General features: G+C 69.6%; 53 protein-coding genes and 1 other RNA gene (2 of these 54 running past the window's edge). 31 read left to right on the top strand and 23 right to left on the bottom strand.

From position 1 onward, the window contains the following. Together puuE and AAFN86_RS12655 are read right to left on the bottom strand one after the other, a co-directional pair. On the bottom strand, positions 1–388 hold the start of the coding sequence (gene puuE, locus AAFN86_RS12660; RefSeq protein WP_347543688.1) for an allantoinase PuuE. Its footprint begins 554 nt before the window's first position; 388 of the gene's 942 nt are visible here — the first part of the coding sequence; it begins with the start codon at positions 386–388; its stop codon lies beyond the left edge, outside the window. A gap of 82 nt (positions 389–470) precedes the next feature. Further along, the gene (locus AAFN86_RS12655) at positions 471–1,805 is read right to left on the bottom strand and encodes a tetratricopeptide repeat protein (protein ID WP_347543687.1); all 1,335 of its coding nucleotides are present in this window, start codon (positions 1,803–1,805) and stop codon (positions 471–473) included. A gap of 200 nt (positions 1,806–2,005) precedes the next feature. On the opposite strand from AAFN86_RS12655, the gene AAFN86_RS12650 reads away from it, so the two are divergent. After that, the gene (locus AAFN86_RS12650; RefSeq protein WP_347543686.1) at positions 2,006–2,629 is read left to right on the top strand and encodes a TetR/AcrR family transcriptional regulator; all 624 of its coding nucleotides are present in this window, start codon (positions 2,006–2,008) and stop codon (positions 2,627–2,629) included. Positions 2,630–2,685: 56 nt separating this feature from the next. On the opposite strand, the gene ilvC is transcribed toward AAFN86_RS12650, so the two are convergent. The 4 genes from ilvC to miaA form a co-directional block, all read right to left on the bottom strand. After that, positions 2,686–3,702 (bottom strand): ketol-acid reductoisomerase, encoded by a 1,017-nt coding sequence (ilvC, locus tag AAFN86_RS12645; protein WP_347543685.1) that lies wholly within the window; start codon positions 3,700–3,702, stop codon positions 2,686–2,688. A 41-nt stretch (positions 3,703–3,743) separates the two neighbouring features. Further along, positions 3,744–4,262, bottom strand: a complete 519-nt coding sequence (gene ilvN / locus AAFN86_RS12640; RefSeq protein WP_347543684.1) for an acetolactate synthase small subunit — start codon at positions 4,260–4,262, stop codon at positions 3,744–3,746. A 12-nt stretch (positions 4,263–4,274) separates the two neighbouring features. Next, positions 4,275–6,074 carry an acetolactate synthase 3 large subunit gene (locus AAFN86_RS12635; protein ID WP_347543683.1) on the bottom strand — a complete coding sequence of 600 codons (1,800 nt, stop codon included), beginning with the start codon at positions 6,072–6,074 and terminating at the stop codon, positions 4,275–4,277. Between the two features lie 88 nt (positions 6,075–6,162). After that, the gene (gene miaA / locus AAFN86_RS12630) at positions 6,163–7,128 is read right to left on the bottom strand and encodes a tRNA (adenosine(37)-N6)-dimethylallyltransferase MiaA (RefSeq protein ID WP_347543682.1); all 966 of its coding nucleotides are present in this window, start codon (positions 7,126–7,128) and stop codon (positions 6,163–6,165) included. A gap of 23 nt (positions 7,129–7,151) precedes the next feature. Between miaA and serB the strand changes: the two genes are divergently transcribed. Then, positions 7,152–8,045, top strand: a complete 894-nt coding sequence (gene serB, locus AAFN86_RS12625) for a phosphoserine phosphatase SerB (protein WP_347543681.1) — start codon at positions 7,152–7,154, stop codon at positions 8,043–8,045. Here the strand turns inward: serB and AAFN86_RS12620 are convergent. From AAFN86_RS12620 to AAFN86_RS12605, 4 genes are all read right to left on the bottom strand, one after another. Then, positions 8,015–9,709, bottom strand: coding sequence for a DUF6311 domain-containing protein (locus AAFN86_RS12620; protein WP_347543680.1), 1,695 nt, complete (start codon positions 9,707–9,709; stop codon positions 8,015–8,017). The two genes, serB and AAFN86_RS12620, sit on opposite strands and share 31 nt — an antisense overlap. Positions 9,710–9,912: 203 nt before the next feature. Then, on the bottom strand, positions 9,913–10,932 hold the full coding sequence (locus AAFN86_RS12615) for a tripartite tricarboxylate transporter substrate-binding protein (protein WP_347543679.1): 1,020 nt from the start codon (positions 10,930–10,932) through the stop codon (positions 9,913–9,915). An 80-nt stretch (positions 10,933–11,012) separates the two neighbouring features. Beyond that, positions 11,013–11,771, bottom strand: a complete 759-nt coding sequence (locus tag AAFN86_RS12610; protein WP_347543678.1) for an SDR family NAD(P)-dependent oxidoreductase — start codon at positions 11,769–11,771, stop codon at positions 11,013–11,015. Between the two features lie 2 nt (positions 11,772–11,773). Continuing rightward, positions 11,774–12,499, bottom strand: coding sequence for a GntR family transcriptional regulator (locus AAFN86_RS12605; protein WP_347543677.1), 726 nt, complete (start codon positions 12,497–12,499; stop codon positions 11,774–11,776). Positions 12,500–12,596: 97 nt separating this feature from the next. On the opposite strand from AAFN86_RS12605, the gene AAFN86_RS12600 reads away from it, so the two are divergent. After that, the gene (locus AAFN86_RS12600; protein WP_347543676.1) at positions 12,597–13,622 is read left to right on the top strand and encodes a 2-dehydropantoate 2-reductase N-terminal domain-containing protein; all 1,026 of its coding nucleotides are present in this window, start codon (positions 12,597–12,599) and stop codon (positions 13,620–13,622) included. A 486-nt stretch (positions 13,623–14,108) separates the two neighbouring features. Here AAFN86_RS12600 and AAFN86_RS12595 read toward each other — a convergent pair whose 3' ends face one another. From AAFN86_RS12595 to hflK, 4 genes are all read right to left on the bottom strand, one after another. Next, entirely contained in the window at positions 14,109–15,635 is a 1,527-nt protein-coding gene (locus AAFN86_RS12595; RefSeq protein ID WP_347543675.1) for a DegQ family serine endoprotease, read from the bottom strand. A 107-nt stretch (positions 15,636–15,742) separates the two neighbouring features. Continuing rightward, a complete protein-coding gene (locus AAFN86_RS12590; protein WP_347543674.1) occupies positions 15,743–15,937 on the bottom strand; it encodes a DUF2065 domain-containing protein in 195 nt (64 codons plus the stop codon). Beyond that, positions 15,934–16,896 carry a protease modulator HflC gene (hflC, locus tag AAFN86_RS12585; RefSeq protein ID WP_347543673.1) on the bottom strand — a complete coding sequence of 321 codons (963 nt, stop codon included), beginning with the start codon at positions 16,894–16,896 and terminating at the stop codon, positions 15,934–15,936. The genes AAFN86_RS12590 and hflC overlap by 4 nt, the downstream gene beginning before the upstream one ends. Continuing rightward, a complete protein-coding gene (hflK, locus tag AAFN86_RS12580) occupies positions 16,893–18,116 on the bottom strand; it encodes an FtsH protease activity modulator HflK (protein ID WP_347543672.1) in 1,224 nt (407 codons plus the stop codon). Before hflK ends, hflC begins: the two co-directional genes overlap by 4 nt. A 186-nt stretch (positions 18,117–18,302) precedes the next feature. Here hflK and AAFN86_RS12575 point away from each other — a divergent pair, with 186 nt between their 5' ends. Further along, the gene (locus AAFN86_RS12575; RefSeq protein WP_347543671.1) at positions 18,303–19,409 is read left to right on the top strand and encodes an Mrp/NBP35 family ATP-binding protein; all 1,107 of its coding nucleotides are present in this window, start codon (positions 18,303–18,305) and stop codon (positions 19,407–19,409) included. Positions 19,410–19,796: 387 nt separating this feature from the next. Further along, a complete protein-coding gene (gene ilvD, locus AAFN86_RS12570) occupies positions 19,797–21,653 on the top strand; it encodes a dihydroxy-acid dehydratase (protein WP_347543670.1) in 1,857 nt (618 codons plus the stop codon). A gap of 43 nt (positions 21,654–21,696) precedes the next feature. Here ilvD and AAFN86_RS12565 read toward each other — a convergent pair whose 3' ends face one another. From AAFN86_RS12565 to thyX, 3 genes are all read right to left on the bottom strand, one after another. Further along, positions 21,697–22,155, bottom strand: a complete 459-nt coding sequence (locus AAFN86_RS12565) for a hypothetical protein (protein WP_347543669.1) — start codon at positions 22,153–22,155, stop codon at positions 21,697–21,699. Between the two features lie 69 nt (positions 22,156–22,224). After that, entirely contained in the window at positions 22,225–22,482 is a 258-nt protein-coding gene (locus AAFN86_RS12560; protein ID WP_347543668.1) for a hypothetical protein, read from the bottom strand. Between the two features lie 84 nt (positions 22,483–22,566). Further along, positions 22,567–23,508 (bottom strand): FAD-dependent thymidylate synthase, encoded by a 942-nt coding sequence (gene thyX / locus AAFN86_RS12555; RefSeq protein WP_347543667.1) that lies wholly within the window; start codon positions 23,506–23,508, stop codon positions 22,567–22,569. A gap of 233 nt (positions 23,509–23,741) precedes the next feature. On the opposite strand from thyX, the gene AAFN86_RS12550 reads away from it, so the two are divergent. The 8 genes from AAFN86_RS12550 (at position 23,742) to AAFN86_RS12515 (ending at position 29,210) form a co-directional block, all read left to right on the top strand. Further along, the gene (locus tag AAFN86_RS12550; RefSeq protein WP_347543666.1) at positions 23,742–24,911 is read left to right on the top strand and encodes a M20 aminoacylase family protein; all 1,170 of its coding nucleotides are present in this window, start codon (positions 23,742–23,744) and stop codon (positions 24,909–24,911) included. An 8-nt stretch (positions 24,912–24,919) separates the two neighbouring features. Next, positions 24,920–25,241, top strand: a transfer-messenger RNA (tmRNA) gene (ssrA, locus tag AAFN86_RS12545). Positions 25,242–25,281: 40 nt separating this feature from the next. Next, the gene (locus tag AAFN86_RS12540) at positions 25,282–25,800 is read left to right on the top strand and encodes an SspB family protein (protein WP_408906601.1); all 519 of its coding nucleotides are present in this window, start codon (positions 25,282–25,284) and stop codon (positions 25,798–25,800) included. 345 nt (positions 25,801–26,145) lie between these two features. After that, complete coding sequence (locus AAFN86_RS12535; RefSeq protein WP_347543664.1) at positions 26,146–27,807, top strand: fumarate hydratase; 1,662 nt, start codon at positions 26,146–26,148, stop codon at positions 27,805–27,807. Between the two features lie 193 nt (positions 27,808–28,000). After that, positions 28,001–28,249, top strand: coding sequence for a DUF2798 domain-containing protein (locus AAFN86_RS12530; RefSeq protein WP_347543663.1), 249 nt, complete (start codon positions 28,001–28,003; stop codon positions 28,247–28,249). 31 nt (positions 28,250–28,280) lie between these two features. Next, positions 28,281–28,538: a DUF1272 domain-containing protein gene (locus AAFN86_RS12525; RefSeq protein ID WP_347543662.1), complete on the top strand. Its 258-nt coding sequence runs from the start codon at positions 28,281–28,283 to the stop codon at positions 28,536–28,538. Positions 28,539–28,551: 13 nt separating this feature from the next. Then, positions 28,552–28,827, top strand: a complete 276-nt coding sequence (locus AAFN86_RS12520; RefSeq protein ID WP_347543661.1) for a hypothetical protein — start codon at positions 28,552–28,554, stop codon at positions 28,825–28,827. Next, on the top strand, positions 28,824–29,210 hold the full coding sequence (locus tag AAFN86_RS12515) for a RidA family protein (RefSeq protein WP_347543660.1): 387 nt from the start codon (positions 28,824–28,826) through the stop codon (positions 29,208–29,210). The genes AAFN86_RS12520 and AAFN86_RS12515 overlap by 4 nt, the downstream gene beginning before the upstream one ends. Positions 29,211–29,323: 113 nt before the next feature. Here AAFN86_RS12515 and AAFN86_RS12510 read toward each other — a convergent pair whose 3' ends face one another. Then, a complete protein-coding gene (locus AAFN86_RS12510; protein WP_347543659.1) occupies positions 29,324–30,175 on the bottom strand; it encodes an N-formylglutamate amidohydrolase in 852 nt (283 codons plus the stop codon). 284 nt (positions 30,176–30,459) lie between these two features. On the opposite strand from AAFN86_RS12510, the gene AAFN86_RS12505 reads away from it, so the two are divergent. The 13 genes from AAFN86_RS12505 to rfaE1 all read left to right on the top strand — a co-directional run bounded on the left by AAFN86_RS12505 (position 30,460) and on the right by rfaE1 (position 43,929). Beyond that, the gene (locus tag AAFN86_RS12505; protein ID WP_347543658.1) at positions 30,460–30,783 is read left to right on the top strand and encodes a hypothetical protein; all 324 of its coding nucleotides are present in this window, start codon (positions 30,460–30,462) and stop codon (positions 30,781–30,783) included. A gap of 65 nt (positions 30,784–30,848) precedes the next feature. Next, entirely contained in the window at positions 30,849–31,256 is a 408-nt protein-coding gene (locus AAFN86_RS12500) for a VOC family protein (protein ID WP_347543657.1), read from the top strand. A 28-nt stretch (positions 31,257–31,284) separates the two neighbouring features. After that, complete coding sequence (locus AAFN86_RS12495; RefSeq protein WP_347543656.1) at positions 31,285–32,697, top strand: class II fumarate hydratase; 1,413 nt, start codon at positions 31,285–31,287, stop codon at positions 32,695–32,697. Further along, a complete protein-coding gene (locus tag AAFN86_RS12490; protein ID WP_347543655.1) occupies positions 32,694–32,918 on the top strand; it encodes a ribbon-helix-helix domain-containing protein in 225 nt (74 codons plus the stop codon). The genes AAFN86_RS12495 and AAFN86_RS12490 overlap by 4 nt, the downstream gene beginning before the upstream one ends. 461 nt (positions 32,919–33,379) lie before the next feature. After that, entirely contained in the window at positions 33,380–34,246 is an 867-nt protein-coding gene (locus tag AAFN86_RS12485; protein WP_347543654.1) for a cytochrome c oxidase subunit 3, read from the top strand. Between the two features lie 151 nt (positions 34,247–34,397). Beyond that, positions 34,398–34,748: a DUF983 domain-containing protein gene (locus AAFN86_RS12480; RefSeq protein WP_347543653.1), complete on the top strand. Its 351-nt coding sequence runs from the start codon at positions 34,398–34,400 to the stop codon at positions 34,746–34,748. Positions 34,749–34,896: 148 nt separating this feature from the next. Next, positions 34,897–35,553: an SURF1 family cytochrome oxidase biogenesis protein gene (locus AAFN86_RS12475; protein ID WP_347543652.1), complete on the top strand. Its 657-nt coding sequence runs from the start codon at positions 34,897–34,899 to the stop codon at positions 35,551–35,553. After that, a complete protein-coding gene (locus tag AAFN86_RS12470; protein ID WP_347543651.1) occupies positions 35,553–37,040 on the top strand; it encodes a carboxypeptidase M32 in 1,488 nt (495 codons plus the stop codon). Before AAFN86_RS12475 ends, AAFN86_RS12470 begins: the two co-directional genes overlap by 1 nt. Continuing rightward, on the top strand, positions 37,040–37,846 hold the full coding sequence (locus AAFN86_RS12465; protein WP_347543650.1) for a sulfotransferase domain-containing protein: 807 nt from the start codon (positions 37,040–37,042) through the stop codon (positions 37,844–37,846). The genes AAFN86_RS12470 and AAFN86_RS12465 overlap by 1 nt, the downstream gene beginning before the upstream one ends. Before the next feature lie 241 nt (positions 37,847–38,087). After that, positions 38,088–39,485 (top strand): threonine synthase, encoded by a 1,398-nt coding sequence (thrC, locus tag AAFN86_RS12460; RefSeq protein ID WP_347543649.1) that lies wholly within the window; start codon positions 38,088–38,090, stop codon positions 39,483–39,485. A 122-nt stretch (positions 39,486–39,607) separates the two neighbouring features. Continuing rightward, complete coding sequence (locus tag AAFN86_RS12455; RefSeq protein ID WP_347543648.1) at positions 39,608–40,873, top strand: pitrilysin family protein; 1,266 nt, start codon at positions 39,608–39,610, stop codon at positions 40,871–40,873. 191 nt (positions 40,874–41,064) lie between these two features. Next, entirely contained in the window at positions 41,065–42,390 is a 1,326-nt protein-coding gene (locus tag AAFN86_RS12450; RefSeq protein ID WP_347543647.1) for a TldD/PmbA family protein, read from the top strand. Positions 42,391–42,468: 78 nt separating this feature from the next. Then, on the top strand, positions 42,469–43,929 hold the full coding sequence (gene rfaE1 / locus AAFN86_RS12445; protein WP_347543744.1) for a D-glycero-beta-D-manno-heptose-7-phosphate kinase: 1,461 nt from the start codon (positions 42,469–42,471) through the stop codon (positions 43,927–43,929). Positions 43,930–44,022: 93 nt separating this feature from the next. Here the strand turns inward: rfaE1 and AAFN86_RS12440 are convergent, their stop codons facing one another. The 3 genes from AAFN86_RS12440 to AAFN86_RS12430 are packed head-to-tail and all read right to left on the bottom strand — an operon-like array spanning position 44,023 to position 46,129. Beyond that, positions 44,023–44,403: a hypothetical protein gene (locus AAFN86_RS12440; RefSeq protein WP_347543645.1), complete on the bottom strand. Its 381-nt coding sequence runs from the start codon at positions 44,401–44,403 to the stop codon at positions 44,023–44,025. A 9-nt stretch (positions 44,404–44,412) separates the two neighbouring features. Continuing rightward, positions 44,413–45,114, bottom strand: coding sequence for a lysozyme inhibitor LprI family protein (locus AAFN86_RS12435; protein WP_347543644.1), 702 nt, complete (start codon positions 45,112–45,114; stop codon positions 44,413–44,415). A gap of 37 nt (positions 45,115–45,151) precedes the next feature. Beyond that, positions 45,152–46,129: a tripartite tricarboxylate transporter substrate-binding protein gene (locus tag AAFN86_RS12430; protein WP_347543643.1), complete on the bottom strand. Its 978-nt coding sequence runs from the start codon at positions 46,127–46,129 to the stop codon at positions 45,152–45,154. Between the two features lie 121 nt (positions 46,130–46,250). On the opposite strand from AAFN86_RS12430, the gene AAFN86_RS12425 reads away from it, so the two are divergent. The 5 genes from AAFN86_RS12425 to AAFN86_RS12405 all read left to right on the top strand — a co-directional run bounded on the left by AAFN86_RS12425 (position 46,251) and on the right by AAFN86_RS12405 (position 51,761). Next, positions 46,251–47,459, top strand: a complete 1,209-nt coding sequence (locus AAFN86_RS12425) for a CoA transferase (RefSeq protein WP_347543642.1) — start codon at positions 46,251–46,253, stop codon at positions 47,457–47,459. Between the two features lie 345 nt (positions 47,460–47,804). Continuing rightward, positions 47,805–48,710: a DUF808 domain-containing protein gene (locus tag AAFN86_RS12420; protein ID WP_347543641.1), complete on the top strand. Its 906-nt coding sequence runs from the start codon at positions 47,805–47,807 to the stop codon at positions 48,708–48,710. A 101-nt stretch (positions 48,711–48,811) separates the two neighbouring features. Continuing rightward, positions 48,812–49,951: an acyl-CoA dehydrogenase family protein gene (locus tag AAFN86_RS12415; RefSeq protein ID WP_347543640.1), complete on the top strand. Its 1,140-nt coding sequence runs from the start codon at positions 48,812–48,814 to the stop codon at positions 49,949–49,951. Next, positions 49,951–50,961: an acyl-CoA dehydrogenase family protein gene (locus AAFN86_RS12410; RefSeq protein ID WP_347543639.1), complete on the top strand. Its 1,011-nt coding sequence runs from the start codon at positions 49,951–49,953 to the stop codon at positions 50,959–50,961. Before AAFN86_RS12415 ends, AAFN86_RS12410 begins: the two co-directional genes overlap by 1 nt. Then, the gene (locus tag AAFN86_RS12405) at positions 50,958–51,761 is read left to right on the top strand and encodes a crotonase/enoyl-CoA hydratase family protein (RefSeq protein ID WP_347543638.1); all 804 of its coding nucleotides are present in this window, start codon (positions 50,958–50,960) and stop codon (positions 51,759–51,761) included. The genes AAFN86_RS12410 and AAFN86_RS12405 overlap by 4 nt, the downstream gene beginning before the upstream one ends. 301 nt (positions 51,762–52,062) lie before the next feature. Here the strand turns inward: AAFN86_RS12405 and AAFN86_RS12400 are convergent, their stop codons facing one another. Next, positions 52,063–54,909: an AsmA-like C-terminal region-containing protein gene (locus AAFN86_RS12400; protein ID WP_347543637.1), complete on the bottom strand. Its 2,847-nt coding sequence runs from the start codon at positions 54,907–54,909 to the stop codon at positions 52,063–52,065. Next, positions 54,906–56,378 carry the final stretch of a hydantoinase B/oxoprolinase family protein gene (locus AAFN86_RS12395; RefSeq protein ID WP_347543636.1) on the bottom strand. It continues 2,187 nt past the right edge of the window, so only the last 1,473 of its 3,660 coding nucleotides appear in the window; its start codon lies beyond the right edge, outside the window — the gene reads right to left on this strand; it ends in the stop codon at positions 54,906–54,908. Before AAFN86_RS12395 ends, AAFN86_RS12400 begins: the two co-directional genes overlap by 4 nt.

Genomic DNA, 56,378 nt, shown 5'->3' with positions numbered 1-56,378 from the left:
GCCCCGCGGCCACGAAAGCGCGCGCCGCATCAGGGTTGAGTTCCAGCGCCCGGCCGACGCCATAGACCGTCAGCGGCAGGTCGTGCGCGGCGAAGGCGCGCAGCACGCGCCAGACGCCGGCGCGCGCGCCGTAGTCGAACTGCGATTCCACTGTGCGGTTGCGCTCGCCAATGACAGGCGACCCGCCGGGAACCTCATGCAGGTACAATTCGCTGCCGGCATCGCCGTTGAGGATCGTGTTCTCGCCGCCCTCCTCATAGTTCAGCACGAAGGACAGCGCGAGCTTGGTGCCGCCCGGCCACTGCGGGTCAGGCGGCCGCGGCCCATAGCCGCGGAAGTCGCGGGGATAGTCGGTCTCGGAGGCGAGGAGATGGGGCTGGTCCGGCATGGCTGGCCTTCGCATCTGGCGGGAAGGTGGCGAGGATGCCAGTGCTGCGGGGCGGTGCGAAGGCTGCACCGCCCGCGTAGCGTCAGGCAGCCATGGGTCGGGCCAGTGCCCGGGCCCGCATTGCCCAGCCCTGCGCCACCGGGCTGCCTTCCTTCGCGGCCAGCCGCTCGGCCGCCATCGCCTGGGCCATTGGCGCGTCACCGGCGCGGATCGCCGCCTCGCACAACGTCCAGGACAGCACATCGCGCTGGGCGTGGCTGCCACCGAAGCGGTTGGCGATTCCGCGCACCGGCAGGATGTGGCGCACCGCCCCGGCGAAGTCGTCCTGCCCGAAGGCGACGAGGCCCCGCGCCAAGGGCAGGCCGACATCGCGCGACATCATCGCATTGGTCGCCCCGCCAGCTGCGGCACGTTCCAGCGTCGCGATCACGTCGCGCTGCGCCGTGCGGTCGCCGCTGGCGACAAAGGCCATCATCGCGTGCACGTCGTTGAAGGCGTAGATGCCGTGCGAGATGCGCGCAGCCCAGGGCTGCTGGAGCAGCGACCAGCGGTCGCCCACATCGTGCCCGAGCACCCAAAGCCGCCAGAGCAGCGCCGAGCCGTCGATCGCCTCCAGCGCCTGGCCGAAGCCGCCGGCCGACACGCGCTCATCGAACAGGCGCAGCGCGCCGGCGATGTCGCCCTGGTCAATGCAGAACAGCGCGAGGTGCCACCAATTATGGTAGGCAAAGAGGCTGTCCGGCGACCAGCCCGGCGCCGTGGTGCGCATGAAATCGATACCTTCCGCGGCCCGCCCCTGCATTTCCATCACATGCGCCACAGCATGCGCGGCCCAGCCGTCGCGCCTGTCGACGACCAGCGCCTCGCGCCCGGCGGCCTCGGCGCGGGCGTAGTCGCCGCATTCCTCCAGGCCGAAGGCATGCATGCCGAGCAGGTAGCCATAGCCCGGCATGTCCCGGTCCCAGCGCGGCAGAACGCGGGCTACGCGGTCGCGCAGCATCTGCGACTGGCCGAGGAAGAAATCGCCCAGTTGCGCGAACTGCACCGCCAGCAGATCCGACGGATGTGTGATGGCGATGCCGGCCCAGGTCTCGGTCGCCGCCGTGAGGTCGCCATCGGCCCAGCGACGGGCGGCAGCGATATAGGCCTGTTCCCGCGCATTGGCGCCCGGCGCCAGGCGTTCGGCCGCCGCCAGGGTCGGCTGCAACTCACTGTCGAAGGCCTTGTCCGTCGCGGTCGCGAGGATGCCCGCGCGCAACGCATGCCCCATTACGCAATCAGGCTGTTCGGCGAGCAGCGCGTCGATCTCGGCGACGGGGTCGGCCTGGTAGATGTGGAACTTGGTCATCGCGACATCGAGCCGGCGCGCGGCATCGGCAGAGCAGGTGAGCGGGTTTCCCCGCAGGTCGGTGGCCATGGTGGTCATCCTTGTTCGTCGTTGTTGACGGCAAGGGTGTCGCGCCGAAGGGGCAGTGCGCTCTACCCGTCCCGTGGTGCGGTTCGATCGGTTTCCGAAAACGCCCCTGTCTCAACGCGTTACGGACAGTTTGGCCGGGGCCGAAACCGCCCGGCGTGATTCGGCACACAAGCCGACTGCACCTGCGGTACAGTCATGCCATGAGCGCAACCACCCTGAAGCGGGAAAGCGCCCGCGACAAGATCCTGGAATTGGCCGAGGCCGCCGTCCTGCAGAAGGGCTTCGGTGCGACGTCAATCGAGGAGCTGATCGCGGGCGCCAGCATCTCGAAGAGCGGCTTCTTCTATCACTTCCCCGACAAGGGCGAACTCGCGAAGGCGCTGCTGCTGCGCTACATCGAGCGCGACCGCGTCATTCTCGATGACATCTTCAACCGTGCCGACGCGCTGAACGACGATCCGCTGCACGGCTTCCTCGTCGCGCTGAAACTGTTCGCCGACATGATGGCGGCAATGACCGAGGTGCATCCGGGATGCATGGTCGCCTCGGTCTGCTACCAGGAGCAGCTGTTCGATCGCGAGGTGCATGAGCTGGCCCGCGACGCGGCGTTGGCCTGGCGGGTGCGGTTCCGCGCGCGGCTCGATGCCATCGTCGCGCAGTATCCGCCGCGGGTGCCGGTGGATCTCGAGGATCTCGCGGACATGCTGTCGGTGATGATGGATGGCGGCATCACCATCTCCCGCATCATGCGCGACCCGCAACTGCTGGCACGGCAGGTGGTGCTGTATCGCGCCTTCGTGCGCGCAGTGTTCCTGGGCGCATAAGGAAAGGGCGCCGAGGGTTTCCCCTCGACGCCCATGATTCCGGCGTTCCGCCAGGATCAGTTCTTCGCCTTGTCCACCAGGGCGTTCTTGCTGATCCACGGCATCATGGCGCGCAGCTTCGCACCCACATCCTCGATCGGATGCGCGGCGTTGCGGCGGCGGGTCGCCTTGAAGGACGCCTGGTTCACCTTGTTCTCGAGCATCCAGTCGCGAGCGAACTTGCCGGACTGAATGTCCTCGAGCACGCGCTTCATCTCGGCCTTGGTCTCGGAGGTGATGATACGCGGGCCGGTGACGTACTCGCCATACTCGGCGGTGTTGGACACCGAGTAGTTCATGTTGGCGATGCCGCCTTCATAGATGAGGTCGACGATCAGCTTCACCTCGTGCAGGCACTCGAAATACGCCATCTCGGGGGCGTAGCCGGCCTCGACCAGCGTCTCGTAGCCGGCGCGGATCAGTTCCACGAGGCCGCCGCACAGGACGACCTGCTCGCCGAACAGGTCGGTCTCGCATTCCTCCTTGAAGGAGGTCTCGATCACGCCTGAACGGCCACCGCCGATGGCGGAAGCGTAGGACAGCGCGATCTCGAGCGCATTGCCCGACGGGTTCTGATGGACGGCCACCAGGCAGGGCACGCCGCCGCCCTTCTGATATTCACCGCGCACCGTGTGGCCGGGGCCCTTCGGCGCGATCATGAACACGTCGATGTCTTCGCGCGGATCGAGCAGGTTGAAGTGCACGTTCAGGCCATGCGCGAAGGCGAGTGCGGCGCCCGGCTTCATGTTGGCGTGCAGGTGGTCGCGATACAGGTCGCCCTGCAGTTCGTCGGGCGTCAGCACCATGATGACATCGGCCCACTTCGCGGCATCGGCCGGGGACATCACCTTGAAGCCGGCGGCTTCGGCCTTCTTCCAGGACCCGCCGGGGCGAAGGCCGATGACGACATCCTTCACGCCGGAATCGCGCATGTTCATCGCATGGGCGTGGCCCTGGCTGCCGAAGCCGATGACCGCGACCTTCCGGGCCTTGATCAGGTTCACATCCGCATCGCGGTCGTAGTAGACGCGCATGGCTGCGCACTCCCTTCTCTCTACACAACGTCAAACAGAACTCAGTTGATTCCGCGCGGTCCCCGCGCGATCGCCACCGCGCCCGTCCGCGACACTTCCACCAGCCCGACGGGCCGCATCAGCGCGCAGAAGGCGTCGATCTTCTCGGCATTGCCGGTCATCTCGAAGACGAAGCTCTCGATGGTCGCATCCACCACGCGGGCGCGGAAGGCATCGGCGAGGCGCAGAGCCTCCATCCGGTGCTCACCCTTGCCCACCACCTTGATCAGCGCCAACTCGCGAATGAGATGCGGGCCTTCCAGCGTCAGGTCCGACACCTTGTGCACCGGCACCAGTCGGTCGAGCTGCGCCTTGATCTGCTCGATCACCATCTCGGTGCCGCTGGTGACGATGGTGATGCGGGAAATCCGTCCCGTCTCATCCACCGGTGCGACGGTCAGGCTGTCGATGTTGTAGCCGCGGCCACTGAACAGCCCGACCACGCGGGCGAGGATGCCCGGCTCGTTTTCCACCAGCACGGCGATGGTCGCCGCGCGCTGCGCGTTCCCGATTTCCGACATGATACGCGCCCCTCAGACCAGAACCTTGCCTTCGTCGGTGACGCCGGCAACGCCGCCCTCCTGCTCCGGCCCGAGGATCATCTCGTTATGCGCGGCACCGGAGGGGATCATCGGGAAGCAGTTCTCATCCTTGGCCACCGCGATATCGGCGATGACGGGTCCAGGGTAGGCGATCATCTCGCGAATACCGGCATCGAGGTCGGCCGGGTCGGTCACGCGAATGCCCTTGGCATGGAAGGATTCCGCCAGCTTCACGAAGTCCGGCAGCGCCGCGGAATAGGATTCGGAATAGCGCCCGCCATGCAGCAGTTCCTGCCACTGGCGCACCATGCCCATATACTCGTTGTTCAGGATGAACACCTTCACCGGCAGCCGGTACTGCGCCAGCGTGCCCATCTCCTGGATGTTCATCAGGATTGAGGCCTCGCCGGCGATGTCGATGCACAGCGCGTCGGGATGCGCGATCTGCACGCCCATCGCCGCCGGCAGGCCGTAGCCCATCGTGCCCAGGCCACCCGACGTCATCCAGCGGTTCGGCTTCTGGAAGCCGAAATACTGCGCGGCCCACATCTGGTGCTGCCCGACTTCGGTGGAGATGAAGGTCTCCCGCCCGAGTTCGCGGGTGATCTCATACAGCCGCTTCACCGCATGCTGCGGCTTGATGATCTTGCCTTCCTGGCGATAGCGCAGGCAGTCGATGCCGCGCCATTCGTCGATCTGCCGCCACCAAGCGGTCAGCGCGTGCTTGTCCTGCGCCTGGCCATCGGCCTTCCACGCCTCGATCAGCGCGGCGAGGACACGCCCGGCATCGCCCACGATCGGCACATCGACCGGCACGTTCTTGTTGATCGAGGACGGGTCGATATCCGCATGGATCTTCTTCGACCTCGGCGAGAAGGCATTCAGCCGCCCCGTCACCCGGTCATCGAAGCGCGCCCCGATGTTCAGCATGACGTCGCAATCATGCATGGCGAGGTTCGCCTCGTAGGTCCCGTGCATGCCCAGCATGCCGACGAACTGCTTGTCGTCGGAGGAGAAGGCGCCGAGCCCCATCAGCGTGTTCGTGCAGGGAAACCCCGTCATGTGCACGAAGTCGGTCAGCAGGCGCGACGCCTCGGGCCCGGCATTGATCACGCCACCGCCGGCATAGACGATCGGCTTCTTCGCACCCTTCAGCAGCGCGATCGCCTTGCGGATCTGCTCGCCATCGGGCTCGGTCTGCGGGCGGTAGGACCGGTGCTCGGTCTTCGGCGCCTCGGTATAGGGCGCCTTGTTGATCAGGATGTCCTTCGGCAGGTCGATCACCACCGGGCCTGGGCGGCCGGACTTGGCGACGTAGAACGCCTCATGCACCACGCGGGCCAGGTCTTCCGACTTCTTGACCAGGTAGTTGTGCTTGGTCGCCGGCCGCGTGATGCCGGTGGTGTCGGCTTCCTGGAAAGCATCGTTGCCGATCAGGTGCGTCGGCACCTGCCCGGTCAGGCAGACGACCGGAATGCTGTCCAGCAGCGCATCCACCAGCCCCGTCACCGCATTGGTGGCACCGGGGCCTGACGTCACCAGCACGCAGCCCACCTTGCCGGTGGACCGGGCATAGCCCTCGGCCGCATGCACCGCCGCCTGCTCGTGGCGCACCAGGATGTGGCGGATGGCGTTCTGCTGGAAGATCGCGTCGTAGATCGGCAATACCGCGCCGCCGGGGTAGCCGAAGATAACCTCGACGCCGTTATCCTTCAGCGCGCGCAGGACGACCTCCGCGCCCGACATCGTCAGGGCGGTTTCGGTGCTGGCGGGCTTGGTGGCGGCGGACATCGGGGCTGGTCTTTCCTCGTCAAACGGTGCCACCCGCGGGAGGCTCCCGTGGGCGAGGCGCCGCTCTTAGACCCCACGCTGCGCTGCGTCAACGCATCCGATCAACAAAAGCGAAGACATCAGCCACAAAACTTTCCGAAAATTGCGCCATACCCGCTATGCGCGCATGGATCGTATGCGTCCGCGACACATCGGCGAGCGCATGGTGGCGAAACCAGGTCGCCTGCCGCTTGGTGTACTGCCCGGTATTGAGGATGGCGCGGGTCGAAGCATCCGCTGGCGTCATCCGCCCTGCCAGCATCGCGGCCAGTTCCGGCACCCCATGCGCCCGCATAGCCGGCAATGTGGGATCGAGGCCCTGCGCAACCAGCGCACGCACCTCCTCGACCGCCCCGCCGTCCAGCATCGCAGCCCAACGCGTGGCGATGGCCGCGCGCAGCGCATCGCGTGGCGGGTCGATCAGGATGGCGGCGAAGCGCCAGGGCGCAGGCCCGGTCGCCGCGCCCCCCTGCCAAGCGGCAAGCCCCCGGCCCGTCCCCCGCCAAACCTCCCAGGCCCGCGCGATCCGCTGGCTGTCGGACGGCCGCAGCCGTGCCGCCGTCGCGGGGTCCACCTCCGCCAGCCTCGCATGCAGCGCCGGCGCGCCCTCCTCGGCCAGCAGCCGCCGCGCTTCCTCCCGCGCCGGTTCCGGCACCGGCGGAATCTCCGACAGACCCTGGGTCAGCGACGCGAAATACATCCCTGTCCCGCCACACAGGATCGGCAACCGCCCGGCATCGCGCGCCTGCGCCATGGCGGTCAGCGCCTCCCCGCGCCACCAGGCGACGCTCGCCGCCTCGGCGGCCGCGCGCACGCCATACAGGCGGTGCGGCACCTGCGCTTCCTCCGCCACGCTGGGGCGGGCCGTGATCACCCGCAACTCCCGGTACACCTGCATGCTGTCGGCATTGATGACGGTGCCACCGAAGCGTTCGGCCAATGCCAGGGCGAGAGCCGACTTGCCGCTGGCCGTCGGTCCAGCCACCAGCAAGGCGACCGGTTGATCCGCGGTCATGGCAGGGGCATACCCCGGCGCGCATGGACCATGTTCTGACCCTTATCGCCCCGCCCGGCAGCCTTGCCACGGCTGCGCTGCATGCCGCGCGCGATGCGCTCGCCGCCATCGGTGCCGCGACCGGCACGCCGGATTGGCTGGCACCTGGCGAAGCCGCCGACCTGCCCTTTGCCAACCTGTCGCCCGACCAAGCCGACGCCGCGGCACGCGCCGCGCTGTCCGGCCAGCCCGTCGACATCATCGCACAGGCCGCAGCCGGCCGGCGCAAGCGCCTGCTGATCGCCGACATGGACAGCACCATCGTCACCACGGAAACGCTGGACGAACTCGCAGGCCAGGCTGGAATCAAGGACCGCATCGCCGCCATCACGAAGCGCGCGATGAATGGCGAACTGGATTTCGAGGGCGCCTTGCGCGAGCGCGTCGGCATGCTGGCCGGCCTGCCGGTCGAAGCCATGCAGCGCACCTGGGAAGAAACGGAACTGATGCCCGGCGCGATGCAACTGGTCGCGACGATGCGCGCCGCCGGCGCCCGCTGCGCGCTGGTATCGGGCGGCTTCACATTCTTCACCGGCCGCGTCGCCGCGCTGGTCGGGTTCCATGAGCACCACTCGAACACGCTCCTTGAAGCCGATGGCCGGCTGACCGGTCATGTCGCCGACCCGATCCTCGGGCGCAACGCGAAACTCGCCACGCTGAAGCGGATCGCCGCCGAGGAAGGCATCGGGCTCGATGCCACGCTTGCGGTGGGCGATGGCGCCAATGACCTCGACATGATCCAGGCGGCAGGGCTCGGCGTGGCCTATCACGCGAAGCCGGTGGTGGCCGCCGCGGCACGGGCGCGCGTGGAACATGGCGACCTGCGCGCGCTGCTGTTCGCCCAGGGCTATCGCGGTGCGGAATTCGCCGTCGGCTGAAGCCACCAGCCGGGGGCCAGCACCCAACGCCCGTCGAAGCGTTCCAGCCGGTCACGGGCCGGATCAATGCCGGCACGCGCAAGGGCAAGTGCGGCCGCATCGCCCAGGACGTAGAAGGTTCGCGGTTCGTGCAGGCCGAATTCCAGGCGCCGCGCGACCGTTGCGTTCACAGCATCCACCGCACGCGGATCGAGCCGGGCGAGATAGACCGCATCGGTCTGCAGCCCGGCCGTCGCGGCATAGACCGCCACTTCCTCCCAATTGGTCGCCTGCATCCCGGTGGGCACCACGCGCACGAAGTCGTAGCGGCGCGCCGCCTCGGACCAGAACGGGTCGGCCAGGCGCAGCGGCACGGTGGCAGGCTGTGGCGTGAAATAATGGTGCAGCCGTGCGAAGCCGGGTCGCAGGTCGGCCGCCTGCAACATCAGCGCGGTGAACAGCACGAAGCCGGCGCGCCGGCCGCCCAGCCCGCGCACCAGCGCCACGCAGGCACCGAACAGCGCAGCATACAGCACCGGCCAAAAGAATCGTTCCGAGGCGCGCAGCGCATCAGCATGGGAGACGATCCATGCCGGCAGCGGGATCACCTCGAATTCGCGGCCGCCGATGGTCACACGATGCGTCACCGCCAGCAGCAGCAGCCCCGCCAGCACCACCAGCAGCATCCGGTAGGGCCGCATTGACCCGCGCGGACCGAGCAGCCAAGCGATCGCCCCCGCCGCAATCACCACCAGCGCGCCGAGGCCGGGATAGGAATTGCCCGCTTCCAGGTGATCGGCGGTGGCGATGTCCGGCACCAAGCCGCTCCAATACCCGCCATCGAAGGGCGCCAGCAGGTCGAGTTGCATCCGCCCATACCCGCCCCAGGTCCCCCCGAAGCCGCCGCCAAGTTCGAAGAATCCGCCCGCCCAGAGCCCGGCAATGCCGGCCGCCGGCACGGCGAGCGCCTCGGCCGCGATGCGCCAGCCGGCGCGGCGGGCCGGATCCGCCACCCGCGCCAGCCAATCCGCCGCCCAGAAAGCACCCACCATCGGCAGGATATAGGCCTGCACCAATGAGGCCGTGGCCATCAGCGCCATCCAGGCCAAGCCACGCCGCGCCCCTGCCCCCGGCACGACGCAAAGCCACAGCCCGACCAGCAGCAGGAACTGGCCGCCAAGGGCGAAGTGCCCACCAAGCCGACCCAGCAGCAGCGGCTGCAGCACGAACAGCCCGGCCCCGGCCAGCCGGGCCAGCGGTTCCCGCGTCGCTCGCCCGATCAGCATCCAGGCGATCAGGGATTGCAGCGCCCCGCAGGCATAGATCCAGATGCCCCAGTACTGCGGGACTTCGACAAGCGGTCGCAAGGCCTTGAAGGCGAAGGCCAGCAGCGGAATCGAATCCGAATAGAACACCGAGGATGCCAGTTCCATGCCCCAGCCCGGATTGGCGCCCGGCGGCCAATGCCAGGAATCGCGGGCAAAGGCCGTCCAGCCGAGCCAGTACTGGACAGGGTCGGGGCCGATCCGCCCGGACAACATCCAGCCTGTATCGCCCGGCGGCAGGATGTGACCCCCGAAGGCGGCATGGATGACGAACAGGCCTAACGCGGCCGCGGCCAGCGCGCCGATCCAATCGGGCGGGCCGGCGCGCAGCGCCGGATCATGTTTGGACGCAAGCTCCATCAGGGCAAACTCGCCGCCCCGCGTGTCGAAACAACGGCGCGGCGAACGCGATGCCGCCGGCCGCGCCCTCCGACCATCGGCATCACGCCGCCATGCACGCAAACGCCAGACGCAGACCGCCGGCTTGAGCGGCTCAGGCCGAAGGGCGGGCCGGCCGCAACCTCAACCCCGCGGTACGCGCCGGGGCCTCGGACCCGCTGGTCCTATTCGACGCGAGCGCCCGAGGCGCGAACCAGAGGCGCCCAGGCCACCACCTCATCGGCGACGTAGGTGGAGAAACGCTGCGGCGTCCAGCCGCGCATCGGCGGCGTTCCCATTTCGTTGAAGCGGTTGCCGGTCGCGGGGTCGGCCAGCGCCTGCTCGATCGCCGCCGCCATGCGTGCGACGACCGGCGCCGGCAGATTGGCCGGGCCGAAAATCCCGTACCAGGAATAGGCCTTGTAGTCGGGCAGGCCGACCTCCGTCGCGGTCGGCACGTCAGGCAGCAGGACCGAGCGCTCCGGCTGGTTCACGAACAACACCTTCGCGTTGCCTGCATCATGGTGCGGCTTCAGCAGGGAGGGGATGTCGTGGGTGAACTGCGTCTCCCCCGAGATGATCGCGGTGAAGCTTTGCCCCGCCCCGCGATAGGGCACGTGTTCGGCCCGCGCGCCGATATGGCTGAGGAAATTCGCGCTGGCGATGTGTCCGGTCGTGCCGATGCCCGAACTGCCATAGGAATAGGCCCCCGGCCGCGCCTTTAGCGCCGCGACGAAGGCATCGAGCGTGCGCACGTCCCATCCGCGCGTCGTGATCGCGAGGCTCGTCGGGATGAAGACGGTCGGCGCGATCGCCGTCAGGTCGCGCACCGGGTCATAAGGCAGGTTCGGATACAGCGTCGCCGCGATGCCGGTCGATGACAGCGTCGCCAGCACGAAGGTGTAGCCATCCGGCGCGGACTTCGCGACGAAGTCGGTGCCGAGCGTGCTGCCCGCACCGGGCCGGTTCTCGACGACCACGTTCTGGCCAAGCACCTCGGCCAGCTTCGGCGCCAGCATGCGCATCGTCACATCGGTGCCGCCGCCGGTCGCGAAGGGCACGATGATGCGGATCGGCCGGTTCGGCCAAGCGCCGGTCTGCGCCCGGGCAATCCGCGGCGCAGCCACCAACGCGGCCGCGCCAGCCAGGACGGTGCGCCGGCGCATCGGCGCCGACATGCCGGAGTTGAGGGAATTCGACTTCATCGCAGTGGTCCCTTCAGGATCGGGAGGCAGTGACATGTCGTGATATGGCGTTGGTGTTCGTCCGGCGATGCCGGCAACCCTCAGAACGACCCGCCATTGACGGGCAGCACCTGCCCGGTGACGTAGTCGGCAAGGTCGGAGGCGAAGAACAGCACCGCCTTGGCGATATCCTCGGCGCTGCCCATCCGCCGCAGCGCCAGGCCATCGATGACGCGTTGCTGCCCATCGGCGCCGTAGCTGTCCCATTGGCTGCGCGTCCCGGGGGACACGGCGAACAACCCAGGTGCGACCGCATTCACGGTGATGCCGAAGGGTCCGAGTTCCTGGGCCATCTGCCGCGTGAACCCGACCATGGCGTGCTTCGCACTCGTATAGGCCTGGATGCCGGTGCGCGAAGCCCGCAGCCCGGCGCCCGAGCTGATGTTGACGATGCGCCCGGTCCCCGCCCGCTTCATCCCCGCCGCCGCGGCGCGGACGGTGAGGAAGGCGGCGTCGAGGTTCACGTCAAGGACAGCGCGCCAATCCTCGTATCGCGCCTCCTCGATCGGCGCGAAGCGGCGGCCGAGCACGCCGCCGGCATTGTTGACCAGCACGCCGACCGGCCCGGCCTTGGCCTCGATGCCGGCGATCCAGCCGGCGACGGCATCGTGATCCGTCAGGTCCACCACCGCTGTGGCCATGCCGGGCAGGCCGGCGGCCGTCTCGGCCAGGCCCGCCGCATCGCGGTCAAGCGCGAAGACCTGCGCCCCGCGGCGGGCGAAGGCGCGCGCCGTGGCCTGGCCGAAGCCTGTGGCTGCCCCGGTAATCGCCACGACACGACCGTTGAAGTCGAGGTCCACGCTCAGTCTCCCTGATGGATGGCGATGCGCTGCCGCCGGTCCTGCGCCGCCCCGCGTGCCCGTTCGGCGAGCACGATCAGGGCCAGTTCGGCCGCGGCCTCGATGTGGTGGATGCAGGCGCGCTCGCCGGCCGCGGCATCGCGCGCGGCAACCGCTTCGGCAATGGCGCGGAGTTCGACGACGCTCTGCGCCGTGCGGCCGGGCCAGCGCGTGGAACTGAACCGGAACAGCGCCAGGCGATTGTGGATGGTCCCCAGCGCCTGGCGCAGCGCGTCATTGCCCGCACCGCCCAGCAACGCCGCATAGAACGCCGCATTCGCATCCATCACGCCGGAGATCTGCCGCCGCAGCCAGGCCTGTTCCAGCGTATCGACCGAGCGCAGCAGCGCCTCGGCCTGAACCGGCGTGCCGCGTTGCGCGCACAGCCGCCCGGCCTGGCCTTCGAGCATCGCACGCAGTTCATAGAGGTCGCGGGTTTCCTGTTCCGTCAGCACCGCGACGGTCGGGCCGCGATGCGGCACCACGGTGACCAGGCCTTCGGATTCGAGCTGGCGCACCGCCTCGCGCACCGTGGTGCGGCCGACGCCGGTCAGCTCCCCCAGCATGCGTTCCGGCAGGCGCTGCCCCGGCAACAGGTCACCGGCGACGATGGCCGCGCGGATCTGTTCCTCGGCGATCTGGCGCACGGAGATTGCGGGGGGATCCGACAGGGCGGCGTAGCTCGACACGGGCTGAGCCTGCGGACATGTCTGCCAATAGTCAACCAGATTGACAGACAATCCATCAGACCCGACGCTGGCCCGGTCAGCAAAGGGATCAGACGCCATGGCCGAACCGATCGTGATCTGGGGCTCGGGGGCGATCGGCGGCACGATCGGCGCCCATCTCGCCCGTGCGGGGCATGAGGTGCTGTTCGTGGACAGCGTCGCCGAGCACGTCGCGGCCATCGAAGCCGGCCGCCTGGCCATCGAAGGCCCGGTCGCCCAATTCACCACCGGCGGCCGCGCCGCCACGCCCGACCGCGTGACTGGCCGCCACCGGCTGGTCATCCTGGCGGTCAAGGCGCACCACACCGAGGCCGCGACCCGCGCTCTCGCGCCGCATCTGGCTGAGGAAGGCGCCGTCGTCTCCTGCCAGAACGGGCTGAACGAGCTGGTCATCGCCGAGATCGTCGGCCGCCAGCGCACCATCGGCGCCTTCGTCAATTTCGGCGCCGACTACCTCGAACCCGGGCGCATCCTTTACGGCGTGCGCGGCGCGGTGGTGGTGGGTGAGCTGGACGGCGCGCGCACGCCGCGCATCACCGCCCTGCACGCCATGTTGCGTGACAGCTTCGAGCCCGATGCCGTGCTGAGCGACAATGTCTTCGGCTTCCTGTGGGGCAAGGCGGGCTATGGCGCGATCCTGAAGTCATCCGCCCTGACCAATGATTCCATCGCCGACTTCATCGCGGATCCGGCCCGCAAGGCGCTGGTGATCGGGCTGGTGCGGGAGATCCTGTCGGTCGCAGCGGCGGAGAAGGTCACCCCGCTCGGCTTCGATGGCTTCGACCCGATGCCCTTCGCCGGCACCGACATGGTCGCGATCGAGGCAACCATGGCGCGGATGGTCACCTACAATCGCGGCTCGGCAAAGTCGCATAGCGGCATCTGGCGCGACCTGGCCGTCCGCAAGCGCCCGACCGACGTGGCGGCGCAGCTCGCCCCGGTGCGTGCCGCGGCGCGACGGCACGGCGTACCGACACCGCTCGCCGACCGGCTGGTGGAGCTGATCACCGGTATCGAGCAGGGGCGGCTGGAACAGGATGGCGCGCTGGCGGATGAGCTGGGGCGTCTCGCGAAGCCGCTTTGACGCGAGTGCTGGCTGGGCCTTGCCCCAAGGGCGCGACAATTGCCTGGCGACCCGGAGAGCGCCCTGCGCTCTCCCGCCCTCCCCACCAAAAGTTCAGAACCGATCGCGCCTGACTGGAATCAGTCAGGCGCGTGAAGATGCATGCTCAAACAACGGTTGAATGCGGTGTGCGTCGGCACGGTCGAACGCATACCGCTCCGACGCCTTTGGAAACGCTGACTTTGCATGGTGCACGGCGTCCGCATGTCACCTAAAGCGTGATCGCCGCAGGTGGAATCACCGGAGGCGTGAATCACGCGATCAAACAAAGGCATGGAGCAGGAGGCGTGAGCAAAAGCGAACGAATCCTGCTCCGGCGCCATGCCCGAAGCGCGCTTCCCAGACAGGTTGGCAAGTTCCCGCGGTCCAGGGGCCCGTTGGCCCCTGGTGGGGTGGCTTGGAGGGGCAAAGCCCCTCCAACAATCACGCCCCATGGGGCCGCGTGCCTCACCCCGGCGCGCCGCGCTCCCCACGCAGCCGCAGCGGCACGAAGCGTTGCCCGCCCGCACCTTCCACGCCGAACAGCGCGACACCGCGATTCTGCTGACGCAGCCGGGCGATGCGTTCCTGCACCTCGGCGGGCGTGGTCACGCGTTCCTGCTGCACCTCGACGATCACGTCGCCGGGGCGGAGTTCACGTTCCGCCGCGGGGCTGTTCGGCGCGACTTCGACGATCACCACGCCGCGCTGCTCAGGCCGCAGGCTGAAGCGCTGGCGCAGTTCATCGTTGATCGGCGCCACCAGCAGGCCGAGCCCGGTCAGTTCCACGGGGCGTTCCGGCTGGGCGGGGGCGGGCGTGCTGCCGCCGGCCGCCTGCGCCTGTTCGGCCGGCAATTCACCAAGGGTGATGGTGACCGTCTCCTCCTTGCCGTCCCGCCAGATCACCACCGGCACCTGCACGCCGACCGAGGCGTCGGCGACGATGCGCGGCAGGTTGCGCATCTCCCGCACGTCGACACCGTTGAAGCGCAGGATGACGTCGCCCGAGCGGATGCCGCCCCCGGCAGCCGGCCCGCCTTCCTGCGCGCGTGCCACCAGCGCGCCGCGCGCACCACCCGGCAGGCGCAGCGCCTCGGCGATCTCGTCGGTCACCTGCTGGATGTTCACGCCGAGCCAACCGCGGCGAACCCGCCCGCCGTCGCGCAGTTGCGCCACGATGCGGCTCGCGAGGTTCGACGGGATCGAGAAACCGATGCCGATCGACCCACCCGAGGGCGAATAGATCGCCGTGTTGATGCCGACCACCTGGCCGGCCATGTTGAACAGTGGGCCGCCGGAATTGCCGCGGTTGATGGCGGCATCGGTCTGGATGAAGTCGTCATACTGGCCCTGGCGGATGTCGCGGCCGCGGGCCGAGACGATGCCCGCCGTGACCGACCCGCCGAGGCCGAAGGGGTTGCCGATCGCCAGCACCCAATCGCCGACCTGCGCTTCGTCCGAATTGCCGAAGCTGACGGCGGTGAGCGGCTTGTCGGTACGGATGCGCAGCACCGCGATGTCGGTGCGCGGGTCGGTGCCGAGCAACTCCGCACGGATCGTGGTGTTGTCCTGCAGGATGACGTTGATTTCATCCGCGCCGTCGATGACGTGGTTGTTGGTCACGACGATACCGGCCGCGGCATCGATGATGAAGCCCGAGCCGAGGGACTGGCCGCGCCGCTGCGGCCGTTGCGGCTGCTGGGGTTGCTGCGGGCTGCCTTCCGGGCCCGGGCGGCCACGGTTGAAGAAGTCGCGGAAGAATTCCTCGAAGGGGCTGCCGGGCGGGGCCTGCGGCATCTCCGGCGCATCCGGCCGGCCAGGTCGCGCCTGAACCGCCTGCGTGGTCGAGATGTTGACCACCGCGGGCAGCAGCTGGCGCGCGAGCGGCGCGAAGGTTTCCGGCGCACGCTGTGCATCGGCGGGCGGGGCGATGGTCGTGGCCGCCAGGATGGCGGTCAGGAAAAGGACGGCGAAGCGCACGGTGGGGAACCTCATGCGGAATGGTCCTGGTCGGGTCGAGTAAGGAGGATGCGGCGATCCAGCCCTGGGACGGAAGCCTTCATCATGCAACGAAATGCTGCATGGACGCCATGAACGGCGATTCAGCCATTCTTCAGCGCCCAGGCGAGAGCCACGCCGAGCACGGCCGCCACCAAGCCACCGAGCCGGAGCCGTTGTTCCGATGCCTCGGCGATGGCAAGGAGCGCCCGGCGCATCGCAGCGGGTGCAAGGGCATAGGCGATGCCCTCCAGGGCCAGCACGACGGCCACGCCCTGGAGGAGACCGGTCAGTGTCACTGCGTCGCCGGCGCGCCCGTTGCCGGTGCCGGTGCGGCGACCGACGGCCTGGTTGCCGTGGTGGCCGGCGCCGGTGCCTGAATCGGTGCCTCCGGCCGCCCGCCGCTGCCGCGGAAGTAGCGGAAGAACTCGGAATCGGGCGTCATCACCATGCGGGTGTGGCCTTCCGAGAAGGCCTCCCGATAGGCCTGCATCGAGCGCCAGAACTGGAAGAACTCGATGTCCTTGCTGAACGCCTCGGCCACCAGGCGGATCGCTTCCTGTTCGCCCTGGCCGCGCAGCACGTCGGACTGCGCCTGGGCTTCCGCCAGCAGCACGGTCCTTTCGCGTTCCGCGCCGGCGCGCACGCGCTGCGCCACCTCGGCACCTTCGGCGCGGGCTTCCCGGGCGACGCGTTCGCGCTCGGACTGCATGCGCTGCAGAATGGCGTTGGTGTTCTCCTCCGGCAGGTCGGCGCGACGGATGCGGACATCCACCACCTCGATGCCGAATTGGCGCGACTCGGTGTTCACCTGGGTGCGGATCTCACCCATGATGCGGGTTCGGTCGGTCGAGAGCACCGACAGCAGCGGCTCATTGCCCAGCACGCGACGCAGGGACGACGACACGATCGAGTTCAACCGCGCGCGGATGCCCTGCTCGGTCGCACCGACCGTCTGATAGAAGCGCAGCGGGTCGGTGATGCGATAGCGCGTGAAGCTGTCGATGATCAGCCGGCGCTGGTCGCCCAGGATCACTTCCTCGCCAGGCGCATCGAAGTCGAGCAGCCGGCGATCGAAGGTAATGACCGACTGGATGAACGGCACCTTCACATGCAGGCCCGGCTTCTCGATGACGCGGATCGGATCGCCGAGCTGCGTGATCAGGACCTGCTGCGTCTGCTGGACGGTGAACAGCGACGACACCGCCGTGACCACCACCGCCGCGAGCAGGCCGAGCGCAATGACGGAGCGGTTCATCGCGGTGTCCCCTGCTGGGTACGGGGCTGGACGGCGGTGGCGCCGCCCGGTGGCAAGGGTGCCGGGCGCGTGGTCGGCACGTTGCCCTGCGGCGGACGCGGCGCGGCCGCGTTGTCACCCAGCGGCAGGAAGGGCACCACGCCCTGCAGCCGGTCATCGACGATGATCATCGGATTGCGCCGCAGGATTTCCTCCATGGTCTCAAGATACAGGCGCCGCACGGTCACATCCTGCGCCAATTGGTAGGCTGTCAGCACCGAGGTGAAGCGCGCCGCCTCACCGCGGGCGCGGGCGATCTGGCTTTCGCGCACGCCCTGGGCCTCCTGGACGATCCGCTCGGCCTCGCCGCGGGCGCGGGGGATGATGTCGTTGCGGAAGGATTCGGCCTCGTTGCGGGCGCGCTCGCGGTCGGCATTGGCGCGCTGCACGTCGCGGAAGGCATCGACCACCTGGGGCGGCGGATCAACCTTCTGCAACTGCACCTGCATGATCTCGATGCCCGCCTGGTACTGGTCCATGATCGCCTGGGTACCGGCACGCACATCCTGTTCGATCTGGGCACGTGCCTCGGTCAGGGCGGGCTGGATCGGCGTGCGGCCGATCACTTCGCGCATCACCGATTCAGCGGCCGACTTCACGGTGCTTTCCGGGTTGCGCGTGTTGAACAGGAATTCCCCGGCATCGCGGATGCGCCAGAACACGGCGACGTCGATGTCGATGATGTTCTCGTCGCCGGTCAGCATCATGCTCTCGGCCAGCACGTCGCGCGCCGGCTGCACGCGGCCGGAGACGACGCCCACCTCGGGCGAGCCGATGAAGCCGATATCGACGCGGTTGATGCGCGTCACGCGCGGCGTCGTCACGGTCTCGACAGGCCAGGGGATATGATAGTTCAGGCCGGGCGGCGCGGTGCGGATGAAGGCACCGAAGCGCATCACCACGCCCTGTTCGTCCGGCTGCACCCGATAGAAGCCCGAGGCACCCCAGAAGGCCACCAGCACCAGCCCAAGCAGCGCCAGCCCCTTGCCGCCGCCACGCGGCAGGTAGCGGCGCACCGCGTCCTGCGCCTGGCGGATCATGTCATCGAGGTCGGGTCCACGTCCGCTGCCGGTGGGGCCACCTGGACCACCGCCGCCGCCGGGCGGGGGCGGCGAGCCCCACGGCCCGCCGGGCTTCGGGTTCCCCCAGGGACTCTGACCGCCGCTGTTGTTCCAGGGCATTCGACGTTGGGCCTCCGAACTCATTCCAGGTGGTGACGTCTCGCCCGGCGCCTGCCATGTGGGGATGCGTGGCGCGCCGCGACCGACCATATGCGTGCCGGTCGGGTCGCCGGGGGGCGACCCGTTAGAAGCGTCAACCTCGCCCGGCGAAGGCGATATTGTCCAGTAACGAGGGCTTTTCAAGCGATGGCTGAGACTCTGGCGGAAGCGGTGACGGCGGCGCTGCGATCGGTGAAGGACCCCGCGACGGGGCGCGACGTGGTTTCGGCAGGCATGGTCCAGGGCCTCGCGGCGCGCGACGGGCTGGTGCAATTCTCCCTGGAAGTGCCGCGCGAACGGGCCGCGCAGATGGAACCGCTGCGCGCCGAGGCCCAGAAGGCCGCCGCCGCCGTCCCTGGCGTGCTGAGCGCGACAGTGGTGCTTTCGGCCCATCGCGCCGCCACGCCGCAACCGGCCACGCCACGCCAGGCAGCCAAGGCACCGTCGGGCCAGGGGCCGATGCTGCTGCCCGAGGTCGGTGCGATCGTTGCCGTCGCCTCCGGCAAGGGCGGCGTCGGAAAATCCACCACGGCGGTCAACCTGGCCGTCGCGCTGGCGATGCAGGGGCTGAAGGTGGGGCTTCTGGACGCCGACATCTATGGGCCGTCCCTGCCGCAGATGCTGGGCACGCGCGAGCGCCCGCGTTCGACAGGCAATACCATCACGCCGCTGTCGCGCTGGGGCCTGAAGGCCATGTCCATCGGCTTCCTGGTCGATGAGGAGACGCCGATGATCTGGCGCGGCCCGATGGTGATGGGCGCGCTGGAGCAGATGATGGGGCAGGTCGAGTGGGGTGCCCTCGACATCATGATCGTGGACATGCCGCCAGGCACCGGCGATGCGCAGCTGACCATGTCCCAGCGCGTGCCGCTGGCCGGCGCGGTGATCGTCTCCACCCCGCAGGATGTCGCGCTGCTCGATGCCCGCCGCGGCGTGCGGATGTTCGAGAAGGTGAATGTCCCCGTGCTCGGACTGATCGAGAACATGTCCTATTACTGCTGCCCGAACTGCAACCACCGGGCCGACCTGTTCGGCCATGGCGGGGCGAAACGTGAGGCCGACCGCCTCGGCGTCGAGTTCCTCGGCGAGTTGCCGCTGAAGCTGGAAATCCGGGAACTGGCCGATGCCGGCACGCCGATCGTGACGGCCAAGCCCGACAGCGAGGAAGCCGCCACCTACCGCGCCATCGCCGCCCGGGTGTGGGAGAAGGCGCGCGCCAAGGCGGAGGCCGGGCCGGCCATCGTCGTGGACTGACCCCACTACGCCCCGCGCCGCGGGATGCGGGCGCGCAGGTTGGGAATCGGAGGGGGCCTTGCCCCCTCCGGACCTTCCCCACCAAAGGCCCAGGGCCTCTGGACACCAAATACTTGGCACCGGGCCGGAGGGGGGTTTCCATGAACCGGACCGCCGCTGCGCCCCATACCGGAATCATCCGGGCACCCCGCCCGATCACTCACCCCATCGATTTCGCAGAAATCGCCCGAAGGTTCAGGAAACTGAGTTTCCTGGCGGGGAGTTCGAGGGGCAGCGCCCCTCGACCTTCCTTCCCCCCACTTTGGCCCCACCCCGCATCCGCGCTACACCCTGCCCAACCCCGGCCGGGCGTGCCCCGACCACTGGACCCGCGACGAGGAACGCCACATGCCGCAATACCGCTCCCGCACCACCACCCATGGCCGCAACATGGCCGGCGCACGCGGGCTGTGGCGCGCCACGGGCATGAAGGACGGGGATTTCGGCAAGCCGATCATCGCCATCGCCAATTCCTTCACCCAGTTCGTCCCCGGCCATGTGCACCTGAAGGACCTCGGCCAGCTGGTCGCGCGGGAGATCGAGAAGGCCGGCGGCGTCGCCAAGGAATTCAACACCATCGCGGTCGATGACGGCATCGCCATGGGCCATGACGGGATGCTGTATTCCCTGCCCTCGCGCGAGCTGATCGCGGATGCCGTGGAATACATGGTCAACGCGCATTGCGCCGATGCGCTGGTCTGCATCTCCAACTGCGACAAGATCACGCCGGGCATGCTGATGGCGGCGATGCGGCTGAACATCCCGACGGTCTTCGTCTCCGGCGGTCCGATGGAAGCCGGCAAGGTGGTGCATCGCGGGGAGAAGCGCTCGGTCGACCTGATCGACGCCATGATCGTCGCCGCCGATGCCTCCGTGACGGATGAGGAAGTCGCCGTCATCGAACGCTCCGCCTGCCCGACCTGCGGGTCGTGCTCGGGCATGTTCACCGCCAATTCGATGAATTGCCTGACGGAAGCGCTGGGCCTTGCCCTGCCCGGCAACGGCACCGTGGTCGCGACCCATGCCGATCGCGAACGCCTGTTCCTCGAAGCGGGGCAGCGCATCGTCGAGATCACCCGCCGGCACTACGAGACCGACGATGAAACCGTCCTGCCGCGCAACATCGCCACGCGCACGGCGTTCGAGAACGCGATGACGCTCGACATCGCCATGGGCGGTTCGACCAACACCGTGCTGCACCTGCTGGCGGCGGCGCAGGAAGGCGAGGTCGCCTTCGCCATGGCCGATATCGACCGGCTGTCCCGCCGCGTGCCCGTGCTGTGCAAGGTGGCCCCATCGGTCGCCAATGTGCATGTCGAGGATGTGCACCGCGCCGGCGGCATCATGGGCATCCTCGGTGAGCTCGACCGCGCCGGGCTGATCGACACCTCCGTCTCGCGCGTCGATGCGCCGACGCTGGCCGAGGCGCTGGCGCAATGGGACATCCGCCGTACCGAGGCCGAGCCGGTGCAGACCTTCTTCAAGGCCGCGCCGGGCGGCATCCCGACCACCGTCGCCTTCAGCCAGTCGGCGCGCTGGGACAGCCTGGACAGCGACCGCGCGAAGGGCGTGATCCGCGACATCGACCACGCCTTCTCCAAGGATGGCGGCCTCGCCGTGCTGTACGGCAACATCGCCGAGGAAGGCTGCATCGTGAAGACGGCCGGGGTGGATGCTTCCATCCTGAAGTTCACCGGCCCGGCGCGCGTCTTCGAGAGCCAGGATGCGTCGGTGGAAGCCATCCTCGGCGGCCAGGTGAAGGCGGGCGACGTGGTGCTGGTGCGCTACGAAGGCCCGCGCGGCGGGCCGGGGATGCAGGAAATGCTGTACCCGACCAGCTACCTGAAGTCGAAGGGGCTCGGGAAGGTCTGCGCGCTGGTCACGGATGGGCGCTTCTCGGGTGGTTCCTCGGGGCTGTCGATCGGGCATTGCTCGCCCGAGGCGGCCGAGGGCGGCACCATCGGCCTGGTCGAGGATGGCGACATCATCGAGATCGACATCCCCGCCCGGCGCCTGCAACTCGCGGTATCGGATGATGAACTCGCCCGCCGCCGCGTCGCGATGGAAGCGAAGGGTACGCAGGCCTGGCAGCCGGCCGCGCCGCGCAAGCGCAATGTGACCACGGCGCTGAAGGCCTATGCGGCGCTGACCACCAGCGCATCGCGCGGGGCGGTGCGGGACGTCTCCGGCATGCGCCGGCGCTGAACACCGGCAGGCCCCGGCCGCATGGCCGGGGCCGCCCTTCCGCCTACCCCGCGCGTGGTGCCGGCACAGGCAGGCCGAAGCGTGCGGCAACGGCGAAGATCTCCTGCCGATGGGCGAAGGCGACGAAGACGCCCATCACCCAGGTGAAGATTGCTTCCTTGAACAGTTGCCCGCCATCGCCGTAGGGGTCGATGCCGATCGGCCCGATGGTGTGGAAGAAGATCGCGCCGGACATCAGCCCGATGGTCAGCAGCGCGCCCCAGGCCCGCGTCAGTGGGACCAGCACCAGCAGCGAGGCGATGATCTCGAGGATCGCGACGGTGAGCCGGAACGGCTTTTCATAGGCTGGGATGCCGAACCAGGTCGCCAGCGGCTGGAAGACGCCCTCCACCGAGGCCGGGTGCCCGGTCAGCTTGTACTGCTCGTACCAGAGGAACTCGTAGGCGATCCAGAAGGCGGCGGGCCAGGCGAGCAGGCGCAGGATGCGATCGGTGCGGGTCATGGCGGTTTCCCCCAGGGGCGGTCTTTCCAGGGTTTCGTCGTCGGCGCCTGGAAAGTTACGCGCGCGGCGCTACCGCCTCTGCGTCATCCGCCCGACCACGAAGCCGAAGGCGAAGGTGCCGATCAGGATCGCCGCCACCTCCCCCATCAGCGCATGGACCAGCGGCAGGCCAACCAGCAGCGCAAGGGTGAAGCCGCCGATGAAGATCCAGCGCCGCGTGGCCGGACCCAGTGCCCCCCAGCGACTGGCTGCCTTCCTCGCCTGGGTCCGTGGCGCCCGCGCAGCCTTCGCCTTGGCCGGCGCGCGGGCCTTGGCGTTGCCGCTCATGCCGCCAGGCCTGGCAGCACCACGCGGCCACGCCATGCCGCGGCATTCAGCCGCCCGGCGCGCGCGCGAACAACCGTAGCACGCTCAGTCCGCATCGCGGCCGATCGTCTCCAACAGCTCCCGCCATTCGCGCTTCGACAGGCCGGAGCCTTCCTGCGTGACCGTCTCGCCGCCGAGCATCCGCTTCACGATGGCCATCATCTGCGCCGACAGAGTGACGGCACCCAGGCGGTAGTCGCGGAACGCGTCGAAGGCCATCGGCACCCAGGCCTTCACCGTGTCCAGCATCGCCTCGGCATAGACGCGGATCTCGTACTGCGCATGGGCATCGGCGCGCAGGGACAGGAAGTGGAGCAGATTGTGCAGGTCCGTCTTCCAATACCATTGCGTATAGGCATTCAGCGTGAGGTTCATGCGCGCCAGTTCGCGCGCCAGCCCCTGCCGGCCAGGGTCGCGCGCCGCGCCCTCCTCATCCTCGTTCAGCATGTCGAGGTAATGGTCGTAGTTGCGCGTCGCATCCTCGCGCAGCAGGTCGAGCACGCGCGCGGCCTCCGCACCCTGCAGCACGTCGCCGCGGCCCTGCCGGTTCACCGCCGACTGCGCCGCAAGCTGGTCGGGCGCAGGGATGTAGAATTCGCGATCGAGGATCGAATAGCGCGCCGAATACTCGTTCACATTCGCCGTGCGGTGGCGGATCCACTGGCGCGCGATGAAGATCGGCAGCTTCACATGATACTTGATCTCGCACATCTCGAAGGGCGTCGAGTGGCGGTGCCGCATCAGGTAGCGGATCAGCCCGCGATCCTCATTCGCCGCGCGGGTCCCGCGGCCATAGGACACACGCGCCGCCTGCACGATGGCGGCGTCGTCGCCCATGTAGTCGATCACGCGGATGAAGCCGTGGTCGAGCACCGGGATCGCCTGGAACAGCATCGCCTCCAGCGCGGGCACGCTGGGCCGGCGCGTGCGGCCTTCCGCGGCGCGGGCGGCGTCGATTTCGTGCTGCTGGTCGTCGGTCAGCGCCATGGCGATCCCCTCGGCGGCGGCAACGCGCCACCTCAGACCGCCTAATAGGCGGGCTGGGAGCGGCACGCCAAGGGGCCCTGAGAGCGCGCCGAGGCAAAGCCTCCGGCCAAGGGGCGGGTGGCGTTGGATCACGGGCCCGTGGCGCCGGACCGGCGCAAGCCGGCCGCCACCAGGGGGCTGGGCCGGCACGGGAACCGGGTGCAGCATGGGCGCAACCTCGAATTGGAGCCGCCATGTCACCCCTCGACGCCATCCGCCGCGACCAGGCTGAACTGACCGCCATCCGGCAGGATTTCCACGCCCACCCGGAACTCGGCATGGCGGAACACCGCACCGCCGAAATCGTCGCCCGCAAGCTGGAATCCTGGGGCATCGAGGTGCATCGCGGCGTGGGCGTCACCGGCGTGGTCGGCGTGCTGCGCAACGGCACCGGCAACCGGGCCATCGGCCTGCGCGCCGACATGGACGCGCTGCCGATCGAGGAACTCAACGACGTCCCCTATCGCAGCGCGACCAAGGGCGTGATGCATGCCTGTGGCCATGACGGTCACACCACCATGCTGCTGGGTGCCGCCAAGTACCTCGCCGAGACGCGCAACTTCGACGGCATCGTCCACTTCATCTTCCAGCCCGGCGAGGAAGGCTGCGGCGGCGCCCTGGCCATGCTCGAGGACCGGCTGTTCGAACGCTTCCCCTGCGATGCCATCTACGGCATGCACAACCGGCCGGGCATGCCGGTCGGGCAATACGGCATCCGTCCTGGCCCAATCGCGGCGGGCGGTGCCTTTTTCGACATACTGGTGCATGGCAAGGGATCCCACGGCGCGAGGCCGGAAGCCTCGATCGACCCGGTGCTGGCCGCCTGCCACATCACCACCGCGCTGCAATCCATCGTCAGCCGCACGCTGTCACCGCGCGACCCCGCCGTGGTCAGCGTGACGAAGGTGCTGGGCGGGGAGGCCTACAACGTCATCCCCGAGACCGCGACGATCTCCGGCACCGCCCGCTTCTTCACACGCGAGGTCGGCGAGCAGATCGAGGAAGCGATGCGCCGCGTGGCGGAGGGTGTCGCGGCCGGCTTCGGTGCGACGGCGGCGCTGTCCTGGCGGCTGATCTTCGCGCCGACCATCAACGATGCCGTCCAGACCGAGGCCTATGCCGAAGCCGCCGCCGAACTGGTCGGCACGGACAAGGTCGCGCGCGACAACCCGCCGGGGATGGGGTCGGAGGATTTCTCCTTCATGATGGAGAAGGTCCCCGGCGCCTATATCCATGTCGGCAATGGGCCAGGGGCGATGCCGCACAACCCGCGCTACCAGTTCAATGACGAGACGATCCCCTATGGCGCCGCACTGTATGCTCGGGTCATCGAACGGGGCTTGTCGCGCGACGGGCAGGGCTGATCCGAATTACCCTCGAAATCCGCAACGCGCTCGCCTATATACGGTCCGTCACCTCGGTGACTATGGCGATAAACGGCGTATGGAATAAGCGTTGCGGACCCGGGGGCGGTACCCGGCGCCTCCACCATCAAACCCCGCCTTATCAGCGGCAGATGGGGGCGAAATAGGCTCGACGCGCGCGGTAAAGATCCGTCTTTTGCCCGGCATTGTACCGCCGTTATCGGGCTAAATCACAAGTGCCAATGATAACGGTCGCGAGACCGTGGCGCTCGCTGCCTAGAGATAGGTAAGCGCGGTTCGGGGGGCACCGGGCAACAGAAGCCCCCCACTTCTCTTGGCAATCCGCGCCGACCTGCCATAGATGGCCCGCATGAGCGACGACGCCGCACCGCCCGACAGCCTGATGCCCTACGATCTCTGGGCCGAGGAAGCCCTGCGCGAGGTCGCCGTCCGCGCGATCGAAAGCGCGGCGGCCAACGGCCTGCCCGGGGAGCACCATTTCTACCTGACCTTCCGGACCGACCATCCCGGCACCTCGGTGCCGGGTCACCTGAAGGCGCGCTACCCGCAGGAGATCACCATCGTCCTGCAGCACCAGTTCGAGGACCTGATCGTCAACCGTGACGCCCAGCGCTTCGAGGTGACGCTGTTTTTCGGTGGCGTGCCGTCCCGCCTGGTGGTGCCCTTCGGCGCGCTGACCATGTTCCACGATCCGCATGTCCGCTTCGGTCTGCGCTTCCCGGTACTCGGCATGGATGAGCCCGCCGCCAATGACGAACCGGAAGGCCCGGCCGAGCCGCCGCCGCCGGCCGCCGAGGAGCCGCCGGCCGGTCCGGCCCAGGTGGTCAGCCTCGATGCCTTCCGCCGCAAACCCGCCAAGGACGGCTGAGGAACGGACGCTGCCCGCCAAGCGCAGCGCTCGGCCCTGGACGCAAAGATGGAGGGGCGCTTGCCCCTCCAGACCGCCCCGCCAAAGGCCTGGGGGCCTTTGGAATGCCGTCACTTGGTATTGGGCAACGCGGCCAGGATTGACGTCCGCGGACACCGCCGGGCCTTGAGCGTCGCCTGCGGATCGAGATGCCCAATTGCGCGGCACCAGGTGACGGTTTCCAAATAGCCACAGTCCTTTGGTTCGGAGAGGGGCAAAGCCGTTCTCCGTGCCCCCGGTTGGCGCCCCGCCCCACCCTGCGCTAGACCCGGCCTTGCGCGCCCGTTGCGCGCCCGGAGACCGCGCATGACCCCGCCCCTCGACGCCGCCAGCCCCGCCCGCCCCGAAGGCTACCGCTTCAGCACGATGTTCCCGCTGGGCGAGGACGCCACGCCGTACCGCAAGCTCGACATCGGCGGCGTCTCGGTCATCGAGGTGGACGGCAGGAAGGTCCTGAAGGTGAAGCCGGAGACGCTGTCGGAGCTCGCCTTCCAGGCCTGCCACGAGGTCTCCCACCTGCTGCGCCCGGGGCATCTCCAGCAGCTCGCGAACATCCTGAAGGACCCCGAGGCGAGCGCGAATGACCGCTTCGTGGCACTGGACCTGCTGAAGAACGCCAACATCGCCGCCGGCGGTGTGCTGCCGATGTGCCAGGACACCGGCACGGCGATCGTCTTCGGCAAGAAGGGCCAGCGCGTCTGGGTCGAGGGCGATGAGGAGGAGGCGCTGTCCTGGGGCGTCGCCCGCACCTATACCGAGACCAACCTGCGCTATTCGATGATGGCGCCGCTGACCATGTTCGACGAGACCAACACCGGCAACAACCTGCCGGTCGAATTCTCCATCATGGCGCAGCCTGGCGACCACCACGCCGATGAGATGCACCTGATGTTCATCCTCAAGGGTGGTGGATCGGCGAACAAGACCTTCCTGTACCAGCAGACCCGCGCGGTGCTGAACAAGCCGAAGCTGCTCGCCTTCATCGAGGAGAAGATCAAGACGCTCGGCACCTCGGCCTGCCCGCCCTATCACCTGTCCATCGTGATCGGTGGCACGAGCGCCGAGATGAACCTCAAGACGGTGAAGCTGGGGTCCACCAAGTGGCTCGATGCGCTGCCGACCACGGGCGACAAGTCCGGCCATGCGATCCGCGACACCGAGCTGGAGGCCGAGATCCATAAGCTGACGCAGAACCTCGGCATCGGCGCGCAGTTCGGCGGCAAGTATTTCTGCCATGACGTGCGGGTGATCCGCATGGCGCGTCATGGCGCGTCCCTGCCGATCGGCATCGGCGTGTCGTGTTCGGCCGACCGCCAGATCAAGGCGAAGATCACGCCCGAGGGCGTCTTCCTGGAGCAGCTGGAGCACGAGCCAGCGCATTACCTGCCCGAGCACACCGAGGACATCCTGGGCGGGGAGGTCGTGAAGATCGACCTCAACCAGCCGATGGACCAGATCCGCGCGACGCTGTCGCAATATCCGGTGAAGACGCGCGTCTCGCTGACCGGCACCATCGTGGTGGCGCGCGACATCGCCCATGCGAAGCTGCAGGAACGTATCGACGCCGGCCAGGGCCTGCCGCAATACATCAAGGACCACCCGGTCTATTACGCCGGCCCGGCCAAGACGCCGCAGGGCTATGCGACCGGGTCCTTCGGCCCGACCACGGCGGGGCGGATGGACAGCTACGTCGAATCCTTCCAGGCGAATGGCGGGTCGCTGGTCATGCTGGCCAAGGGCAACCGGTCGAAGCAGGTGCTGAACGCCTGCAAGAAGTATGGCGGCTTCTATCTCGGTTCGGTCGGCGGCCCGGCGGCGCGCCTGGCGCAGGACTGCATCCGCAAGGTCGAGGTGCTGGAATACCCCGAGCTTGGCATGGAGGCGGTGTGGCGGATCGAGGTCGAGGATTTCCCCGCCTTCATCGTCGTCGATGACAAGGGGAGTGATTTCTACGAAGGGCTGGAGTAACGCGCCCCATGCCGGGCCGCACAGGCGGGCCCGGCGCGGCCGCTCGGTCAACCGGACCGGCGGCCGATATCCAGCGGCCGCCGCCTTCCAGCGGCCGTCAGCGCCTCACGCCAGGCAACGCACCATCCTGCCCGACCACCCAGGCAGCTTCTGCCGCCGGCCGGTCCGGCCGTTTGTCCTGCGAGGTTCCATCGTGACCACGCTTCCCCGAATCCCAGCCCGCTATGCCGGGATCGTCATGCCCCTGCTGCTGTCCGTCATCATGACCTGCATCATCTCGGGCGTGTCGACCTTCCTCGCCATCGGCTTCTCCCGGGACGCGCTCCGCGCCTGGCCGGTGGGGTGGGCGATGTCCTGGATCGTCGCCTTTCCCACCCTGCTGGTGGTGCTGCCGATCGTCCGTCATCTCGTCTCCGTCCTCGTCGCGCCGCCCACGCGATGACAGAATGAATGGGTCGAGGAAGGAACGCCCCATGCTCGCCCTCCGTCCCAACTGCGAATGCTGCGGCCGCGACCTGGCCCCGGACAGCCGCGACGCGCTGATCTGCTCCTTCGAATGCACCTGGTGCGTCGATTGCGCCCGCACCCGCCTGCCCGGCGGCCTCTGCCCGAATTGCGGCGGCAACCTGGTGCCGCGGCCGATCCGCCCGGCCGAGAAGCTCGCGAAATTCCCCGCCTCGACCGAGCGCATCCACCGCCCCGAACGCTGCGGCGGCCCCGCCACGGCCTGACGGCGGCCGCCGCGTGCCGGATCGCGTCCGCCTCACCGCGCTGATCGCCAATGGCATCCTCTGCGCCGTCTTCGGCGCGCTCGCGCTGGCTGGCCTCGGGACGGAGCCGGCCGCGATCGTCGTGCTCTTCGCCGCGATCTCCGCAACAGCCGGCTTCAACTGGTACGTCATCCGCAAGGCGGCGCGCGTGCTGTCGGAGGAAGCCGGACGGCTGGCCGCACTGCAGCGGCAACTCACGGCACTCCAGGCCGGCACGGCCGCCCCACCGCAGCAAGGACCCCCGCCATGACCGAACGCCGCCACATCTCCTCCGGCTCGAAGTTCGAGGAGCAGATCGGCTATTCCCGCGCCGTCATCATCGGCGACGACATCTGGGTCTCCGGCACCACCGGCTACGACTACGCCACCATGACGATCCAGCCGGACGTCGTCGCCCAGGCCGACCAGACCTTCCGCAACATCGCCGCGGCCCTGGCCCAGGCGGGTGCGACGCTGGACGACGTGGTGCGCGTGCTGTTCATCGTGCCCGACCGGGCCGATTGGGAACCCTGCTGGCCGGTCGTGAAGAAGTATCTCGGCAAGGCGCGCCCGGCCTCGACCCTGATCCATGCCGGGTTGCAGACGGATGCAATGAAGATCGAGATCGAAGTCACCGCACGGCGCGGCGGCTGACGGCCTTCAGAGGTCGAACAGCGGCCACGCGCCGGGGGCAGGCCGGCCGCCCCCGGCCCAGGAGCCACCGTCAGTCAGGCGCGTGGCCCGACCGGGGCAACCCGCACGGCCGCTTACCCCTTGCTGCGCGCCAGGGCGACCACCGCGGCGGCGACGGCAGCCAGGTGCCCGCGCACATCCGCAAGTTCCGGGCGCGGCGTGCGGGCGGCTTCATCCATGTAGAGGCTGCGGTTCATCTCGATCTGCAGGCTGTGGATGCCTTGGTCCGGCGCGCCGTGCTTGCGCACCGATTCAGCGCCGATGAAGTGGGTGTTGCTGGTCACCCTGTAGCCGAAGCCCTTCAGCACGCCGGCGACCACCTCGACCAGTTCGGGGCCGCAGGTGCTGCCGTTGCGGTCGCCGAGATCGAAATCCGAACGGCGCCGGCCCGCATCGGGCGCATTGGCCGCGGGCATCGCCGGCATGGAATGGCAGCTGAGGTGATAGGCCACGCCGTGCTTCGCCCGGAAATCCTTCAGCAGGCGCGTCACCTCATTGTGGTAGGGCCAGTAGAAGTCCTTCAGGCGCTTCTGCACCTCCGCCACCGGCAGGGGCGCGTCGTAGATCGGCTTGGTGCCGGCGCAGACCGTCGGGATCAGGCCGATGCCGCTGCTCGTCTTGGGGCCGGGACGCAGCGGTTCGGGCCATTCACCGTCGATCTGGCCGGGATCGATGTCGAGTTCGTGCCGGTTCAGGTCGATACAGGCGTTGGGGCAATGCGCATAGAGCCAGGTGGCGCCCGCATCGACCACGCCCGCATAGCACTGCTCGACATACATCGAGATCGAGCGCTGCAGATCGGTGAGCATGGCGATGGAACGGAAGTCGCGCGGATATTCGGCGCCGCTGCGCGGTATCTCGAACAGGACCGGCGCGGGCTCGCCGGCCGGGTCGCGCCGGGAAAAGACGCCCGGCAACACATCCATCAACATAGCAGGTCCTCACTTCATCGTTTCGGCGTTCGCATCGCTGCGACCCCATGCGGCGGAAGTATCGCCGCCCCGGATCGGCCAGGGACATATCAAGGCCGTTTCCGGACAGAACGCGCGATCGTTCGGGAATACGGCAAACAGCGCAAGGCCCCGCGCTGTGCATCGCAACCCTTGCCGCAACGCGCCGTTAGCCTTCGCAGCAACACCGCCTCCGCGCTGCCCCAGGCCGCGCGCAGGCTGTGCGTCACGGGCACCACGCCCCGCGAAGGAGATGACGAATGACGACCCGCCGAGGCCTGTTCGCCGCCCTGCCCATCCTCGCCGCGACGGCGGCCGGCCTTGCCTTGCCCGCGACAGCCGAGGCGCAGAGCCTCACGCTGAACTTCGGCCCGCCCCCGCCGCCGCCCTATGCGCGCCCGGTGCCGCCACCGCGGCGCGGCCATGTCTGGGTGGATGGCCACTACCGCTGGAACGGCCGCCGCTATGTCTGGGAGGAAGGCACCTGGGTCCGCGAACGGCGCGGGCGCCACTACGCCCAGCCGCGCTGGGACCAGGATGGCGACCGCTGGCGCTACCACCCTGGCCGGTGGGACCGCGACTGACCGCGGGTGACAGGGCGGCCCCCGGCCTGTACAGGGCGCGGGCCGCCCTTGTTCCAGGATCCGACATGCGCTTCGCCGTCGATCGCCTTGACCACCTGGTCGTCACCTGCCGGGACGTGACCATCTCGGCATCCTGGTACCAGCGCGTGCTGGGGATGGAGGTCGAGGAATTCGGCCCGCACAACCGCACCGCCCTGAGATTCGGCGGCCAGAAGATCAACCTCCGCCCGGTCGAGGCCACGCAACAGGAATGGTGGACGGGTACTGCCGGCGGCATCCCCGGCACGGGCGACCTGTGCTTCATCGTCACAGTCGATGCGGAACAGATCATCGCGCATCTGCACCACTGCGGGGTGGCGGTGGAACAAGGGCCGGTCGCCAAGCATGGCGCGCTCGGGCCGATCACCTCGGTCTATTGCCGCGATCCGGATGGCAACCTGATCGAGATCGCGACCTACGGCGCGCTGGACTGAGCCCCCATATCGCGGGCCGGAGGACAGCATGACCGCCACCCGTACCGAAACCGACTCCCTCGGCACCATCGAGATCCCCGTGGACCGGTACTGGGGCCCGCAGACCGAACGCGCCCGCGCGCTGTTCCGCATCGGCGACGCCCGTCTCGATCCTGGCGTGATCCGCGCCACGGGGCTGCAGAAATGGGCCTCGGCCGAGGCCAATCGCCGGCTTGGCGAACTCCCCGATGATATCGCCGAGCCGATCAAGGTCGCCGCGGCGGAAGTGGAATCCGGCGCCCGCGACGGCGATTTCCCGCTGCCGGTCTGGCAGACCGGGTCGGGCACCCAGACCAACATGAACGCGAACGAGGTCATCTCGAACCGCGCCAATGAATTGATGGGCCAACCGCTTGGCACACGAAAGCCGATCCATCCCAATGACCACGTCAATCGTGGCCAATCCTCCAACGACAGTTTCCCCACCGTCATGCACCTCGCCGCCGTGCATGCGGTGCGCCATCGGCTGCTGCCGGGCCTCGCCCAACTGCACGCCGCCCTGACCGCCAAGGCAGCCGACTACGCCGAAATCGTCAAACTGGGCCGGACCCATCTGATGGATGCCGTGCCGGTCACGCTGGGCGGGGAATTCGCCACCTGGGCCCGCCAGGTGGGCAACGGCATCGCCCGCGTCGCGGACACCCTCCCGCGCCTGCTGCTGCTGCCCCAGGGCGGCACCGCGGCAGGCACCGGACTGAACACCCACCCCGCATTCGACAGCACCTTCTGCGCCATCGTCGCCGAACGGACCGGCGAGGCCTTCGCCCCCAACCCCGACAAATCCGAAGGCATGGCCGCGCATGACGCCTTCGTCGAACTGCATGGCGCGCTGAACACCGTCGCCGTCTCGCTGACCAAGATTGCCAATGATGTCCGCCTGCTCGGCTCCGGCCCGCGTGCCGGCATCGGCGAACTGGTCATCCCGGCCGATGGCCTGTCGTCCTCCATCATGCCCGGCAAGACCAACCCGACGCAGTCCGAGGCGCTGACCATGGTCGCCGCCCGTGTCATGGGCAACCAGACCACGGTGACCTTCGCCGGCGCCCAGGGACATCTGGAACTGAACGTCTTCAAGCCGGTGATCATCCAGGCCGTGCTGGAAAGCACGACGCTGCTGGGCGACGCCGCTCGTTCCTTCGCCACGCACATGGTCGCGAAGCTGGAACCCAATCGCGCGCGCATCGCCGACCAGATGGCGAAGTCGCTGATGCTGGTCACCGCGCTCAACCCGCGCATCGGCTACGACAAGGCCGTCCAGATCGCCAAGCTGGCGCTGGCCGAGGACCTGACGCTGAAGGACGCCGCCATCCGCCTCGGCCACGTATCGGCGCAGGATTTCGACCGCTGGGTACGTGCGGGGGACATGCTCCACCCCGGCGGCACGCTCGAGGGCGGCGGATGAAGCCGCATCTGGCCAAGCGATCCTTCAGCCTGGCCGGCCACCGCACCTCCATCGCCCTGGAACCCGCCTTCTGGGCCGCCCTGGAGGAGGTCGCACGCCGCCGGGGCGGCAGCCTCGCCGCGCTGGTGGCGGAACTGGACGCGGCGCGGGCGGAAGATGGGGCGCCACTGGCCAGCACGCTGCGGGTGTTCGCGCTGCGGCAGGCGCAAGGCGGGGGGTAGGGCCCGTCAGTGTGGGACGATGGTGATTGGAGAAGGGCTCCGCCCCTCTCCAAGCCTCACCCCGCCAGGGGCCAGCGGGCCCCTGGACCGCGGAAAGCCGGGTTTGGTCAGGGAGGATGCGCCGAGGCGTCCTTGCACGGCGGCCCGAAGAACATCATGGGCGCCGGGCAAGGTGCACGCCCCATCCCGGAACGCCCTCCCTGCCCGGCATCAGGTGACGGTTTCCGAGAGCCCGCTGGCCCTTGGCGGGGTGAGCGCTACGACCCGCTCCGGTCTTCCTTCCGCGCCGACGAACCCGCAAATCCTTCACGACCGCCCCGTCCAGTTGGTTTCGCCCTCGGTCCTACATGCATCTTTCGCCCCGCGGGCTTGATCCGGCAGGGGTTTTCGGGATTGATGCGGCGCGATGCGGGCGGGCGGCGCAGGCCGTACGCGCGCGACCTTCAGGTCCAGGGATTCCGATGGCCAGCACCAGCCCCGCGCACGCCGACTCGGCGACCGGCGACATCGCGCCGCACTACAAGCACCCGTATCATCTTGTGGATCCGTCGCCCTGGCCGCTGATCGGGGCGTTCAGCGGTGGCGCGCTGGTGTTCGGCATCGTGTTGTGGGCGCATAACAATGTCCACTGGATGTTCGGGCTCGGCCTGATGGGCGTGCTCGCCACCATGTTCTTCTGGTGGCGCGACGTGGTGAAGGAATCGCGCACGCCCGGCCTGCACTCGTCGATCGTGCAGCTTGGCCTGCGCTACGGCATGACGCTGTTCATCGCGTCGGAGGTGATGTTCTTCGTCGCCTTCTTCTGGGCCTATTTCCACTTCGCCCTGTTCCCCGAACATGTGTCGGGTGCCGCCGCGCCGCCGGTCTGGCCGCCGCGCGGGATCCTGACCTTCGATCCGTGGGGCCTGCCCTTCCTCAACACCATGATCCTGCTGCTGTCGGGCTGCACGGTGACCTGGGCGCATGCGGCCGTGCTGAACAACGACCGCAAGACCGCGGTGAAGGCACTGACCATCACGGTGCTGCTCGGTCTGTCCTTCACGTCCCTGCAGGCCTGGGAATATTCGATGTCGCCCTTCCCCTTCGTGGATGGCGGCGTCTATCCCTCGGTGTTCTTCCTCGCCACCGGCTTCCATGGCTTCCACGTGATGGTGGGCACCACCTTCCTGCTGGTCTGCCTGATCCGCGCCGCCAAGGGCCACTTCACCCCCGAACGCCATTTCGGCTTCGAGGCGGCGGCCTGGTACTGGCATTTCGTGGACGTCGTGTGGCTGTTCCTCTTCGTCTGCATCTATTGGCTGGGCGCGGGCGAGATCGCCCACCACTGATTTGCCCCCCGGGCGGGCCGGCATCCGCCGGCTCTGCCTTCGCGCCCAGGGCGGCCGCCCCGGGTGCGGATGCCAGTCCTGACGCGGGTTGCGCCTTATGTTCCTGGCCGGGCCCCCAAGCCCGGCCTTCGCGTTTGACGGGGGTGGTTCATTGACCCAAGGCGCTTCCCTGGTCACTGCCGCGCTGCTCGGCCGCTGCCCGCGCTGCGGCAAGGGCAAGCTGTTCCGCGGCCTGCTCGACATCCGCCCCCGCTGCGACGTGTGCGACCTCGACCTCAGCGCCCATGACGCCGGGGACGGGCCGGCCGTGGCGGGCATCTTCGTCATTGGGGCGGTGGCGGTCGGCATGGCCCTGTGGGTCGATGCGCGTTTCCGCCCACCGCTCTGGCTCCATGCGGTGGTCTGGCCGCTGGTGGTCCTGCCGCTGTCCATCGTCACCATGCGGCTCGCCAAGGCGGCGCTGGTCGCGCTGCAGTGGCGCCATCGCCGCGATGCGGCCTGACGCGAGGGCGGGTTCCGCCCCGGATACCCCCCCTTGCGGCGCGGCACCGGTCGGGCCTTCCGGCCGGCGCCACAAGCCCATATAGCCCTGACCGATGGCCAAGCGCACCGCGACCCCACCGTCCCGCCCCGGCCCCTGGCGGCGCCTGGTGGTCCCTTCCATCGCGACGGGCCTGGCCCTGCTCGCCCTGGTCAGCCTCGGCACCTGGCAGGTCGAGCGGTTGCTCTGGAAGACGGAATTGCTCGCCAACCTGGCCGCCGCTGAAGCCGCCCCGCCGCAGCCCCTGGCCGAGCCGCCCGTGCCGCTCAGCAAGGTGACGGTCACCGGGCAATTCGACCATGCGCGCGAGGCGCTGGTCGGCATCGAACTGCACGGCACCACCCTGGGCGGGCGGCTGGTGACGCCGCTGATGCGGCAGGATGGCGCCCCGATCCTGGTCGATCGCGGCTGGGTCCCGTTCGAACGCACCCAGCCTGTCAGCCACCCCGAAGGCGCCGTCACCGTCACAGGCTGGATCCGCCCGGGGGAGACGGCAGGCTGGACCGCGGCCAGCGACGACGTCCCGGGGCGGCGCTTCTACACCTTCAATCCGGCGGTGATCGGCGCCGCGCTTGGCCTGCCGCGCGTCGCCCCCTGGGGGCTGGTGGCGCTGGGCCAGGCCGAGGGGCTGCCCGAGCCATCCGTCACGATGCCGCGGCCGACCAACAATCATCTCGGCTATGTCATCACCTGGTATGGGCTCGCCGTGGCGCTGGTCGGCGTCTTCCTGGTCTGGGCCCGCCGCCGCCTCAAGGAGAAGAGCTGATGCCCAATGCCGCGCTGAACCGCCTGAAGGCCCGCTTCGCGCGCATCGCCGCGCTGGGTGAGGCCGCGGGGATGCTGCACTGGGATGCGGCAACGATGATGCCGCCCGGCGGCGGGGCATCGCGGGGCGAACAACTCGCCGCCCTGGCCGGGCTATCCCATGAGTTGCTGACCGCCCCGGTGGTCGAGGAAGACCTCGAGATCGCGCTGGCGGAGGGCGATTGGGAGCAGGCCAATCTCGACCTGATGACCCGCGCCCATGCGCGCGCCACCGCCCTGCCGACCGAACTGGTGGAGGCCACCGCCCGGGCCAATTCGGCCTGCGAGAAGGTCTGGCGAGACGCCAAGGCCCGCGCCGACTTTGCCCTGGTCTGCCCGGCGCTGACCGAAGTGGTGCGCCTGCAGCGCGAAACCGCGCAGGCGCTGGCGGCGGAACTCGGCATGGATCCCTATGACGCGCTGATGGATGGCTATCAGCGCGGCGTGACAGCGGCGGATGTCGAGCCGGTCTTCGCCGCCTATCAGGCGTTCCTCGCCGAGGCCCTGCCGCGTGCCGAGGCGATCCAGGCCAGACGCCCTGCCCCGCAGCCGCTGCCCGGCCCCTTTCCGGTCGAGATCCAGCGCCGCCTGAGCCGCGCGCTGTCCGAGCGCATAGGGCTCGACTACGACCACGCCCGGCTGGACGAATCCCTGCACCCTTTCTGCGGCGGCACTCCGGCGGATGTGCGGCTGACCACCTTCTACGACGAGCGCGACGTCGCCAAGGCGCTGCTCGGCGTGCTGCACGAAACCGGCCACGGGCTGTATGAACGCGGCCTGCCGGAGGCCTGGGCGCGCCAGCCGGTGGGCGAGGCGGCGGGGATGGCCGCCCATGAATCGCAATCCCTGATCGTCGAGATGCAGGCCTGCCGGTCGGATGCATTCCTGGGCTTCCTCGGCGGCGAATTGCGCACGGCTTTCGGCGGTCCGCCCGCGCCCTATGAGGCCAGCAACCTCGCCCGGCTGTGGCGCCATGTCGGGCGCGGCTTCATCCGCGTCGATGCGGATGAGATCACCTACCCTGCCCATGTCATCCTGCGCTTCCGGCTGGAACGCGCGCTGATCGGCGGCGACCTCCAGGTCGCCGACCTGCCTGGCGCCTGGAATGACGGGATGGAGGCGATGCTCGGCATCACGCCGCCCGACGATGCGCGCGGCTGCCTGCAGGACATCCACTGGCATGACGGCGCCTTCGGGTATTTTCCGTCCTACACGCTGGGTGCCATGGCCGCGGCGCAATTGATGAAGGCGGCGCGGGCGGCAGTGCCGGGCCTCGATGACGCGCTCGGCCGGGGCGACATGGCGCCGCTGCTCGGCTGGCTGCGGGCCAATGTGCATGGCAAGGGTTCGCTGCTCGGCTTCCAGGACCTGCTGCGGGCGGCAACCGGCAAGCCGCTCGACCCGGCGGATTTCATCGAACACCTCACCGTGCGCTACCTGCGCGATTGATGGCGGGTGCGAGCATCACCCTGGTCGCGGGCTATCCGCGATCGGGGACGACCTTCACCGCCGGGTCCTGCGCGGCCTCCGAAGCCTGGTGGCACCATGGCGAAGGCATTCTGTCGATGCGCGACAAGGCGCGCCCGCGCACCGGGTTCCAGCTCGATGCCGGGCTCGACCGCGCGGCCTTCGATCGGTCGGTTGCCAGCCTGCGCCGCTTCTCGGTCCGCACCCACAGCCCACCCGAGGCGGTGCGCCGCGACTTCCCCGAGGTCTGGGACCGCATCGCACGCATCGTCTATGTCCAGCGTCATCCCTTCGAGGTCGCGCTGTCGGTCTGCCGCTACGTCATCGCGACGCAGGGCTTCGTGCCGGGCAGCGGCCGGGCGGAGACATCCTTCGATTCCGCCGCCGAACGCGGAGAGGTCGCCGCCTTCTTCCGGCTGTTCTGCGACCACCGCGGCGCGCCGGACTTCCTGCCCGCCTGGGGATCCTGGTCGGACCACGTCGCGGCGTGGCGGGCGGCAATGGACACGGCCGGCCTGCCCTGTGCCGTGCTGTCCTACGACCGGCTGGTGCGCGAGCCGGTGGCCCGGCTGACGACCGCCGCAACCACGCTGGGCCTGCCCTGGCAGGAGGAGCATGTGCGCAAGGCGGTCGCGCAGATGGAACCCGACAAGGTCCGCAAAGGCATCGGCGCCTTCTTCGTCGGCCAGGACCCGGAGCGGCTCCGCTATCCGGCGCTGCTGCGGGATGACGACATCCGCGCCGGCTTCGCGACCTTCGGCACGGAGATGCTGCGCTTCGGGCTGTAGCGCCGGCAGGTTGGGCGGGAAGGCCGGAGGGGCCTTGCCCCCCGACCACCCCGCCAATGGCTCAGAGCGTGATGGCCGCCATTCTGGGCGCCCGGCACCAGATCGGGGGCCCCAAAGACCACAGGCCTATGGTGGACGCGGTGCGAAGGGAGGCAACGCCCAGGCCCGCCCGTCAGACCATCTCCGCGCCCAGGCGCCAACGCCCCTCGCCGCCACCGCCCCGACCCGGTAAAGACCCCGCATGCGTTACGTCTCCACCCGGGGCCAAGCCGCCCCGCGCGATTTCGAAGCCGTCCTGCTCGCGGGCCTCGCCGAGGATGGCGGCCTGTTCGTGCCGGAAACCTGGCCCACCCTGACGCCGGCCGAATGGCGGGGGATGCGCGGCCTGCCCTACCCGGCGCTCGCCGCCCGCATCCTGGCCCTGTTCGGCGCCGGCGACATGCCGCTGGAAGCCATGTGCCGCGACGCCTATGGCGGCTTCGGGCATCCGGCCGTGGTGCCGCTGGTCCAACTGGACCACAATACCTTCGCGCTGGAGCTGTTCCACGGCCCCACGCTCGCCTTCAAGGACATGGCGCTGCAGCTGCTCGGCCGCATGTTCGACCATGTGCTCGACAAGCGCGGGGAGCGGGTGACGATCGTCGGCGCAACCTCGGGTGACACGGGTTCGGCCGCCATCGAGGCCTGCCGCGACCGCGCGGCCATCGACATCGTCATCCTGCATCCGGAAAACCGCACCTCCGAGGTGCAGCGCCGGCAGATGACCACCGTGCTGGCGCCGAATGTGAGGAACATCGCGGTCCAGGGCGATTTCGACGCCTGCCAGGACCTGGTGAAGGCGATGTTCAACGACGCGCCCTTCCGCGCCGAGATGCATCTGTCCGCCGTGAACTCGATCAACTGGGCGCGCATTGCGGCGCAGATCCCATATTACGTCGCCGCCGCGCTCGCGCTCGGCGCGCCGGATCGCGAGGTCGCGGTGTCCGTCCCCACCGGCAATTTCGGCAATGTGCTGGCCGCCTGGGCAGCGCGGCGGATGGGGCTGCCGATCAGGGGCTTCGTCATCGGGTCCAACCGCAACGACATTCTCGCGCGCTTCCTCGCATCCAACGACATGACCGCGAAGCCCGTGGAACCGTCGCTGTCGCCGTCGATGGACATCCAGGTCTCGTCGAATTTCGAGCGGCTGCTGTTCGAACTGCTCGGTCGCGACGCCGCCGTGACCGCGGAGATGATGACGCGCTTCCGCGCCGAAGGCCGCATGCCCATCCCCGACGCCGCATGGCGCCAGGCCTCCGCGCTGTTCCGCGGCTTCACCCTGGACGACGACGGCACGCTGGCGGAAATCCGCCGGCTGTGGTCCACCGCCGGCTACCTGGCGGACCCGCATACCGCCGTCGGCACCGCCGCCGCCCGCGCCCTGCCGCCGGCCGACCCGGCCATCCCGGTCATCGTCGCCGCCACGGCGCATCCGGCGAAGTTCCCCGATGCGGTCGAACGCGCGACCGGCATCCGCCCCCCTCTGCCCGCGCGCCTCGCCGACCTATATGAGCGGGAGGAGAGGTTCGGCGTCCTGCCGAACGACCTCGGCGCCATCGAGGCCGCCGTGCGTGCCCACACCCGACGCAACGCCGCCTGAAGCGATTTCCGTTCGCCGTGGCTCCCGGAAGCCGCTGCAGGTGTTAGTTTCGCCGAGCGTCCTCACCCGGTCCGGTGATCCCACCTGACCGGGACATGCCCTCAGGGAAGCCCCCACCGCACATGACCGATGCCGTCCGCGTCACCCGCCTGCCTAATGGCCTGACCGTCGTTTCCGAGACCATGCCGCGCGTCGAGACCGTCTCGGTCGGCGCCTATATCGGCGTCGGCACGCGCCATGAATCGCCCGAGGTCAACGGCGTCTCCCATTTCCTCGAACACATGGCCTTCAAGGGCACCGCCCGGCGCGACGCCGCCGCCATTTCGCGTGAGATCGAGAATGTCGGCGGCCACCTGAACGCCTACACCGCCCGCGAGCAGACCGCCTTCTACGCCAAGGTGCTGAAGGAGGACACGGCGCTCGCCGTCGACATCATCGGCGACATCCTGACGCATTCGACCTTCATCCCCGAGGAGATCGAGCGCGAGCGCGGCGTGATCCTGCAGGAGATCGGCCAGGCCAACGACACGCCGGACGACATCGTCTTCGACCATTTCCAGGAAGTCGCCTTCCCGTCCCAGGCGATGGGCCGCCCCGTGCTCGGCACCGAGGACACCATCAAGGCAATGAGCCGCGATGCGCTGACCGGCTACATGCGATCGCACTACGGCCCGCAGCAGATGGTCGTCGCCGGCGCCGGCGCGCTGGAACACGACGCGCTGCTCGACCTGGTGCGCACCCATTTCGCCGACCTGCCGGCAACCACCACCGCGACCCCGGAAGCCGCGCGCTACGGCGGCGGGGAATTCCGCGAAACGCGTGAGTTGGACCAGGTGCACATCGTGCTCGGCTTCCCGTCCGTGCAGCATGGCGACCCCATGCACTACCCGACGCAATTGCTGTCCACGCTGCTCGGCGGCGGCATGTCGTCGCGGCTGTTCCAGGAGATCCGCGAAAAACGCGGACTGGTCTATTCGATCTATTCCTTCGCCTCGCCCTTCCGCGACGGCGGGTTGTTCCAGATCTACGCCGGCACCGGCGAGAAGGAAGCCGGCGAGTTGATGCCGGTGACGATCGAAGCCCTGCGCGCCGTGCAGCGCGACGTGACCGAGGACGAACTGAACCGCGCCAAGGCGCAGCTGCGCGCGTCGCTGTTGATGTCGCTTGAATCGACCGGCAGCCGCTGCGAACAGCTTGCCCGGCAGTTGCAGGTGTTCGGCCGGGTGATCCCCGTCGAAGAAACCAAGGCGAAGATCGCCGCGGTGACGGTGGAACAGGTGCAGCAGGCCGCGGCAGCGATGTTCCGCGCAGCGCCGACGCTGGCGGCGATGGGGCCGGCGGAGCATGTGCCGTCGGTTGCCGAGATCATGGAGAAGCTGGCGGCGTAAGGTCGGGGGAGAGAACTCCCCCGATCCGGTCGCCCATCGACGTTGCTGCGCAACGCCGACGGGGCCGGGACCCCCTCCTTTTTCTGTCCATTGGCGCTGACCCCGGCGGTCAGTTCCCGATAGACAAGGACCGGAGGGGGATTCGGGGGAGGTGTTCCTCCCCCGCCTTTCTTCTGCCTTGGGGAAACACGATGGACCGCCTCACCAAGCTCGCCGACCTGATCGCCGCGGCGAAACGTGCCGGGGCGGATTCCGCCGATGCGCTGATCGTCGCCTCCACCTCGCTCTCCGTGCGCCGTCGCCTCGGCGCCATCGAGCAGCTCGAACGCTCCGAGGGCTTCGACCTCGGCCTGCGCGTCTTCATCGGGCAGCGGGTGGCGATCGTCTCTTCCACCGACCCGGATGCGAAGGGCTTCGACACCCTGGCCGAGCGCGCCGTCGCCATGGCGCGGGTTGTGCCCGAGGATCCCTATGCCGGGCTGCCGGTGGCGGTGCCGGTCGCGGCCCATGACCTCGACCTCGCCGACGCCGAGGAACCAAGCGCGGAGGCCTTGCTGGCCCGCACCGCGGCGGCCGAGGAAGCGGCCCTCGCAGTCGCCGGCGTGACCAATTCCGATGGCGCCGATGCCGGCTGGGGCCGGTACGAGATCGCCCTGGTCGGGTCGAACGGCTTTGCCGGCGCCTATGCGCGGACCTCGCATTCGATCTCGACCACCGCGGTGGCGGGGACGGGCACGGGGATGGAGCGCGACTACGACTGGTCCTCGACCGTGCATCTGGCGGACCTCGGCGATCCGGTGGCGATCGGGCGACGGGCAGCGGAACAGGCGGTGCGCCGGCTGAACCCGACGCGGCCGAAGACGGCGCGCATCCCGGTGGTGTTCGACCAGCGCGTGGCGGGCAGCCTGCTCGGACACCTGTCCGGCGCGATCAACGGGTCCGCCGTGGCGCGTGGGACGTCCTTCCTCAAGGACCGGATGGGCGAGCAGGTGCTGGCCAAGGGGCTGGTGGTGCGCGACGACCCGCTGCGCCGCCGCGGCCTGCGGTCCCGGCCCTTCGATGGGGAGGGGATGCCCGGCGAGGGCCGCGTCATCGTCGGCGACGGTGTGTTGAAGACCTGGCTGCTGGATTGGCGCTCGGCGCGGCAATTGGGCCTGGTATCCACCGGCCATGCCAGCCGCGGCACGGGTGGGCCGCCGGGGCCGGGGGCGACCAATCTGTGGCTCGAGGCGGGCAGCCTCAGCCCTGCGGCACTGATGGCCGACATCAAGGAAGGCCTCTACGTCACCGACCTGATCGGCATGGGGGTGAACGGCATCACCGGCGACTACAGCCGCGGCGCCTCGGGCTTCATGATCCGCGACGGGCAGTTGGCCGAACCGGTCAGCGAGATCACCATCGCCGGCAACCTGCGCGACATCTTCCTGAACATGACACCGGCCGATGACCTGGAATTCCGGCGCGGGACCGACAGCCCGACGGTGCGGATCGAGGGCCTGACCATGGCCGGATCATGACCGTTATCTTGCGCTGCAATACAACCATGGGGTAGGGGCATGAGGATGACAGGCCCCGTGCCCGACACCGACCGGCCCATGCCGGAAATCCCCGTGGCGGAGCTCGCGGAGGCGATCCGCGGCCTGAAACGCGCCTCCGTCCTCGTGGTCGGCGACGCCATGCTCGACCGATACGTGTACGGATCGGTGCGTCGCATCAGCCCGGAGGCGCCGGTCCCTGTGCTGGCGGTGGAGCGCGAGGTCGCCATGCCCGGCGGCGCCGGCAATGTCGTGCGCAACCTGACGGCCCTTGGCGCGGCGGTGGCCTTCGTCTCGGTGGTGGGGGATGACCAGTCGGGCAGCGACCTGACAGGGCTGATCGGCGGCCAGCCGGGCGTCGAGCCCTGGCTGCTGGTGCAGGGCGGCCGCCACACCACGACCAAGACCCGCTTCATTGCCAATGGCCAGCACATGCTGCGCGCCGACCAGGAAGTGGTGCAGGGCATCCATCCCCGGCTGGCTGACCGCCTGGTGAAGATCGCCGGCGATGCGGTGGCGGTGACCACCATCCTGGTGCTGTCGGACTACGGCAAGGGCGTGCTGGACGGTGAGACCGCCAGGCGGCTGATCGATGCGGCCCATGCCGCCGGGCGCAAGGTGGTGGTGGACCCCAAGGGGCGCGACTATGCGCGCTATGCCGGGGCGGACCTGATCACGCCGAACCGCGCGGAATTGTCGGAAGCGACCGGCATGCCCGTTGACGGCGAGGACGCGATCCTGGCCGCCATGCGGGCGCTGCGCGACGCGCATGGCTTCCGCGCGGTGCTGGTGACGCGCAGCGAGGATGGGATGACGCTGCTCGAAGGGGAAAGCGTCCATCATTTCCCGGCCGAGGCCGAGGAGGTGCACGACGTCTCCGGCGCCGGGGATACCGTGGTCTCGACATTGTCCGCGGCGATGGCCGCCGGGCAGTCGCTGCCGGTGGCCGCACGGCTGGCGAACATCGCGGCCGGCATCGTGGTCGGCAAGGTCGGCACCGCGGTGGTGCGCGAGGAAGAACTCGCCGAGGCGCTGACCCCCGAACGCGGCGCGCTGCGCAAGGTGATGTCGCGCGCGGCCGCCGCCGAGCAGGTGGAACGCTGGCGCCGGCGCGGCTGGCGCATCGGTTTCACCAATGGCTGCTTCGACCTGCTGCATCCGGGCCATGTGCATCTGCTGGAACAGGCGCGGTCCTGGTGCGACCGGCTGGTGGTCGGGCTGAACTCGGATGCTTCGGTGAAGCGGCTGAAGGGCCCGACCCGGCCGATCCAGTCCGAGGCGGCGCGCGCCGCCGTGCTGGCATCCCTGGCGACCGCCGATTGCGTGACCCTGTTCGACGAGGACACCCCGGTCGAACTGATCCGCCTGCTGAAGCCCGATGTGCTGGTGAAGGGTGCCGACTACACGGTCGAACAGGTGGTCGGCGGCGACATCGTGCAGGATTACGGCGGCGAGGTGCGGCTGGCACAGTTGCTGCCGGGCAATTCCACCACCGCGACAGTGGCGCGCATCAAGGGATAGGCCGCGATGGCCCTCGGCACGGTCGTGCCGCCGGGCTGCACCATGCGGACCACCGACCATGCTGATTGTGCTGCGTGAGCGGCAGCGGCCGCATCACGGTCCGCTGCCGGGCCGCGCGGCGGGCGTGATGGCGCCGTCGCCGACCAGCAGATACGGCAGGCGGCAGATCTCGATCCCACGCCGCTGCAGGCGCCGCCCGTCATCCCGCACGATGGTGAGGTCGATCAACGGCCCCGCCAGCGAACGGAAGGACATCGCAAGCCCCGGCGGCAGGATGGTTTCACCCAGCCAATCGTGGTCGTCGGCATCGCTCGCCGCGGCGCTGGTGATGAAGATGCTGCGGATCGGCCGCGATGAACGGTTGTCGACCCGGAAGGCGCCCTCGCAGCCTTCGGGCAGTTCCTCGCCCCGCGCGACGCGCGGCAGCGCGCCCGCGAAGGCGGCGAGCAGCAGGGCGCGGCGCGTGCCGGGCATGCGCCGAACTCAGCCGGCCGCCCCGCGTCGCCTGATCTCGGCCTGCGCGTCCTCCATCGTCTCCTGCAGGCAATCGAGCGGCACGCGGCCCGACGCACGGACGCACGCCTCGCGCGCACCGACGTAGCGGCTCAACAGCGTCTCCAGCTCCGCCAGGGCCGCGGGGTTGCGCGCAAGCCGGGCGCGCGCGGCCTCGGCGTCGCGGATCACCGCCGCGTCCATCGCCTGCATGCCGGGCGTGGCACAGATCTGCGTCGCCGCCCAACCCGCGGTCGCGGTCGCGGGGCAGGACACCGCCCGCAGCCCGGTCGGCGCCGACGCGGCGGCAGCGGCCGGTTTGGCGGTCGGGAGCGCGGCGGCGGTGCCGGGCGCGGCCTGGGCCAGCGCTTCAAGGTCACGGGCACGGACGCGCATCACGCGACGCAGGCAGGATACCGCCTCGCGCGCCTGCGGGCCTTCGCAGCCGCGGCGTTCGCCCAGCCAGGCGCGCTGGGCGGCCTGCAAGGTGGTCCGCTCCTCGGCGCTCGCGCGTTCCGTCGCGGCACGCCAGGCGACGGCGATGCGGCGGTCCAGTTCCGCCAGGTCGGCCTGCGCGCAGATCTGCCTTTCATCCCAGGCGCGGGCCTGGCGGCAGTCGAAAGACGGGCCGGTCTGCGCCCGCGCGGACAGCGGCAGCAGGGCAAGGGCGGCGACAATCAGGGTGCGGATCATGGCGCGCAGACCAGCACGCCCCGCGGTCACGCGTCCATCACTCGATCGCAACGCCGGATGCCTGCACGACCACGCGCCATTTGGCGACCTCCGCGGCGAGGAACGCCAGGGCGCGGCCGGGGCTGGTGTCGGACTCGGGCTCGATGCCGATGCCCAGCAATTCCTGCTGGAAACCGGCATCGGCCATGACGCGGCGGGTCGCGTCGGACAGCACGGCCATCACCTCGGGCGGGGTGCCGGCGGGGGCGGCGAGAATGTTGAAGGTGCTCGCCTCGGCCCCGGTGATGCCTTCCTCGACCAGGGTCGGGATGGCGCGATCCACCGCGCTGCGCGTCGGGTGCATCACCGCGACGATGCGGATGCGCCCGTCGCGGTGCAGTTCGTACAGCGTGCCGAAGGTGTCCACCTGGAAGGCGGTGGTGCCGGCGACCAGGTCCTGGATCGCCGGGCCGGAACCGCGATAGGGGATGTGCTCGGCGCGCAAGTCACCGGCACGGGCGAGGAACAGCGCGCCCGCCAGGTGGTTGGACGTGCCCACCCCCGAGGAGCCGTAGGACAGCGCGCCGGGCCGCGCGCGCAGCGCCGCGACCAACTCCGCCGTGTTGCGCGCGCCCGTCTGCGGCCCGACCGCCAGCACGAAGGGCACGACGCCGAGCAGCGAGACCTGCTCGAAATCCTTCACCGAATCATACAGCGGGCGGCGATAGACCAGCGGGCTGGTCAGCGCGGAAGACGACGCGTGGAAGATCAGCGAATACCCATCCGGCCGCGCCCGCGCGACATCCTGCGCGCCGAGCATGCCGCCAGCCCCGGCCTTGTTCTCGATCACCACGGTCTGGCCGAGCGCGCGCTGGAAGCGGTCCACGAAGCGCCGCGCGAACACATCGGTCGGCCCGCCCGGTGCGAAGGGCACGACGACACGCACGGTGCGTGACGGGTAGCGGTCCTGCGCGCGCAACGATGGCGCGGCAAGCAGCGACGCCGCCGTGGCGCCGAGCATGGTCCGGCGTTGCATGGATCGTTCCTCCCGCATTCGTTGCGGGCATCGTGCCGTGGCGCGGCGCGCGGCGCCAGCGGGCTTTGCGCCCCGCCCTTCCTGCGCCACCCTGCGGCCCGAGTCTGAAACCGGAGGAACCATGGCCGGCGCCCTTGATGGCCTGCGCGTGATCGACCTGACGCGGGTGGTGGCGGGACCGCTCTGCGCGCAGATGCTGGGCGACCTCGGCGCCGATATCGCCAAGGTGGAACGCCGCGGCGACGGCGACGACCTGCGCGCATTGGGCCCGCCCTTCGTGCCGGGCACCGAGGACAGCGCGTATTTCGTCACGCTGAACCGCAACAAGCGGTCGGTCTCCGTCGATTTCGCCAAGCCGGAAGGGGCTGCGATCCTCAAGCGCATGGTCGCCAACGCCGATGTGCTGATCGAGAATTTCCGCCCCGGCACGCTGGCGCGCTACGGCCTTGGCTATGACGACCTGCGTGCGGTCAATCCACGGCTGATCTACTGCTCGGTCAGCGGCTTCGGGCAGTCCGGACCCTATGCCGGGCGGTCGGGCTACGACTTCGTCGCGCAGGCGATGACCGGGCTGATGGAGGTGACCGGCGAGGCGGATGGCACGCCGGGCGGCGGGCCGCAGCGCGTCGGGGTGCCGGTCGCCGACATGTTCACCGGCTTCGCTGCCGCCGTGTCGATCCTCGCCGCGCTACGCCACCGCGATGCCACCGGCGAGGGCCAGGCGATCGACGTCAACCTGTTCGAGACGATGGCGTCGCTGATGCAGGCGCCGATGTCATCGTGGCTGAACGCCGGTCGGATCTTCCCGCGCAGCGGCAATGACAGCCCCGTCGCCGTGCCCTACGGCGTGTTCGAGGGGTCGGACGCGAAATTCGTCATCGGCGTGCTGAACGACCGCGAATTCGTGCGGCTCGCCGACGCCCTGGGCCACCCCGAATGGTCCGACGATCCGCGCTTCAAGCGGGCGCGCGACCGCGCCGAACACCGCGCGGCACTCCTCGACCGCATGCGCACGCTGCTGAAGACGCGCCCGCGGGCCGAATGGCTGGCCAGGCTGGAAGACGCGAAGATCACCTCCGGTCCCATCAACACCGCGCAGGATTTCGAGGCCGACCCGCATGTGGCGGCACGCGGGTCGATCGTGGAGATCCCGCATCACGCCGGGCGCACGGTGCGCGTGGTGGCGTCGCCGCTGCATCTTTCGGCGACGCCGGCCGAATACCGCCATGGGATTCCGGCCCCCGGTGGGGATACAGATGCGGTGCTGGCGGAGTTTGCGGGGATGACGACGGAGGAGATCGCATCGGCGCGGCAATCCGGCGTCGTGTAGAGATTGGACGGGCGCCGCCCCTCCAAGCCACCCCGCCAGGGACCAACGGGTCCCTGGACCGCGGGATATGGGCGCTTTGCATGGGGGGCAGCGTCGGGCTGGAGCGGCACCAAGGCCCCCGCACCGAGCCATGGCGTCAGCGCCAAAACCGAGGTTTCCAAAGGCCTTAGGCCTTTGGTGGGGTGAGGTGCGGAGAGGGGCAAAGCCCCTCTCTGCGAGGCACCAGACCGCCCAGACTTCGCGCACCTGGAGCGCCGCCCATCCAGGACGCCGCGTGACGACGCGGCAACCAACCCTGTGCCATGATGTTCCGCATAGAACACAACCAGCCGGGACAACCATCGCATGAGCACAGGCCTTCTGGCGCTGCTGGACGACGTTGCCGCCATCGCCAAGGTCGCGGCGGCCTCGATCGACGATGTCGCGGCACAGGCCGCCAAGGCCGGCGCCAAGGCAGCCGGCGTGGTGATCGACGATGCCGCGGTCACGCCGCGCTATGTCGTCGGCTTCGATGCGAAGCGCGAATTGCCGATCATCGGGCGGATCGCGCTGGGCTCGCTGTTCAACAAATTCGTCATCCTGCTGCCGGCGGCACTCCTGCTGTCCGCCTTCGCGCCGTGGGTGATCACGCCGCTGCTGACGCTGGGCGGCATCTACCTGTGCTTCGAAGGTGCGGAGAAGGTGCTGGAATGGGTGCGCCCGCACCCCGAACAGGCGCAATCGGCCGCCGTGCCGATGGATGCGAAGCAGCTGGAAGACACGCGGGTCAGGGGCGCGATCAAGACCGACTTCATCCTCTCGGCCGAGATCATGGCGATCGCGCTCGCCACCATGCCGGAGGCGAATGTCTGGACGCAGGGGGCGGCGTTGGCGGTGGTCGGGCTCGCCATCACCGTCGGCGTCTATGGCGTGGTCGCGATGATCGTGAAGGCCGATGACGTGGGTGCGGCGATGGTCCGTCGCGGCATCGGCGCCGGCGCGCTGCTGGTGCGCGGCATGCCCAAGGTGCTCAAGGTGCTGTCCATCGTCGGCACGGTGGCGATGATCTGGGTCGGCGGCGGCATCATCCTGCATGGGTTGGAATTCTTCGGTCTGGCGGCGCCGGCGCACGCGGTGCACGGCGCGGGCCTCGCCGTGGGTGGCGGCTTCATCGGCTGGATGGTGGAAGCGACGCTGTCGGGCGTGGTCGGGCTGGCGGTCGGCGTCGCGGTGATCCCCGGGTTGTCGCGGCTGCTGGGCAAGGGGCATTGACGCGCGGCGCGCGTCGGGGGGGGCATTGACGCGCGTCGCGCGTCGGGGGGGCATTGACGCCGCGCCATCCACGGGGAGGATCACGGCGGGAGTAAACCGCCATGACCGGACTGCGCTTCGACCTTCGTGACCCACCGCCGGGTGCCGCCGCCCTTCGCGCGGAGGTCCGCGCCTTCATCGCCGAGCATGAGGTGAAATGGACCCCGGAGGTCCGCGCCCGGTCCTGGATGGGCTTCGACCGCGACTTCACCCGCGCGATCGGCGCGCGCGGCTGGATCGGCATGTGCTGGCCAAGGCCGTATGGCGGCGGCGAACGCAGCTTCCTCGACCGCAATATCGTGCTGGAGGAAATGCTCGCCGCCGGCGCCCCGGTTGGCGCGCATTGGATCGGCGACCGCCAATCCGGCCCGCTGATCCTGCGCCTGGGCACCGAGGCGCAGCGGCAGAAGTTCCTGCCGAAGATCACCACCGGCGAATACGCCTTCTGCATCGGGCTGTCGGAACCGGATTCCGGATCCGACCTCGCATCGCTGCGAACGCGGGCGGATCGCGTCGATGGCGGGTGGAAGCTGAACGGGCGGAAGATCTGGACCACCTTCGGCCATCTCTGCGACTGGATGATCGCGCTGGTGCGGACCTCGCCGGCGCCGGAAGGCGGGTCGAAGCATCAGGGCCTGTCGCAGATGCTGGTGGACCTGAAGGCGCCGGGCGTGACGATCCGCCCGATCCACGACCTGGTGGGCGAGAAGGGCTTCAACGAGATCACCTTCGACGACGTGATGCTGCCGGACGACGCGCTGGTCGGGCAGGAAGGCGCGGGCTGGGCGCAGGCGACGAGTGAACTCGCCTTCGAACGCTCCGGCCCGGATCGCTACATGTCGTCGCATCCGCTGCTGGAAGCCGGCATCGCCGCATTGCGCGACGACCCCACCGCCGCGACGACGCTGGGCCGCCAGGTCGCGCGGCTGTGGACGCTGCGGTCGATGTCCACCGCGGTCGCCGGCATGCTGCAGGACGGTGCCGACCCGGTGCGCCAGGCCGCGCTGGTGAAGGATCTCGGCAACGACTTCGAACAGGGCCTGCCTGACCGCATGCGCGACGTGATCGACACCGATGCGATGCCCGAGGAGATGCGGCGCATGCACGCCTACCTGACGCAGATCGTGCCGACCTTCTCGCTGCGCGGCGGCACGCGGGAGATTATGCGCGGCATCATCGCGCGTGAACTGGGACTGCGGTGATGGCCGACACGATCGGGGCGGAACTCGCCGAACAGGCCACCCGCGCGCTGGAGGATTCGGCCGGCGTCGACGTGCTGCGTAACCTCGAGAGCGGCGGCTTCCCGGGTGCCGCCTGGGGCGCGATGGAAGCCCTCGGCCTCGGCGCCGCGCTGGTGCCCGAGGATCGCGGCGGGGCGGGTCTCGGCTTTCTCGACATCGTGCCGGTGCTGGAGGCGCTGGGCCGCGCCGGCGCGCCGGTGCCGCTTGCCGAAGGGATCGGCGCCGCCGCCCTGCTCGCCGCCGCCGGCATCGAGGTGCCGGAAGGCGTGCTGACCTTCGCCGCAGCCGGGGCAGCGGTGCCTTGGGGCCGCCATGCCGGGCATGTCGTGCTGGTCGACGGGGCGCGCGTCGCACTGTATCGCGCCGCCGCGCTGCGTTGGACGGAAGGCACCAATACGGCCCGTGAAGCGCGCGACTTGGCCGAGCCGACCGGCGCGCCAACCGCCGAAGGCACGCTGCCCAACGCCTGGGGCGCGGAGGCGGCGATTCTGGTCACCGCGCTGCTGCGCTCGGCGCAGATTGCTGGGGCGATGCAGGCGGCGCTCGCGCTCGCGGTGGACCACGCCAATACCCGCAAGCAGTTCGGCCGCCCGATCGGGCGCTTCCAGGCCGTGCAGCAGCAACTCGCCGTCTTTGCCTCGGAGACCTCGGCCGTTTCGGTCGCCGCCGCCGCCGCGGCGCGCGCCGCGGACAGGCGCGGCCTGGCCGGTGCGGCCTTCGAGATCGGCTGCGCCAAGGTCACGGCAGGCGAAGCGGCGGCGAAGGGTGCCGCCATCGCCCACCAGGTCCTCGCCGCCATGGGCATCACCGAGGAACATTCGCTGCATCACCTGACGCGCCGCCTGTGGTCCTGGCGCGAGGAAGGTGGCACCGAACGCTTCTGGTCCGCCCGCCTCGGCGCGCTTGTTCAGGGCACGCAAGGCGCGCTCTGGACCTTCATCACCGACCGCGACGAGGAACCCGCCGCATGACCGACTTCCTGAAGACCGACCGCGACGGCCATGTCGTCACCCTCACCCTGAACCGGCCGGAGAAGCGCAACGCGATTTCAAGCGCGGAGGAATGCGCCGAGGTCGCCGATGCCTGCCGCGCATTGAACCGCGACCCCGATGTGCGCGTGGTGATCGTGACCGGTGCGGGCACCGCCTTCTGCGCCGGCGGCGACCTCAAGGGCATGCGCGACCGCACCGGCATCACCAAGGGCGACACCGGTGCCGAGATGCGGGACTCCTACCGCTTCGGCATCCAGATGATCCCTCTCGCGCTGTATGAGATGGACATCCCGACCATCGCCGCGATCAACGGCCCGGCGATCGGCGCGGGGCTCGACCTCGCCTGCATGTGCGACATCCGCATCGCGTCGGACACGGCGCGCTTCGCGGAATCCTTCGTCAAGGTCGGCATCGTGCCCGGCGATGGCGGCGCGTATCTGCTGCCCAAGGTCGTCGGCATGTCGAAGGCGCTCGAGATGTCGCTGACCGGCGATGCCATCAACCCCGCCGAGGCGCTGGCCTGCGGGCTGGTGTCGAAGGTCGTGGCGCCCGACCAGCTGCTGCCCGCCGCGCGCGAGATGGCCGCGCGCATCGCCGTGAACCCGCCCCAGGCCGTGCGCATGACCAAGCGGCTGCTGCGCGAAAGCCAGCACATGCGCCTGTCCACGCTGCTGGAGATGTCGGCGGCGTATCAGGCGCTCGCGCATGGCACGCGGGATCATCGCGAAGCGGTGGATTCGATGCTTGAAAAGCGAACGCCGCACTTCGAAGGGCGCTGATCGCAGCGGTTGCAGCGGTCGCAGCAGCGACCGCTGCTTGTGTTTTCATGTCCCTCAGACGGCGGGCGCCGCACATCCGTGCGGCTTGCCTTCGCGCCATGGACCGGCGCGCTGGGCGCGGCTGGAGGTCTGGGCGCGGTCGCGCTGCGCGCTCCCGGATCGCGGCAGGGCCGCGATCCGATTCAAGGCCCCGCCCCTCGCCGACCCTGCAGACGCCACGCATCCGTGCGGCTTGTCTTCGCGCCATGGACAGGCGCGCTGGGGGCGGCGTGGTCTGAAGAAGCCGCGCCCCCCGGCATCCTCACTGCGTCGCCCGCCACCGCGCCCAATCCGCCAGTTCCGGCTGGCGTCGCGGCGTATCGGCCGGGCCGCTGACGCGCAGCGCCACTGCGGGCGCCTCGGCCGGCGGCGGCTGCACCATGAAGCGCAAATCCACGGTCCCGCGGCGCAGATCGACGCTGCCCTCGATACCGCCGGACACACCGCCCTCGCCCGCCATGCGCACGCCATCCAGCGTCACCACCCCGGTTGCCGCACGCCAGCCGCCTTCCAGGCGTTCCAGCGCCGTCGCACCGCCCTCCAGCCCCTCACGCATGGCGGCCTCGGCCCGGGCCTGCTCCTCGATGCCGGCGGCATTGGTCACGGATCGCAGCGCGATGCCCGCCAGCACGCCATCGACCACCGCGAAGCGCCCGTCCCCTGCAAGGCTGCCAAGCAGCGCGGCCGGTGCGTGGCCGCTTGCGCTGAAACGCCCCTGCGCCGAAACCTGCCCGGACGCCAGGTCAATCGGCAGGCCGAACAGCGGCTGCGTCAGCGTCGCCCCGGTGAGGCCGAGCGAGCCGGACAGCACCGGCGGCGCCGCCGCGGCATCAATGGCCAAGGTCCCCTCGACCGCGCCGCCGCCAAGCCGCGCCTTGATCTCGTCCAGCACCAGCCGCCCGGCATCGAGCCGCAGCTTCGCCGCCACCTCGCGGAGCGGCGGCAGGTCGGGCGCGACCACCTCGGCGGCCTCGACAGCCAGTTCCGCATCGAAGGCGCCGAGCACGCCGACACCCAGCGGATCATTGTCGCGCAGCGAAAGGCCCGGCAGAGGCAACCGTTCCGCCGCCAGCCGCCCGGTCAGGCGCGGCCGCGCGCCATCCAGCGCCAGCGCCAGCTGCCCGCGTGCGCGCAGCCCGCCGGCGACGAGTTCCAGGCTGTCCGCCGCGATCGCGCCGCGGCTGCCGGACAGGGCGGCGATCAGGGAGAAGGACCCCTCCCCCAGCCAGGCCGGCATCTGCGGCGCGCCGAGCAGCACGGCGAGCCGCGGTGCGCCGGGATGGCGCAGCGTCAGGTTTCCGCTCAGCCGTCCCGGCCCGAGGTTGAACGTGGTCTGGCCATCGAAGCGCAACTCGCCAAGCTCGCCCTCGGCCGCCAGGGCCAGGGCATCCATGGGCCCGCCGCCCGTGACGCGCAGGCGCAGCGCCTGGGTGGCGAATGCCTGGGGCAACGCGACAATCGGTGCCGCCATCGTCGCCAGGCCGGCGGCGCTGCTACCGGCGACCTCCAGCACCAGGTCGGCGAAGCGCGGCGTGGGCCCTGTCGCCAGGCTGCCGGCGAGCGTCACATCCGCCCCGCCGATCCGCGCGGAGGCGCGCCGCAGCCCGATCCGGCCGCGTTCCATCACCGCATCCAGCGCCGCGCGCCCGGCGGTCACGCCATCCCAGACCACCGCCTCGGCCGCCAGGCGCAGATTGGCGTCCAGTTCGAACCCGCCGCGCAGCAGCGGTGCCCAATCGGCCGGTGCGGGCAGGAGCCCGTCCAGCACCAACCGGTCGAAATTCAGCCCCAGGCCGAGCGCTGGCCGCGCGCCGAAGCGGAACACCCCTGCGCCGCTGACCCGCCCACCATCCAGCGTGGCAGACAGTTCCGGCACGCCGAGTTGCGTCGCTTCCAGCACCAGCCGCGCCCGGCCATCGAAGGCGCGCAGCCGGGACGGGTCGAAGCGTTCCACCGGCAGGCCGAAGGCGGCGATGGTCGCGCGCAGGCTGGGTCCGGCGAAGCGCAGGGCAAGTTCCAGCCGGCCGCCGGCGGTGGCTCCCGCGGCCTCGATCTCCGTCTCCCCGGGCAGCAGGGCGGCAATGTCGGTCAGGGTGATCCGGTCGCCTTCGCGAAAGATGCCGCCGCGCAGCCGCCGGATGGTCTGGCCGCGGAAGGACGCCGCCTCGGCGGACAGGTCGAGCCCGACCGGCAATGGCGGTGTCTGCGCGCCGCGCAGCGCGGCAACCCAGGCATCAAGGTCGATGCGCGCCAGCGCCAGCGCGATGTCGAGCCGCGGTTCGGGCCGGAAGCGAAAGGTCGCCGCCCCCCGCCCGGTGACGCCGCCGAGGTCGATGGCGAGATCATCGGCCGCCGCGACCTCCCCTGTCACGCTGACGCGTCCGGTGGCGCGGAACGGGCCGGGGGGCGCAGCCATCAGCAGCGCCAGGTCGCTCCCGGAGGCTTCGATGCGCCCTTCGAAGCCACCTTCGGCAACGAGCGCGCCGCGCGCCGACACATTCGCCCCCTGCGCGGCGACGGACAGGTCGAGCGTCGCCACGCCGTCGAAGCCGGGGCGGCCCAGCACCGCCTCGAAACGCGCCGGGGCGCCGCGCCAGGTGAAGCTGCCTTCGGTGCGGATGGCATCGAGCGGGCCAGGGGCGGCAAGGCGCGCCGAGACGCCGTCGAGCACGACGCCGCCGACCTCGACGCGGCTGTCCTCGATGCGGGCGTCGAAGCCGGTCAGCCAGGGCGGCGGGCGCAGCGCGCCGATCGGCTCGGGCGGCCAGGGCAGGCGGATTTCTGCGCCCACCAGCACCAGGTCGCGCGGTTCCAGCCGCCCCGTCAGCAGCGGCGCCAGGCCAAGGCGCAGGCGCAGCACCCGCGCGGAAACGCCGAGCGTCTCACCATCCGCATCGCCGACGCGCACGTCATCGGCTTCCAGCATCGGCTGGGGCAGCAGAGTGACGCGCAGCGGGCCTTCCACCGTCACCGTCCGGCCAAGCCGCGCCGTCGCGATGGTGGCGACGCGGCCGCGCTGCGATTCCCAGTTCAGCAAAAGCGGGCCGAACCACGCGGCGAGCAGCAGCGCGATCGGCAGCAGCGGCAGCAGAAGAAAGCGCTTCTTCACCCGGCCGGAGTCCCCCAGCCGCCGCCGCCCGGCGTCTCCAGGCCGAAGACGTCGCCGGGGGCCAGGCTGGCGCGGTCGCTGCCTTCCAGCGCCTCGATCCGGCCATCTCCGCGCTCGACCCATTGGCGGCCGGCCGCGCCATCGGCACCGCCCTGCAGACCATGCGGCGGGACGGTGCGGCGGGACGCGACGATCACCGCCTCCATCGGGCGCAGGAAGCGGATGCGGCGGCGCGACCCGTTGCCGCCGTGCCACTGGCCGGCGCCGCCGGAACCATGACGAATGGAAAATTCCTCGAGCCGCACGGGGTAGCGCAGTTCAAGGATCTCGGGGTCGGTCATGCGGGTATTGGTCATGTGCGTCTGGATCGGGCCGGCGCCGTTGAAACCGGGGCCGGCGCCGACGCCGCCGCAGACCGTCTCGTAATACTGGTAGGTGGCGTCACCGAACAGAACGTTGTTCATCGTCGCCTGGGCCGAGGCGCAGGCGTTGAGCGCGGCGAGCACCGCGTTGCAGGTCATCTGGCTGACTTCGGTGTTGCCGGCGACCACCGCCGCACCGGGGCGCGGGCTCAGGAAAGTGCCTTCGGGGATGATGATCTCCAGCGGCTTGAGGCAGCCATCGTTGAGCGGGATGTCCTCACCGACCAGGCAGCGGAAGCAGTAGAGCACCACGGCGCGGCAGACCGCGCTGGGCGCGTTGAAATTGTCGGGCCGCTGCGGGCCGGTGCCGGTGAAGTCGATCACCGCGCGGCGCTCCGCGCGGTCCACGCGGATCGAAACCTTCAACGGCGTGCCGTCGTCGATGGTGGTGGCGAAGGCACCGTCCGGCAGGCGTTCCAGCACGCGGCGGACGGATTCCTCCGCATTGTCCATCACGTGCTTCATGTAGGCGCGCACGGTGGCCAGGCCGAATTCGGCGACGGCGCGCTGCAGTTCCTGCACCGCCTTCTCGTTCGATGCGACCTGCGCCTTGATGTCGGCGACATTCACGTCGGGGCTGCGTGCCGGGTATTTCGCACCGGCGAGGACGGCGCGGAACTCCGCCTCGCGGATGCGGCCGCCATCGACCAGCAGGAAGTCGTCGATGACGACCCCCTCCTCCTCCAGCGTCTTCGATCCCGGCGGCGTCGAGCCCGGCGTCAGCCCGCCGATATCGGCGTGATGGCCGCGCGAGCCGACGAAGAACAGGATCTCGCGCCCGGCCTCATCGAAGACGGGCGTGATGACGGTGATGTCGGGCAGATGCGTGCCGCCATTGGACGGGTTGTTCAGCGCCACCACATCGCCCGGCTTCAGGGTCGTGCTGCGCGACCGGATGACGGTGCGCACGCTTTCGCCCATCGCGCCGAGATGCACCGGCACATGCGGCGCGTTCGCGACGAGGAAGCCCTGCGCGTCGAAGATGGCGCAGGAGAAGTCGAGCCGTTCCTTGATGTTCACGCTCAGCGAGGTGTTCTGCAGGACGGC

The organism is Roseomonas sp. CAU 1739, assembly GCF_039839775.1.
Lineage (GTDB): Bacteria > Pseudomonadota > Alphaproteobacteria > Acetobacterales > Acetobacteraceae > Neoroseomonas.
This window is presented reverse-complemented; position numbering and strand designations above follow the sequence as displayed.

Excerpts from the sequence above, each read along its gene's own strand:
- AAFN86_RS12500 (WP_347543657.1), top strand. The coding sequence starts at position 30,849 with ATGCGCTTCGCCGTCGATCGCCTTGACCACCTGGTCGTCACCTGCCGG.
- AAFN86_RS12470 (WP_347543651.1), top strand. The coding sequence starts at position 35,553 with ATGCCCAATGCCGCGCTGAACCGCCTGAAGGCCCGCTTCGCGCGCATC.
- AAFN86_RS12515 (WP_347543660.1), top strand. The coding sequence starts at position 28,824 with ATGACCGAACGCCGCCACATCTCCTCCGGCTCGAAGTTCGAGGAGCAG.
- AAFN86_RS12415 (WP_347543640.1), top strand. The coding sequence starts at position 48,812 with ATGACCGGACTGCGCTTCGACCTTCGTGACCCACCGCCGGGTGCCGCC.
- AAFN86_RS12615 (WP_347543679.1), bottom strand. The coding sequence starts at position 10,932 with ATGAAGTCGAATTCCCTCAACTCCGGCATGTCGGCGCCGATGCGCCGG.
- AAFN86_RS12510 (WP_347543659.1), bottom strand. The coding sequence starts at position 30,175 with ATGGATGTGTTGCCGGGCGTCTTTTCCCGGCGCGACCCGGCCGGCGAG.
- AAFN86_RS12420 (WP_347543641.1), top strand. The coding sequence starts at position 47,805 with ATGAGCACAGGCCTTCTGGCGCTGCTGGACGACGTTGCCGCCATCGCC.
- AAFN86_RS12435 (WP_347543644.1), bottom strand. The coding sequence starts at position 45,114 with ATGATCCGCACCCTGATTGTCGCCGCCCTTGCCCTGCTGCCGCTGTCC.
- AAFN86_RS12450 (WP_347543647.1), top strand. The coding sequence starts at position 41,065 with ATGGACCGCCTCACCAAGCTCGCCGACCTGATCGCCGCGGCGAAACGT.
- AAFN86_RS12425 (WP_347543642.1), top strand. The coding sequence starts at position 46,251 with ATGGCCGGCGCCCTTGATGGCCTGCGCGTGATCGACCTGACGCGGGTG.
- ilvC (WP_347543685.1), bottom strand. The coding sequence starts at position 3,702 with ATGCGCGTCTACTACGACCGCGATGCGGATGTGAACCTGATCAAGGCC.
- miaA (WP_347543682.1), bottom strand. The coding sequence starts at position 7,128 with ATGACCGCGGATCAACCGGTCGCCTTGCTGGTGGCTGGACCGACGGCC.
- AAFN86_RS12620 (WP_347543680.1), bottom strand. The coding sequence starts at position 9,709 with ATGGAGCTTGCGTCCAAACATGATCCGGCGCTGCGCGCCGGCCCGCCC.
- AAFN86_RS12405 (WP_347543638.1), top strand. The coding sequence starts at position 50,958 with ATGACCGACTTCCTGAAGACCGACCGCGACGGCCATGTCGTCACCCTC.
- AAFN86_RS12595 (WP_347543675.1), bottom strand. The coding sequence starts at position 15,635 with ATGAGGTTCCCCACCGTGCGCTTCGCCGTCCTTTTCCTGACCGCCATC.
- AAFN86_RS12495 (WP_347543656.1), top strand. The coding sequence starts at position 31,285 with ATGACCGCCACCCGTACCGAAACCGACTCCCTCGGCACCATCGAGATC.
- ilvD (WP_347543670.1), top strand. The coding sequence starts at position 19,797 with ATGCCGCAATACCGCTCCCGCACCACCACCCATGGCCGCAACATGGCC.
- AAFN86_RS12410 (WP_347543639.1), top strand. The coding sequence starts at position 49,951 with ATGGCCGACACGATCGGGGCGGAACTCGCCGAACAGGCCACCCGCGCG.
- AAFN86_RS12485 (WP_347543654.1), top strand. The coding sequence starts at position 33,380 with ATGGCCAGCACCAGCCCCGCGCACGCCGACTCGGCGACCGGCGACATC.
- thyX (WP_347543667.1), bottom strand. The coding sequence starts at position 23,508 with ATGGCGCTGACCGACGACCAGCAGCACGAAATCGACGCCGCCCGCGCC.
- hflC (WP_347543673.1), bottom strand. The coding sequence starts at position 16,896 with ATGAACCGCTCCGTCATTGCGCTCGGCCTGCTCGCGGCGGTGGTGGTC.
- AAFN86_RS12600 (WP_347543676.1), top strand. The coding sequence starts at position 12,597 with ATGGCCGAACCGATCGTGATCTGGGGCTCGGGGGCGATCGGCGGCACG.
- AAFN86_RS12575 (WP_347543671.1), top strand. The coding sequence starts at position 18,303 with ATGGCTGAGACTCTGGCGGAAGCGGTGACGGCGGCGCTGCGATCGGTG.
- ilvN (WP_347543684.1), bottom strand. The coding sequence starts at position 4,262 with ATGTCGGAAATCGGGAACGCGCAGCGCGCGGCGACCATCGCCGTGCTG.
- AAFN86_RS12535 (WP_347543664.1), top strand. The coding sequence starts at position 26,146 with ATGACCCCGCCCCTCGACGCCGCCAGCCCCGCCCGCCCCGAAGGCTAC.
- AAFN86_RS12430 (WP_347543643.1), bottom strand. The coding sequence starts at position 46,129 with ATGCAACGCCGGACCATGCTCGGCGCCACGGCGGCGTCGCTGCTTGCC.
- AAFN86_RS12525 (WP_347543662.1), top strand. The coding sequence starts at position 28,281 with ATGCTCGCCCTCCGTCCCAACTGCGAATGCTGCGGCCGCGACCTGGCC.
- AAFN86_RS12635 (WP_347543683.1), bottom strand. The coding sequence starts at position 6,074 with ATGTCCGCCGCCACCAAGCCCGCCAGCACCGAAACCGCCCTGACGATG.
- AAFN86_RS12440 (WP_347543645.1), bottom strand. The coding sequence starts at position 44,403 with ATGCCCGGCACGCGCCGCGCCCTGCTGCTCGCCGCCTTCGCGGGCGCG.
- AAFN86_RS12540 (WP_408906601.1), top strand. The coding sequence starts at position 25,282 with ATGAGCGACGACGCCGCACCGCCCGACAGCCTGATGCCCTACGATCTC.
- hflK (WP_347543672.1), bottom strand. The coding sequence starts at position 18,116 with ATGCCCTGGAACAACAGCGGCGGTCAGAGTCCCTGGGGGAACCCGAAG.
- AAFN86_RS12655 (WP_347543687.1), bottom strand. The coding sequence starts at position 1,805 with ATGGCCACCGACCTGCGGGGAAACCCGCTCACCTGCTCTGCCGATGCC.
- AAFN86_RS12490 (WP_347543655.1), top strand. The coding sequence starts at position 32,694 with ATGAAGCCGCATCTGGCCAAGCGATCCTTCAGCCTGGCCGGCCACCGC.
- AAFN86_RS12650 (WP_347543686.1), top strand. The coding sequence starts at position 2,006 with ATGAGCGCAACCACCCTGAAGCGGGAAAGCGCCCGCGACAAGATCCTG.
- AAFN86_RS12550 (WP_347543666.1), top strand. The coding sequence starts at position 23,742 with ATGTCACCCCTCGACGCCATCCGCCGCGACCAGGCTGAACTGACCGCC.
- thrC (WP_347543649.1), top strand. The coding sequence starts at position 38,088 with ATGCGTTACGTCTCCACCCGGGGCCAAGCCGCCCCGCGCGATTTCGAA.
- serB (WP_347543681.1), top strand. The coding sequence starts at position 7,152 with ATGGACCATGTTCTGACCCTTATCGCCCCGCCCGGCAGCCTTGCCACG.
- rfaE1 (WP_347543744.1), top strand. The coding sequence starts at position 42,469 with ATGCCGGAAATCCCCGTGGCGGAGCTCGCGGAGGCGATCCGCGGCCTG.
- AAFN86_RS12505 (WP_347543658.1), top strand. The coding sequence starts at position 30,460 with ATGACGACCCGCCGAGGCCTGTTCGCCGCCCTGCCCATCCTCGCCGCG.
- AAFN86_RS12455 (WP_347543648.1), top strand. The coding sequence starts at position 39,608 with ATGACCGATGCCGTCCGCGTCACCCGCCTGCCTAATGGCCTGACCGTC.
- AAFN86_RS12565 (WP_347543669.1), bottom strand. The coding sequence starts at position 22,155 with ATGACCCGCACCGATCGCATCCTGCGCCTGCTCGCCTGGCCCGCCGCC.
- AAFN86_RS12560 (WP_347543668.1), bottom strand. The coding sequence starts at position 22,482 with ATGAGCGGCAACGCCAAGGCCCGCGCGCCGGCCAAGGCGAAGGCTGCG.
- AAFN86_RS12465 (WP_347543650.1), top strand. The coding sequence starts at position 37,040 with ATGGCGGGTGCGAGCATCACCCTGGTCGCGGGCTATCCGCGATCGGGG.